Source organism: Streptomyces sp. NPDC048461, assembly GCF_055587105.1.
Genome location: NZ_JBVJGW010000033.1, coordinates 1 through 48864, shown reverse-complemented (window position 1 = coordinate 48864; position 48864 = coordinate 1). Strand labels below are relative to the sequence as shown.

Sequence of the window (48864 nt, the reverse complement as noted above, 5' to 3'; positions counted from 1 at the left end):
CCCACACCCCGCCTCCCACTCCGTCTACTCCCAACACCCCCCCCCCCCCCCCCCACCCCCCCCGCGCGCGCGGGCGGCCCGCCACCCCCCCCCCCGACGAAGTCGAGAGGACAGCGATGGGGCGGCCGGACGTCGCTGCGTCCTGTGCCTGCTTGCACGCTTCCCAGGCCGGTGATCGGAGTGGCTGACATGCCGGTGGCCACCCGGAGCGGGCGGTGCCGGCGACGGATCCTGCGGGTCAGGCGCCGACGAGTTCTTCCAGGACGTCTTCCATGGTGACGAAACCGAGCACGGTGCCCTTGCTGCCGGTGACGGCGGCGAGGTGGGTTCCGGCCGCGCGCATGGCGGTCATGGTGTCGTCGAGCGGGGTGTCCAGGGCGACCATTGTTATCGAGTGGAGAGCGCTGCGGGGGAAGGGCGCGGTGCGGTCGGTGAGGCCGAGGGCGTCCTTGATGTGCAGGTAGCCGAGGATCTCCTCACCTGGTCCGGTGACGGGCAGGCGGGAGAAGCCGTGTGCCGCTGCCGCCCGCTCGAGGCCCTGGGGGGTGATGTCGTGGGTGACGGTGACCATGCGGTCGAGGGGGACCATGACTTCGCCGGCGGGGCGGGTGCCGAGCTCGAGTGCGTCTTGCAGGCGTTCGCCGTCCTCGGGTGTGAGGAGGCCGGCGGCGCTGGAGTCCTTGATCAGGCGGGTGAGTTCGTCGTCGGTGAAGACGGATCCGACTTCGTCCTTGGGTTCGACCTTCAGCAGCCGTAGCAGGGTGTTGGCGAAGGCGTTGATGCCGAAGACGAACGGGCGCAGAGCTCGGGTGAGGGCGACCAGCGGCGGCCCGAGGAGCAGGGCCGTGGGGGCCGGGGCGGCGAGCGCGATGTTCTTCGGGACCATCTCGCCGACGAGCATGTGCAGATAGGTGGCGAGGGTGAGCGCGATGACGAACGCGATCGGGTGGATGAGCGCGTCGGGGACGCCGGCCGCGTGGAACGGGGGTTCCAGCAGGTGGGCGATGGCGGGCTCGGCGACCGCGCCGAGGACGAGAGAGGAGACGGTGATGCCGAGTTGGGCGGTGGCCATCATCGCGGAGAGGTGTTCAAGTCCCCACAGGACCGTCTTGGCCCGAAGGTTGCCCTTGCGGGCTGCCGGTTCGATCTGGCTGCGCCGTACGGAGATCAGGGCGAACTCGGCGCCGACGAAGAAGGCGTTGGTGATCAGGGTGAAGGCGCCGATCAGCAGCTGGAGGGCGGTCATCGGCTCTTCTCCTTGGCCCGGGTGGGCACGGCGGCCGGTGCGGTGATCGCGACGCGGTCGGCGCGGTGGTGCTCGATGTCGAGTACGGACAGTTCCCAGCCGTCGACGGTGAGGGTGTCGCCCTCGGCGGGGATGCGTGCCAGGCGGGTGGCGATCAGGCCGGCGAGGGTCTCGTACGGGCCTTCCGGCGCGGTGAGGCCGATCTCTTCGAGCTCGTCAACGCGGACGCTGCCGTCCGCCTCCCATACCTGGCGGCCGTCGTGGTCGGGTGCCTGGATGAGGTCGGGGACTTCCATGGGGTCGTGCTCGTCGCGGACCTCGCCGACGACCTCTTCGATGATGTCCTCGACGGTGGCGACGCCGGCGGTGCCGCCGTACTCGTCGATGATCACGGCCATGGTGCGGGCTGTGCGCAGCCGTCCCAGGAGGGTGTCCACGGGCAGGGAGTGCGGCACCAGCAGGGGCTCGGTCATCAGGTCGGTGACCGGTGTGAGCTGCCGCTTTTCCTCCTCCAGGGCGAGGACGTCGCGGATGTGGACGGTGCCGATGACCTGGTCCAGGGCGTCGCGGTAGACGGGGAAGCGGGACAGGCCGGTGGCCAGCGTGAGGTTCGCGGCGTCCGCGACGCTGGCGTGTGCCTCCAAGGCCTGGACATCGATCCGCGGGGTCATCACGTTCTCGGCGGTCAGCTCGGCCAGGTGCAGGGTTTTGACGAACAGCTCCGCCGAGTCCGCCTCGATCGCGCCCTCGCGGGCCGAGTGCTGAACGAGCGCGACCAGCTCCTCGGGCGTGCGGGCGGAGGCCAGCTCCTCGGCGGGCTCCAGGCCGAAGCGGCGCACCAGACGGTTCGCGGTGCTGTTCAGGTGCCGGATCAGCGGTCCGAATGCGGCAGTGAAGGCGCGCTGCGGACCGGCGACGACCTTCGCAACGGCCAGCGGACGGGAGATCGCCCAGTTCTTCGGCACCAGCTCGCCGACCACCATCAGGACGACCGTGGACAGGGCCACGCCCAGCAGGGTCGCAGTGGTGGAGACGGCACCCGCGGGCAGGCCGGCGGCCTCCAGGGGGCCGCGCAGCAGGGCGGAGACGGACGGTTCGGCGAGCATGCCGATCACCAGCGAGGTCACGGTGATGCCCAGCTGGGCACCCGAGAGCTGGAAGGTGAGCCGCTTGGCGGCCTTCAGGGCGCTCTCGGCGCCCCGTTCACCGGCCTTGGCGGCGCGTTCGAGCTCACTGCGCTCGACCGTGGTCAACGAGAACTCGGCGGCTACGAACACCGCGCACGCCAGCGTCAGAGCGAGCGCGAGAAGCAGCAGCAGCACTTCGGTCACCGTGCCACCCCCGCTCCCGGCTGATTCATCGGGCAAGGCGTGGCACGGCTCGTACTGGGAGGTTCACCCATTGCGGGTCTGCTGCTCCTTCTTCACTCGATCGGACCGTATTCCGGCCCGATGGATCTGGGCGGACAATTATCCGCACGACAACTGTAAAGGATCGGTAAAGCCCCTGGCCAGAGGAGATACACAGGGCAGGGGTAGGGGTCTTTTCGGACTTTCCCGGCCGATCTCTCGCCCTTGTGCTCCACAGTTGCCTCGTTCTCCTATGCTTCTACATGCTTGTAGATAATGCCAGTGTGGTGCGGGGTACTCCGTGCTGCCCTGGCGCCCATACGCGTGTTCTCGAACACGCGGTGACAGGAGGGGATTGGCATGGCTTCGATCGATCTGGACAAGGTGCTGGACAAGGCGTGGGCGGACAAGAGCCTGCCCGAGGTGCTGGCCGCGCCCGTGTCTGCGCTCAAGGGTGTCTCGGACCGGCAGGGCGACCTGCTCAAGGAAGCGTTCGGCGTCAAGACCGTCGCCGATCTTGCCGACCTGAAGTACGTCGGCTGGGCGCAGGCCCTGGCCGCCCTGGACGCGGCGAAGTAACACCCCGGTCGGCGCGCGGTGCCGCGGAGGGGACCTGCACCCGCGGCGCCGCGCCTGCATGAAATCCATACGCACGTAAGACGAAGGAGAACGCCACGATGGTGTTCAAGCGCCTGCTCGGCTCAATGGGGGTCGGCGGACCCGCAGTGGATACGGTCCTTGCACCGGGAGCCGTCCTGCCTGGCGGCAGCCTGACCGGCGAAGTCCGCCTGACCGGCGGGCGGGCCGACTTCGACATCGAGCACATCACGCTCGAACTCATCGCCCGCGTCGAAGCCAAACACGACGGCGGCGAGCACGAGGGCGCGGCCGCCTTCGAACGTTTCAGTGTCGGCGGCGGTTTCCGCCTCGCCGAGGGCGAGCACCGCACTGTGCCGTTCGCCATCAAGCTGCCCTGGGAGACCCCCGTCACTCAGTTGCACGGGCAGCCGCTGGGCATCGCCCTCGGGATCCGTACCGAGCTTGTGGTGGCCGGAGCCAGGGACAAGGGCGATCTCGACCCGTTGGCAGTGGGTCCGTTGCCGGTGCAGGAGGCGATCCTGGAAGCGTTCGGGCAGCTCGGCTTCGGCTTCAAGTCCGCCGACCTTGAATACGGGCGCATCGGCGGCACGGGCCAGCAGCTGCCGTTCTACCAGGAGATCGAGCTCATCCCCGCCCCGCAGTACGCCCACCAGGTCAACGAGATCGAGGTGACCTTCCTCGCCAATCCCGGCGGGATGGAGATCGTCCTGGAGGCAGACAAGCGCGGCGGACTGTTCTCGGGCAGTCACGACGTGCTCGGCCGGCATCACGTCAGCCACGAGGGCGCGGCCCACCGGGACTGGAACGCGGTCGTCGGTTCCTGGATCAGTCAGCTCATCGACGCCCACTCGGCCCGCGTCTCCCATCACCCGTACGGGCACGGCGACATCCACGGCTCCCACGCCCACAAGGACGAGCACGGCCACCACGGGCACGGCGGTCATCACGGAGGCCACCGTTCCGGGCCCGGCATGGGCACCGTGGTCGCCGCCGGCGCCGCGGGCCTGGCCGTCGGCGTGGTCGGCGGCATGGTCGCCGCCGAAGCCGTCGACGAGATCGGCGACTTCTTCGAAGGTGACGACGAGGAAGACGGCGGGGGCGAGGAGGCGTAAGACGCCCGCCTGCACCACCCACCAACTTCTACGTTGGTGTAGAAATGAAGGTGTCCGGGCTGGCCCGTCCGTCCCCGGCCCGGACACCCCTACGACCCAGTGGAGTTGGCATGGCCCTGTGGGACCGCATCAAGGAATCCGCCCAGCAGATGCAGACGCAGCTGGACGCGAAGAAGAACGACCTCAAGTCCGGAGCATTCCGCGACGCGTCCATGGCGATGTGCGCGCTCGTCGCAGCCGCCGACGGCACCATCGACCCCTCCGAACGCCAGCGAGTCGCACAGCTGATCGCCACGAACGACGTGCTGCGCAACTTCGACGCCGCAGACCTGCAGCGGCGCTTCGACGAGAACCTCAACAAGCTGACCGCCGACTTCGACTTCGGCAAGGTCAGCGTCCTTCAGGAGATCGCCAAGGCGAAGAAGAAGCCCGCCGAGGCCCGCGCCGTCATCCAGATCGGCATCGTCATCGGCGGCGCCGACGGCGACTTCGACAAGACCGAGCAGGCCGTCGTCCGCGAAGCCTGCTACACCCTGGACCTTCCCCCGCACGAGTTCGACCTCTGAGCCGATCACCGGCCCGCCCAGGGTGCCGCTGAGCGCGGCCCGTGCAGCTCGCCGCCCGGCGGGCATCCGGACATGACCAAATGGAGAGAGTGGGGCAGGCATGGAGATCTCCGGTGTGATCAGTGCGATCGTGATCGGCATCGTCGTCGGCACGCTGGGACGGCTCGTCCTCCCGGGGCGCCAGCGCATCGGCCTGCTGTGGACGATCGCGGTCGGCATCATCGCGGCCTTCGTCGGCACCGGCATCGCCGCGGCCCTCGGGGTCGCGGACACCAAGGGCATCGACTGGATCGAGTGGCTCATCCAGATCGCCCTCGCCGCAGCCGGCGTGACAGCCCTGGAACGCTTCAAGACCCGCCGCTGAGCCCCTCCATGTTTTCGATGCGCGACGAAGCGCATCCGCTTCCCTGAAAGGCACGTCCATGAGTGACACCCTGTACCCGGGTGATGAAATTGGTCTCGGTCAATCCCTGCAGGGCGGCGCCTACATCCTGACGCTGCAGAGCGACGGCAACCTGGTGCTCTCCGAGCCGGGCGGCGTCGTGTGGGCGACCGACACCCACGAGCAGGGAGTCCAGCGAGCCGTTCTCCAGCAGGACGGCAACTTCGTGCTGTACACCGACGACGGCCCGGTGTGGGCCACCGACACCAACGGAGAGGCCGCCGACCGGCTGGTCGTACAGGCCGACCGCAACGTGGTGCTGTACGCCGTGGACGGCAGCCCGCTGTGGGCGTCGGACACCAACACCGACAATCCGATCGCCGTCGAAGAAGCGGCTGAGGCCCCGGCCGCCGAAGAGGTATCCCCGTTCGTCCCGGAGCCGCGCACCTACACCGTCGAACCCGGCGACACCCTGTGGGACATCGCCGAACGCTTCTATGGCGACGGCAACCGCTACCACGACATCGCCGCCGCCAGCGGCATCGACAACCCGGACCTGGTGGACGTCGGCCAGGTGCTGACGATTCCGTAGTCCCCGGCCGCAACGACGGAAGGCCCCGACCTCGACGTCGGGGCCTTCCGTCGTTGCGGCCGCAGCCCTGGACAGCGGCGCGTCGATGTGTGCACGGACCCACACGTGCCCGCCTCGGCGCCTCCGCGTCGCAGCGGCGGCCTGGAGGCGAGGGCCCACCCTCACGTCATCTACAGATGTGTAGAAGCATAGAGTTCCCCCACCGGGTCGCTGCGTCGGTAGCGCCCCGCCGGCGTATTCCCTGCCGTATTGCTGGCTCGCGTGAAGGAGAAGATCGTTGTCCGCCTCTTCGAGGGACCCCTCTGGGCACCATATCCGGCCATCCCGCCAGAACGCGACTGATCGCGGCACGCTGCGCGGTGGTGTCCGATGAGTGCCGTACTCGGTCTGCTGGCCGTCCTCGTCTTGACCGCCGGCACGGGCTACTTCGTGGCCCAGGAGTTCGCCTACGTCGCCGCCGACCGCCTTGCCCTGACCCGGGAGGCTGCTGCCGGTGACGAACGGGCTGCCCGCGCGGTGAAGGTGCTGGAGCGGCTGTCTTTCATGCTCTCCGGCGCGCAGCTGGGTATCACCGTCACCGGTCTGGTCGTCGGGTTCCTCGCCGAACCCGCGCTGGCCGAGCTCCTGCGTCCGCTGCTGAGCGGCGTCGGCATCCCCGACGCGGCGGTGAGCGGGCTCGCACTGCTCCTGGCGTTCGCCCTGGCCACCGTGATTCAGATGGTGTTGGGCGAGCTGGCCCCCAAAAATCTGGCTCTGGCTATTCCTGAGCGTCTGGCCAAGTCCCTGAGTGCCTCCACCGTGGCCTATCTGAAGGTCGCGGGCCCCCTGATCCGTGTGTTCGATGCCGCGGCGAACAGGATTCTGCGCCGGATCGGCATCGAGCCGGTGGAGGAACTGCACCACGGGGCGACGCTGGAGGAGCTCGGCCATCTCATCGGCGAGTCCCACGATCACGGGCAGCTGCCCCGGGCCAACGCCGACCTGCTGGAGAGCGCGCTGGAGTTCTCCGAGCGCCGCCTGGGCGAGGTCATGGTGCCCCGGGTGGACCTCGACACCGTCCCGGAAGCCGCCTCGGGAGAAGAGGTGGCGTTGCTGATCGCCCGCCGCGGCCACTCCCACTACCCCGTCCTCGGACAGCGGACCGATGACGTCGTGGGCATCGTCGGGGTCCGCGAACTCATGCCGCTGCCCGCCGGCCAACTCGCGCAGCGGACGGCCCGGGCCCTGGCCCGCCCGGCCCTGTTCCTGCCCGACAGCCTCCCCCTGCCCGGTGCCGTCGAGCAGATGGAAGCCGCGGGGGAGGAGTTCGCCGTGGTCCTGGACGAGCACGGCGGGCTGGCCGGGATCGTCACCTTCGAGGACATCGCCGAAGAACTCGTCGGTGAGATTTCCGACGAGAGCGACCGCATCGTGCCACTCGCCGTCCCCGACGGCGAGGGCTGGCTGGTCGACGCGGGCCGCCGGATCGACGAAGCGGCCGAGGCCACGGGTATCGCCCTGCCGGAGGACGACGACGATTTCGAGACCGTGGCGGGCCTGGTCATCGACCGGCTCGGCCGCCTGCCCGTCATCGGCGACCAGCTCACCATCGACCTCACCGACGGCGGCCAGGCCGCGGTCGAGGTCACCGCGGTGGACCGGCACGTGCCCGAACGGATCTGGCTGAGCCGCCTGTACGACCCCAAGGACACCGACGACAACACCCGGCGGGCTTCCCCTGCCGACCGCAGCAAGGAGCGGCCCGCATGAACCCGCTGATGGCCCTCTTCGTCACCGTCCTGCTGCTGATCGGCAGCGGCTTCTTCGTCGCCGCCGAGTTCGCCCTGGTCGCAGCCAAGCACCACCGCATGGAAAAGGCCGCCGCCCAAGGTCGGCGCGGCGCCCGCGCGGCGCTCGCCGGCATGCGTGAGCTGTCCCTGATGCTGGCCGGCGCCCAGCTCGGCATCACCATGTGCACCCTGGGCCTGGGCATCGTCTCCAAACCCGCCCTCTCCCAGCAGATCGACCCCCTGCTCCAGAAGGCGGGCCTGCCCACCGGCCTCAGCTACGGCATCGCGTTCGCCCTCGCGATGGCCGTCGTCGTCTTCCTCCACATGGTGCTGGGCGAGATGGCCCCCAAGTCCTGGGCGATCGCCCACCCCGAAAGCTCCGCGATGCTCCTCGCACCGCCCTTCCGCGCCCTGATCCGCCTGGTACGGCCCCTCATCTGGGCCCTCAACCAGGTCAGCAACGCACTGGTCCGGCTCTGCCGGGTCACCCCCCGCGAGGAACTCACCTCCGTCCACAACCGCGAACAGCTCACCCACCTGGTCGCCGAATCCCAGCGTCTTGGGCTGATCAGCGCAGGCGACTCCACTCTGATCACCCGCTCCCTCACCGAACCCCAAGCCCCCATCAGTGCCTTGCAGATCCCCGCCCAGCTGATCACCCAGGTGCCCGCCGACGCAGATGCCGACGCCATTCTGACCGCGGCAACCGCGGCGGACCGCACCCGGCTCCTGGTACGGGACGGCGACCAGGTCCTCGGATCGGTCCACGCCCGCGACGCTCTCGCCGCCCGAGCCCAGAGCCGCCCGGTCACCGCCGCCGAGCTGGCCCGACCGGTGCCCGACCTCAACCCCGACACCACCATCGCCCAGGCGGTCGAGGCCCTGCGGCGTCATCGCGCATCCCTCGCCGTCGTACGCGGCGCCGACGGGAACCTGACAGGCCTGGTCAGCCTGGATGACCTGATCACCCGACTTCTGGGTCCGCAGCGAGCCTGACCTGAGATCGATGGCGGTGCGCTACCAAGGGCCGGTGCCGCACCGCCCGCAGGGCGTGAGGCGCCCTTATGTGGTTCAGCGTGCTCTTTCGCCTTGTGCGGTGCGGGGCGATGTGACCGCTGCGAGTTCGCCGCTGAGCGCGGCCGGGCCGCCCTCCCTCGCTGTCCCGCTACAGAGGGGTGGCCGCGTGAAGGATGAAGTACAGGGTGACGGCTGAGTTAGCCGAGGACAGGGCGGAGGCGGTGGTGCCCGCCGCCGCGCCCCACACGGCAAGGCCGACCGCGGTGAAGGCCGGAGGCCAGTTGCGGCCCGCGGGCGCTGGACCCAGCAGGGCGGCGACGCGGCGCGGCACCGGACCGGAGGCAGCGATTCCGGCCAGGGTGGACAGAGGCGTGCCGCGGCTGATCAGCGCTGCTTTCCCGATGGCCACGGCCACCGTGCGCCGGCTGCCGACGGTGGCGGCGGCGTCTTCGTCCGCCCAGCGTTCGGCGGTGTAAGTGACGGCGGAACGCAAGGGTCGAAGGAAGGGGTTGGCGCGGGCGGCGAGCTGGACCGCGAGGAGGAATCGGTGGTGGCGGCCGGCCAGGTGGGCGCGCTCGTGCGCGAACAGGGCCCGGCGCTCACGCGAGGTCAGGGCGGCGAGCATGCCGGTGCTCACCACGACACGGTCGCGGCGCCCGCCCGGCAGCGCGTACGCGTAGGGCACATCGTCGGGCAGAACGGCCACCGCGGTGGCGGGCAGCCCGGAAAGGGCGCGGCCGCTGCGCCGGCGCACCCGGTGATGACGCCACGTGGCGGAGGTGCACGCGGCGATCACCGCCAACAGGGCGGGGATGGCGGCCTTGCCCGCCACTTCGTCGTACGGCACCGCTTCGCGTACCTCGGGATCCGACCAGCCGTCCGGCAGCGGATTTCCCGGAAGCTGCGCGGTGCCCACGACCATCAGCAGGGCCAGGCACAGGGTGCTGCACACCGCGAGCACGGCCGCGACACCCGTCAGCAGCCAGGTCGCGGTCCGCGGGTGAAGATGATGCTCGGCCAGGCGCGCGATCGGCCATGCCGTTAAGGGCAGTACCAGCGGCAGGAAGACGAAGACCCCCATAACCCGTCAGTCTTCCCCTTCTTGAGGTGCCTGCGCCAGCAGATCCCGCAGCAGCCGCTCGTCCCGGGGCGACAGAGCGGTGACGAAACTCGCCAGAACCGCCTCCCGGTCCGCCTCCCCGTCCAGAACCCTGCGCATCCGCAGCGCGGCCAGCCCGGACTCGTCGGCGACCGGAGTCCACTCGAAGGACCGCCCCGCCCGCTCCCGGGCGACCGCGCCCTTGGCGTGGAGCCGGGTCAGGATGGTCATCACCGTCGTGTAGGCGAGGCTGCCGCCGATCCGCTCCTGCACCCAGCCTGCCGTGACAGGACCCGGCGCCTGACACAGCGCCGCGTGCACTTCGGCCTCCAGCGCACCCTGGCCGCGTCGGCGGGGATGCTCGGCGCCGCCCGTGTTCTGGTCCGTCATGCCGTCACCCTCCCGACGTATGGCCCCAACTGCGCGCCGGGGCGGTTCATCGTACAGACTGCATGATCTGCAGATCGGCCTCTGTCTTCCTTCTGCTCACCTCACCCATGGTGCGGCGCCGGCCGGACTCCGGGGCGTGCCCCCTCATCCCTGGTGAAGCGCGTGCGCAACCACCGCTCCTCGTCCGGGGACAGCCGTGCGACGAAACATCGCAGCACGGCCCGCCGGTCGCTCTCACCCTCAAGAACCCGGCGCATCCGCCAGGCCGCCAGTCCCGCCCCGTCGGTCACGGCACTCCACACCACGGTGCCGCCCAGACGGCAACGGACCACGGCGCTCGCCGCCTCCAGACGGGTCAGCGTGGTCGCCACAGTGGTGTGGGCGAGAGCCGGGTCGACGTGCTGGCGCACCCAGCCTGCGGAGACCGGGCCCGGGGCCTGCCCGAGAGCAGCCAGGACGCTCGCCTTCAGCTCACCCTTGCCCCGGCGGACACGCGCAGCCCATGCCAGGACATCTCGGTCGTCATCCACTCGCCTCTCCATCTCCCCCCCCACCATCTTCTACGGCATTGTAGATTTTCACCCCTCGTCGGCGGAAGCGGCCCGCGCACACTCGGCCGCGTGAAGGGCTGGCGCCGGGAGCGGCAGGGTGCGGACCGGGGGGCTCTCACATCCGGCATGCCGCCCCCACCGGGCCCGGCAGCGGCCCTTCCCGTGCAGTGCAAGCGGCCTTCGCCGGACGGCGTGAACCCGGCCGGGGACGTCAGGGCGCATGGCCTCCATTTCTACAATGTTGTAGATTTTGATTCTGATCGGCCGACGGCCCGGGAAAGCGCCCGGCCCGCGGGCAATGTGAAAGGGATGCGACATGGGTGTGAGCCTGTCCAAGGGCGGCAATGTCTCGCTGAGCAAGGAGGCCCCGGGCCTGACGGCCGTCCTGGTCGGCCTGGGCTGGGATGTGCGCACGACCACGGGAGTCGACTACGACCTCGACGCCAGCGCCATCCTCGTGGGCGACTCCGGGAAGGTCACCTCCGACCAGCACTTCGTCTTCTACAACAACCTCAAGAGCCCGGACGGGTCCGTCGAGCACACCGGCGACAACCTCACGGGTGAGGGCGAGGGCGACGACGAGGTCGTCAAGGTCGACCTCGCCACCGTGCCCGCCGACATCACGAAGATCGTCTTCCCGGTCTCGATCCACGACGCCGAAACCCGCGGCCACAGCTTCGGCCAGGTCCGCGGCGCCTACATCCGCGTCGTCAACCAGGCCGGCGGCGCCGAGATCGCCCGCTACGACCTCTCCGAGGACGCCGCCACCGAGACCGCGATGGTCTTCGGCGAGCTCTACCGCAACGGCGCCGAGTGGAAGTTCCGCGCGGTCGGCCAAGGCTACGCCTCCGGCCTCTCCGGGATTGCCTCCGACTTCGGCGTCGGCGTCTGACTCATCAGAGCGCCTGTGGGCGGGCCCTGCCAGGGCCTGCCCACAGGGCGTGACAGCCGATTGCCCAATCACTCATTCAGGGGATCTTCATGAAGACCCCGGCCCCCTGGACGAGGTCGACCGTGCCCATCGCGGACTCGCGCCCCACCGAGCACTGCACGCGTCTGACATTCGCGTGGCCCTCGACAACACCGGCGCGTGCGAGGCGGCCGCCGGAGTCACCCCCGCTGAAGCAAGGCCGAACGCATGGCCCTGGCTCGGGTGCAAGCACAGGCGGACGCCGAGTGATTTCCGAGCGGAGGGGCCGGAGGGGGATCGCTTACGGGCGTGGCCGTGCTCCCCCCGGCCCTCTCTGCGATCGCGGCCACGATATTCCTCATGCTCGGCTACACCTTTCACGAGGCCAGAACCGCGCGGCCCCTCGCTCAGGCCCTGACTGGCGCAGGCTGGAGCGTCATGGTCATCGCTGTCTCGCGGTGACCGCCAGCCTGCTCCTGTGCAGCGCACGCCGCCGACCCGCACCCCCAACGTCACAAGACGGCCTGTCAGGGCCGAACCATGGCACCGCGTCCTGATGGATCGCCCCCCTCTGTGGTCCCGGCCCCATCAATACGCACTCGCCCCCGCCCGCCCGCCCGACCGCGTCCGCGCCGAGCCCGGCGCCAGCGGTCCGCTGTCGCGCGAGATCGGACCTCGCCGGCCCCGGACCGCTCCCAGGAGTGACCGGCCGCCCATGCCGCGCCAACCGGCCGCCGAGCCACACGTGCTTGGACGCTCGAGCGGCCGGCGCACTTCACGCCGCGCCCCCTGCCATCTGATTCTACAGTGATGTAGATTCTGGTGGTCGTGCCAACGCGGCACCGGGCCACGACGTTTCGGCCCCAAAGCACCAGGAGGACACCGGTGGGAATCAATCTCAGCAAGGGCCAGCAGATCAGCCTGGAGAAGTCGGGCGGCGGCGCCCTGAGCGTGGTCAGGATGGGGCTGGGATGGCAGGCCGCCCCGCGCAAGGGCTTCCTCGCACGCATGACCGCGAAGGAGATCGACCTGGATGCCTCGGCGGTCCTTTTCGCCGGCCAGGAGCCGGTGGATGTGGTCTTCTTCCAGCAGTTGGTCAGCAAGGACGGATCGGTGCGGCACACCGGCGACAATGTCGTCGGAGGCGCTGGCCAGGGCGGGGACGACGAGTCCATCCTCGTGGACTTGGGGCGGGTACCGGTGCACGTCGACCAGATCGTCTTCACCGTCAACTCCTTCACCGGACAGACCTTCGCCGAGGTGGAGAACGCCTTCTGCCGCCTCATCGACGAGAGCAACGGGCAGGAGCTGGCCCGCTACACCCTCTCCGGCGGCGGCAAGTACACCGCGCAGGTCATGGCCAAGGTCCACCGTTCCGGAGCGGGCTGGAACATGTCCGCGATCGGGGAGCCGGCTGACGGCCGGACCTTCAAGGACCTCCTGCCCGCCATCGGCTCCCACCTCTGATCCCGACCGGCAGCGCAGGCCCAGACTGGCCGCCCGCCGCTGGCGCCAGGCGCGCCCTATCTTCTGGAGGGAAGAACTCCATGTTCGGTATCAGTGAGATAGCGATCATCTGCATCATCGTCATCCTGATCCTCGGGGCGAAGAAGCTTCCCGAACTCGCCCGCTCCATAGGCAAGTCGGCCCGCATCCTCAAGAGCGAGGCCCGCGCGATGAAGAGCGAGAGCGGAGCCCGGGCAGCCGGTCAGCCGCCTGCCGACGGGGACTCCAAGCGGGTCATCGAGGTGACACCCGGTGACGTGATCAGCCCCCCGCCCGCCGGCCAGAACAGCACCAGCGCCCCACGGCACTGACCGGCATCTCCCCGGCGCCTTCGGGCCTCGCCATCCTCTCCACCACGTCGCTACAGGGACAACCTCGACCATGGCCATCATCAGCTGGATCATTCTCGGACTCATGGCCGGAGCGATCGCCATACTCCTCCTCCCCGGACGCGACCCAGGCGGCCTCATAGGCGCCATGCCCATCGGGATCGCGGGCGCCTTCATTGGCGGCTGGCTCTCTGAGATCTTCTTCGACAAGACCGTGGAGACCCATTTCTTCGACCTCACCACCTGGGGCGCGGCCATCGGCGGCGCCCTGGTGCTGCTGATCGGCTACCGCATCCTGTTCGGCCACTCCCGGGACTGATCGTGGCCTGGATACTCGGGCCGAATCCGCCTCAACTGCACGACCCGTACCAGGCAGCCCCTGTCGGGCAGTTGGCGTATCCGCAGTTCGCCCGTGGGGAGTACCGTCCGGGTGAGGAGTCCAGAACGGAGAGGTGCCGTCATGACCCATTCCCCTGACACCGGCATCGGGGCGCGCGTGCGCGTGGCCCGGATCGCGGCAGGCCTGACGCAGGCGGAGATGTCCGGTCTGGTGGGCCGCTCGGAGCGCTGGGCCGAGGACGTCGAGGCCGGCCGCCTCCCCCTGGACCGGTACTCGCTGATCACGGCCGTGGCCACGGTCTGCGAGGTCGACGTCGTCTGGCTCCTGGGACAGCCCTACCGCCTGCGCCGCGAACTGGGTTCCGCCGTCCCGCACGTGCCCGCGCTCCGCGCGGCGCTGCGCCGCTCCTCGCTGATCCTCTCCGGCCACCCCGGTCTCGTGCCGTCCGCTCCGGCCGCCGACGTCCAGCGGGTCCGGGACCAGGCCGCCGCGACGAACCGGCACCGCCAGGGCGCGAACCTCCCCGCGGTCGCCGGACTCCTGCCCGCCCTGCTGGAGGACCTCAACACCACGATCCTGATGCACGAGCGCGGCACCGCCGAGTGGGACGAAGCCCTGCGCCTGTTGGTCGACGCGGCCCGCAACGCCCGCCAGACCCTGAACCAGACCGGCTTGCCCGATCTGGCGTGGGTGGCGGCGGAGGTCGCGGCCGGGGCCGCGACCCAGCTGGACGACCCGATCGTGAAGGCCGCCGTCGCGTGGGACCGGTGCGGCGCCCTTCTCCACCAGGGCTCGGCCCGCGAGACGCAGGCGGTCGCGGACGCCGCCCTGCGCGATCTGGAGCCGATCTCGGCGACGGGGGACACCGACGCCCTCGTGCTGGAAGGCGCGCTGGTGCTGCGTCAGGTCGTCGCCTGCGCCCGCGCCGGCGACGCGGAGGGGGCCTGGAGCCAGGCCACCCGCGCGGTGGAGGTCTCCGAGCGCCTCCCGGAAGGCCATCACGACCTCCGGTGGCAGACCGTTTTCTCCCGGGCCAACGTCCTGGTGCACACCACCGAGGCCGGCGTCGAAGTCGACGCCCCCGACACCGGGCTGTCGTTCGTCGACGACGTCGACGTGGCGGCGATGCCGAGCCGGGAGCGCATCACCCACTACCGGATCGACGAGGCACGGGCGATGCACCGCATGGGCCGCTCCGGCGACGCCGTCGTCACCCTGCGGGCAGCGGCCCAGCGCGCCCCGCACTACGTGCACGCGCACCCGATGGCCCGGGAGCTGGTCGGCGACATGGTTCGCCGGGGCGTACCGTCGCAGGCCGCCGCCCTGTCGGGGCTGGTGCGCGGGATGGAACTCGTGTCCTGACAGCGGGGCGCATATGCCAGTTGGGCGGCCTACAGAATTCCTGTGGGTCGCCCTTCCTGTTGAGCGGGACCCTCATGCCGTGACCATCACCTACGGTTCCCAACCGGGCACGGGGGGCGACATGGGCGACATCCTGCACGTCCTGCACGGCCGCGACACCATCGAGAGCGCCGCCGCCTACCGGCGGCTCGGCTGGCCTGTCGTGATCGGACACCGCCAGCGCACCGGCTCCGGCTGCACCTGCCAGGACAGCCCCACGGCGACGCCCTGCGTCACCCCGGGCGCCCACCCCCTCGCCGGGGCCGTGGAGCCGCTGGAGAGCGGTGACCTCACCGCGGCCTTCGAGGCCGCGCCCGGCGCCGGAGTCATCGTCCCGTGCACGCAGTTCGACGCCCTGGTCGTCGGCCACGCCATCGGCATGGGCGTCATGCTCCGCGCCGACGCCAAGAGCCTGCACATCCCCTGCCTGACCGCCGGGCACACCACGGCGACCCTGCTCGTGGAAGCCGGCACCGGCACCCTCCTCGCCGACTGCCCCCAGGTCGACGTCCGTTCCGGACCGCAGGACTGGGTGGCAATGCCCCCTTCGTACGGCATCCGCTGGGACACCGCCCCGGACGACGAACTTCCCCTCCCGCCCGCCGAAGCAGTGCGCCCGCACCTGGCCCAGGTACTGAAGCTCGCCCTCGCCGCACGCTCCCAGGGATGACGGCAGTGGCCAGCCGCACCGGACGCCGCCCCGGCACGGTGTCCCCGCCCTACGCGGTGGGAGACGTGGTGCGCGGACCCGAAGCCCTTCCCCCGGGCGACTACCGCACCCCCACCACCTACGAGGGGGAAGTGGTCCAGGTGGGCAGCGGCTGGAACGGCGTCGACGCCGCCAACGCCTACCTCTGGATCCGCCTCACCGACCGCACCGAACGCCGCCTCGCCATAAAGGGCTGCGCCTTGGTCCCCCCAGCCGAGCGATCCGCCCCGTGAGTCCCCGCCGAGCCGGGTGGCCTGAGCTACCGCAGCAGCCCGCCGGCCGCTCAGGGCACGGCCCTGTCGGGCCGGTGCCCCACCTCCTTCGGGAGCACCGGCCCGGCCCGCCCGAACTTCCGCCCCGCGGCCCGCTCGCGGCGGCGGTCACGACGTCCGCTCTTCCGGGCGGAACCGCGCCGGGCTTTGTCCGACGCACACCCGAGGCAGGCAACCGGCCCGCCTCACGGCAGCAGGAGGAACTCATGCCCCACAGCCCCACGCCCGACCCGAAGCTGGGGAGCGGCCTGCTCCTCGCATCCCGGCGGATCAACGCCGCCCGCACCCGCGCCGAGCACGAGGGCGACGGAGGCGGTACCGGCCGCTCGGACGGCAACGACTAACGGCAGGAGCTGATCTTCTGATGTTCGACGCCCCTTCGTGGGCGGAGCGGCTGGGCGGGGACCTCTTCCTCGCCCAGTCGTATTTCCGCTCCCACCTCGTCGTCCGGGGCAAGCCCGACGACTTCGCAGCACTTGTGTCCTGGTCCACCCTCAACCATGTGATCGCCACCCACCGGCTGGAGCCGCCGCGGCTGCGGCTCTCGCAGGGCGGCGAGATGGTTCCGCTGCACCGCTACGCGGTCCCTGTCACCACCCGACGGGCCACGGTGTGGCACCGCATCCAGCCCGCCGAACTCCACACGCGGATCCGCGAGGGCGCATCCCTCGTCGCCGACTCGATCGACGAACTCCACCCGCCCATCACGGCGGCCGCCGAAGGCCTGGAGCGATTCCTGCGTACCCCGGTCCAGGTGAACGCGTACGCGTCGTGGACCGCGACCGAGGGCTTCGGCACTCACTGGGACGATCACGACGTGGTGGTCTGCCAGGTCGAGGGCGCGAAGCGGTGGCGGATCTACGGCCCCACCCGCCCAGCCCCCACCTGGCGCGACACCGACACCCCGCAGATCCCCGACGGGGAGCCGCTCGCCGACATCGTTCTCAACCAAGGGGACACCCTCTACCTGCCCCGAGGCTGGTGGCACGCCGTCACCGCAGACCAGGGCGCCCCCTCCCTCCACCTGACCTTCGGCCTCACCACCCAGACCGGCGCCGACTTCATGACCTGGGTCGTCGACCAGCTGAGGGGCAACGTCCGCTTCCGCACCGACGTCCCCCGCTTCGACACCCCCACCGCCCAGAGCGCGTACGTCAACAAGCTGCGCGAAGCCGTCGTGACGGTGCTGGACGACCCGGAGGTCACCGACCGGTGGGCCCGCTCCCTCGACGCCACCCACCACGGCCGCCCGTACGCGTCCCTGCCCCACCTGGGCCAGGTCCCCGCCGACCCCGACCTGACCGTCCGGCTGACCTGCCCGCGCGCCCGACTCGACCAGAACCCTGAGACGGGGGAGTGGACGCTCGCGGCGGCCGGGACCGCGTGGGACTTCGCCACCCCGGCGGGCCCCCTCCTCACGCGGCTCGCGACCGGGCAGCCGGCCACACTCGGCGAACTCGCCCAACAGGCGGGCCTGCCCGTCACCGACACCGCGGCGCTGCTCACCGTCCTCGTCGAGGGCCAGGCCGCCGCCGTCACCGGGGCCGGCCGGTGACGGCCGAAGCAGCCCTCGGCACCCACCGCGTCCACGCCGCCGGCACCGCGGCGCGGACCGCGTGCGAGGGCGGGACCGGCTGGATCGACACCGCCCCGAACTACGGCGCAGGCGCCGTCCACGCGGAGCTCCGCCCGGTCCTCGACGCGTTCCCGGCGGTGCGGGTGGCGACGAAGACCGGCTTCTACACCCACGCCCAGGGCCAGGCGGCCGTCAAGGCCGGGGTGCTCCACACAGGTCGGGCCGATGCCCGGCACAGCCTCGCCCCAGACTTCATCGACTGGCAGACCCGCCGCTCCGTCGCCGCTCTCGGCCGCGCCGACATCGTCTTCGTCCACAACCCCGAGACCACCGGCCACGGCGACCGCGACCGCCTGCACACGGAACTCCGGGCCGCCTTCGAGGTCCTCGAAGACCTGGTCGCCTCCGGCCTGATCGGCGCGTACGGGCTCGCGACCTGGTCCGGGTTCACCGAGGACGCCTTCACCGTCCCCGAACTCCTGGCACTGGCCCGCGACGCGGGCGGCCCCGGTCACCACCTGGCCGCCGTGCAGCAGCCGGTCAGTCTGGTCATGGCCCAGCCGATCACCCGCGCACTCGATGGCCGCGGCCCCCTGGTCCAGGCCCGCTCCGCCGGCCTCCTCACCTTCGCCTCCGCTCCCCTGCACGGCGGGGAACTCCTGGACCTGATCACGCCCGAACTGGTTGAGTTGATCCGGCCCGGCGCCCACCCGGCCGCGGCCTGCCTGCTCGCGGCGGGCTCCTGTCCGAGCCTGGACGTCCTGCTGGTCTCGGCCAGCACGCGCGACCACTGGGACGCCGCCGTATCGGCCCTGGATACCCCGCTGACCGACACGGAACTCAGGAAGGTCCTCGATGTACTCGCCCCCCGATGACGCCACCCAAGACCGGATGGAGACCGCGCACGCCGAAGCTGCCAACCGCCTCGCCATCGCGACGAGCCGGCCGTACGCGTGGGGCTGGAAAGGCCGCACCATCAGCTCCCGCGCAGGCAACGACCACTGGCTCCGCGTCGAAGCCACCCCCGACGACCGGGCCAGCACCCGCTTACCGCAGGAGGGCATCCCCGGCGCCGAGCACATCCCGGACGCCGTACCGCGCCCGCGCCTGAACGCCACGGTCCGCTGGACCAAGGACGGCTGGACCTACAACGCCGACCTCCTCACCCACATCCCCCAGCCGGTGATCTCCCCGACCACCCCCGAACTCCTCACCGACCCGGGCCTCACCGACGGGTGGTGGGCCGAGCTGCACCAAGCCCTGGACGTGTTGGCCGAGGTGCCGACGGACCGGGTGGCGGTGAGGACGCTGTGGATGCGCCGCTCCTTCCCGCTCTTCCTCGGTATCGACGCCCCGGACCGCATCGAGCGGGTGACCGGGCACGGCGATCTGCACTGGGCCAACCTCACCGGCACCCCGCTGACGATCATGGACTGGGAACGCTGGGGCAGCGTGCCCGTGGGCTTCGACGCCGGCCTCCTTCATGCCTACAGCCTGCGCGTGCCCGCCGTCGCGGCGCGAGTACGGGAGGAGTTCGCCGACGTCCTGAGCACGCCGGCCGGACGGATTGGGGAATTCGCGGCGCTCTGCGAACTGCTTCAGTCCGTTGCCCGCGGCGAATACGCCGACATCGCCGCAGCACTCATGAGCCGGGCCGAAGCTCTCTCCGGCCGCCGCCCGCCCGTCCCCCCTCAGCGCTGACAGGTGCGCCCTGCCATGTTGGCTCTGTCGTCGAGATCGGGTTCTGGGCGCACTTCCCCTGTGCGGGTGGGCCGGCGGGAAGAGGAGCGGCGATTGTCGCAGGGGGTTCGGGCAGCGGCTGGCCGGGATCGGAGCAGCGTGTGAAGTCGGTCGATGCGCGTTCGTGGACTTCAGGCGGCTGGGCTGAGGGGTAGGAGGGGCGCGGTGCCAGCGGCGGTTTCGTGGAGTGGGTGCGGTCTGCTTCCTGGGCGGTCGGATCTGGCTGCAGGGTCTGTTGGCACTTGGGGTGTGCGGGGTCAGGGCCTTGGGGTGGCGTCTCCGTGCTCGGACGGGGTGACGGAGCGGTGGGGCTTGGCAGTGCGCGCTGGGATGGTCAGGACGCGGTGTGGACCGCCGTATCGATGCCGCGGGTGGCGACGAGGTGTGCACTGCCGTCGGCCAGCCGGTAGGACAGCCCCACCACTGCGAGGCGGCCGTCGGCGACCCGTTCGGTTAGGACGCGTGAGCGTTCGAGCAGCAGGTCCACGGTGTGCTCGATGTGCTCGGCGAGGATCTCCTCGGGCGTCTCGCGTCCGGCGGCGCGGGCTGCCAGCACGCTCGGGGTGACCCGTTCGACGACATCCCGGACGAAGCCGCCGGGTGTCTGTCCGTTTTCCAGGGCGGAGCAGGCCGCGGCGACGGCGCCGCACGAGTCGTGGCCGAGGACGACGACCAGGGGCGCGTTGAGGACGCTCACACCGAATTCGATGCTGCCGAGCACTTCCGTACCGGCGACATGCCCGGCGGTGCGGACCACGAACAGGTCGCCCAGGCCGCGGTCGAAGATGATCTCGGCGGCCAGCCGGGAGTCGGAGCACCCGAACAGCACGGCGAAGGGCTGCTGGGACGGTGCGGTCTCGGTGCGGCGGGTGGCGTCCTGGTTCGGGTGCTCGGGGGTGCCGGAGACGAAGCGCTGGTTGCCGGCCATGAGCAGCTCGAAGGCGTCGCGGGGCGTCTGGGTCTCAGTCATGGCCGCAGCCTACGAGGCAGCACCGGCTGTCGCTGGGACCGGTCCCGCCGGAAGGCGCCGGGTCGGGCGACGCGGCCGGCGGATCTGCAAGGCGGCCGGTGACAGCAGAGGCCTACCTGCGTGCCCCGCCCAAGGCGTGCAGCCGTGCCGCCCCGTCGATGACGCCGACGTGTCGGTGGCCCGTACGGTCGTCGTCCGGCTCGGTGTGCCCGGATTCTGCTCGTCAACGTTGCCTTCGGTGGCGTGCCACATCCGGCTGATGCTGCCGCTCCGACTTCGTCACTCCGGAGCCAGGGCGGTGTCGCGCCGCCGAAGGTCTTGCACCGCCAAGGCCACGCCCCGGCCGTCGCCCACCATCCCCCAGAGTCCGATCGGGACAACGAGCCACCGCCAGGCACTGTGGAAATGCGTGATCGCGATGATCACGAAGACCAACTGGAGTGCACAACCCGCGAGGTTCCCCAGCAGGCGCAGCACCGGGTGCGGTCTCCTGCGGAACACCTTCTCGAACCAGGTCTTAGCCACTTGCCCACCCCTCAAATCAGTCCGGGGCCCCCGGACGACGACAGGGAAACAGTAGCGACGTACTCAGAAAGGCAGGCACTCAGCTTGTTCTCTACTACCAAGATCTGCAGGTTTGCTGATGGCCTCGAGGAACTTCAGCTAGACGGCGCCACCGGCGACCATGATCACCACCGGCATCACCCGGGCCGTCGTCGTGGCGCGGCGGACATGCGCCACGGCATTGCCCACGCCGACCCCCCACCCCGGCAACATCCACCTCCACGCCGCCGTGGTCGGGGCCATGGAGCGTCAGGGCAGGGGCATGAATCGACGAGAGCGACTGCGCTCTGGGCCGGCTGCGACCGTGAGAAGAGGCGATCGACCGCGGTCGCAGCCGGACGCGGTAGGAGGTGTGGACATCCTGCCGACGAGGCCACTCTGCCCGCCGGACCCCTGCGGTGGCTGTACTCGGAGCGGCACGGTTTCCAGGACAACCCGATCAGGCCCATCCGGAAGAGTCCCGAGGCGCCTTACGCGCACGTACCAGCCACACCCGGTTAGCTCCGCGGCAAGGTGACCGGTGCTGTCTGTCTTCCTGCCCGGAGCCGCGGGCGGCCGTATGCCGAAGGCCGGCACCCGGTATGGGGCCGGCCTCCCTGGTTGGGCGAGGGGGTCAGGGGGCTTCGCCGACGAGTTCTTCGAGGACGTCTTCCATGGTGACGAAGCCGATCACCGTGCCGCTGTCGTCGGTGACGGCGGTGAGGTGGGTGCCCGCGTCGCGCATGGCGTTCATGGTGTCGTCCAGCGGCGCGTCCTGGTCGACCCGGGTGACCGTGTGCAGAGCCGAAGCCACCACCAATCTCCGTGACCCTCGCCGCGCGCATCCGACGCGCAGCCAAGCACTATCGCGCGGACAGCCGACCCACCACACGGCGCCTCAAATCATGGATTTGCTGGGCGGCCGTATCCGGCGAACGCTGGGCGGGGCCGCGCCTGACCAGCGCGGGGAGGGAACCGGAGCCCTTGAACTCGCCTCCGTCTGATCACATCGGCCGCTACAATTCCAGCCATCGGAAGGGGGGTCCGACTCTGCAGTCGCGCCATCGTGCTGCGCCCTCCTTCCTTCCCGCGCCGGGTGATCCGGGGTCGAACGCATGCCCGGATCACCCGCACAGCACTGAAGGATCACGATGTCCCAGTCTCACGCCAGTCGCAGGACTATCCTCGCCTCCCTCGTGGCCGCAGCTGCGGGTGGTCCGCTCCTGACCGGCCTCGCCGCGACTCCGGCCGCCGCTGCCGGCGGCGACCTCTACACATCGAACTCCGACCTGTACGCGAAGGCGATCGAAGGACAGGACTTCGCCCGCCGGTTCAAGCGGCACGAGGTCCTCGACAACGACAAGACCACCACCCCTCTTCCCCGCCTGACCAGTGTGATGGCCATCCACGGTGGCGGAATCGAGATGGGTACTTCCGAGCTCTGCCTGGCCATAGCGGGCTACCGCCCCGACACCCTGGCACCCGTCACGACGGGCGCCCCGGTATACGACTACTGGATGCTCGAAGGCATGCGGTCTTCCAACAACGGCGAGCTGCATGTCACGGCGTCGCACTGTGACGACACAGTTGCGCGCTCCATGGCAGCCGGCAGCGCCAATGTCCTGAGCCTGCACGGCTGCACCGCGGCTCAGGCCGGCGCGCCCACGGGTCAGCCCAAGGCGGTCGTGGTCGGCGGTCTCAACCCCCGTTTCCGCCAGCTGCTGTCCACGAAGCTGAGCGCTGCAGGCTTCCAGGTGCTCGGCGGTAACCCGGAGGACCTCAACGGCGACCTGCCGGAGAACATCTGCAACCGCACCCTGACTGCCGAGGGCGGCGGCCAGCTGGAGATCACCACCGAACTCCGTCAGAGCCTCTTCGGCAACTTCTCCGGTGCGAGCAACCGTGCAGCCACCACCAACGCGGACTTCTGGAAGTTCACCAACGCCTGCCGTGACGCAATTGCGGCGATGGAAGCCGAACAGCTCGCGCGTAAAAGCCTCTTCGTCTACTGAGAACTCGTAACAGGATCTTGCGAGGGGCGCCGGCGGGCGTGACCGATGTGATGATTCAGCCGTTGTGGCGGTGGGAATGGTCGGCCGTGGATCGTGATGGTGACTCCGACGAGGTTGAGGTCTTCGAGGGGATCAACGTCATCGTCTCTGACGGACTGCTGATCCCGGACCTGGCCATTATCTCGGTGGCCGCCTCCGAGGAGTCGGGCGTCGTCGTGTCCGCCCGCCACGTTCTTGTGGTGGTGGAGATCGCCTCGCCGTCGACCCGCGTCACCGACCGTAAGCTCAAGCCGTCGCTGTATGCGGCGGCGGGCATCGAGCACTACTGGCGCATCGAGCTGGGACCCGCGCCGCGGCTCCTGATCGGCCACCTCCACAACGGCGCGTACTTCGACCAGCCGCCGCTCCTGGTGGGCGCCGTCGCCCACATCGAGGGACCGTTTCCGATCGCGTTCGACCCCGCCTCCCTGGTGGGCAGGTAGGGCCGGGCAGCACAACGAGAGGCCCCCGTTCCGCCGGATGACTCCGGCGGAACGGGGGCCTTTTTGCGTTCCCGGCACCGCGACCGGCGCGCGGCTCAGGTCGGCGGCGGCGCGGCGAAGGCGGCCGAGGCCCGCATGCGGTCCGGCTCGGCAAACTCGCCGTCCGCTACAAAGCGACCGTGTTGGTCGCAGTCGTCAACGAATGGCTGCGACCAACACTGTTAGAACAGGCCTTAGCTCACTTGCTGAAGTAGCCGGTGATGTCGGCGATCAGGTCCACGCGGCCCGCCCGGTTGTAGAAGCTGACCTTGCCGTCGACGACGGGGACGATCACCAGGTTGGGGATCGTCTGGCCGGCGGTGACGTTCAGGTTCGACGCCGTCGGGCGGGTCGTGCCGCTCGGGAACACGGACACGAAGCTGGGCTGCGTCGGGTTGGTCGCGGTCACGTTCAGGATGACGGCGGTGACGCCGGTGGCAGGAACGCCCTCTACGCCCGCGACCTGGAGGGTGACCGTGTTGTCCCCGCCGAGCGTGCCCGGGACGCCGAGGCCTTCACGCGTGTCCATCAGGCGCCTGGGCCCGATGTTGGTGTGCGAGGAGCCCGCGGTGCTGTCCGAGAAGTAGCCGGTCACGTCCGCGATCAGGTGGACGTCCCCGGCTCGGTTGTAGAAGCTGACCTTGCCGTCCGCCGATACCGGGACGACCACCAGGTTGGGGATCGTGCGGCCTGCGGTGAAGTTCAGGTTCGACGCCGTCGGAAGGGTTCCGCCGGAGGGGTAGACCGACACGAAGCTCGACTGCGTCGGCTCCGTCGCCGTCACGTTCAGCACGACCGCCTTGACGCCCGTGGCCGGGATGCCGCCGACGCCCGCCACCTGGAGGGTGGCCGTCTGGCCGCCGGCGATCTTCTGCCTCGGGACGCCGAGGCCTTCCCGGCTGTCCATCAGGCGCGTCGGGCCGTAGCTCACGTACGTGGAGCCTTCGCCGCTCGCCGTGAAGTAGCCGGTGATGTCCGCCAGCAGGTGGACGTCACCCGCGTTGTTGTAGAAGGTGACCTTCCCGTCGTTCACCGGGACGATCACCATGTTCGGGATGGTGAGGCCCGGCGTGAAGTTCAGGTTCGACGCGCTGGCGCGGCTGGCGCCGGCGGGGTAGACCGACACGTAGCTCGCCCGGGTGGGCTCGGTGGCCGTCACGTTCAGCGCCACGGCGGTCACGCCGGCTGCCGGGATGCCGGTGGTGCCGCCCGCGACCTGGAGGGTGACCTCGCGGGCATCCCCGACCTTGCCCTGTGGGGTGCCGAGGCCCTCACGGGTGTCCATCAGTCGCTTCGGGGCCACGGGCACGAACTTGACGTCCTTGACCGCTGCCACGACGGTGACAGGGAGGCTGGTGGCCACCTTCCCGTTCGACGCGGTCGCCACGACCTCGACTTGGTGGCTGCCGAGCGCCAGCGAAGTGGACGCCTGACGGGCACCGCCTCCGGTGATCGCGACCGGCTTCCCGTCGACGAGCAGCTCGAACTTGGTGAGCCGGTCACTCGGGGTGCTGGTGTCCCACTCGACGGTCAGCGGTCCGCGCGTCTCGAAGGAGGCGTTCGGCTGCGCCGCGGCTCCGTTGACCTTGGCGATCTTCAGCTTCGCCGCGGGGCCCGACGCGCGGACGGAGCCGAGCTGCGGGTAGAGCGAGTTGCCCGGGCACTGGGTGTTGAAGGCGTCCCGGTGGCCCGAGAGTGCCTTGAAGGTGTAGGACTGGCCCTTCGTGAACTGGGTGCCGAAGTAGTTCTTCTGCGTGTCGCCCGCTACCAGCGTCGTCGTGCCGTTGATGTCGCCGTCGTACTGGCCGAGCTTGTACGCCGCGATGTCCGCCACCGCCGCGAGAGCCTCGGGGGACGCGCCGGCAGAGGTGTAGTCGCCCAGCACGGCTATGCCTGTCGACTCGGCGTTCCAGCCGTAGGTGTGTGCGCCGTTGACGGGCTGGTCCACACCGCCCTGACGGCCTTCGAAGACGTTGCCGCAGCGGTCGACCAGGAAGTTGTAGCCGAGGTCGCGCCAGCCGTTGGTCTTGACGTGGTAGACGTGCAGGCTGCGGACCATGGCCGCGGACTCAGCGCACTCGTACGGGGTGGCCACCGTAGTGTGGTGGACGAACACCGCCTTGATCTTCCCGTTGGGCAGGTAGGTCGGGCCCTCGTCGTTCAGGGACTCGTCCGCTCCCCACGCCACGCGCGAGCTCACCTCGGGCTTGGCCGCCGTCGAGGCGGGACCGGGAACCGACGGGGGCGACTCGACCACGGGAGGGGGGTCCACCGCGGGGGCGGCGAACGCCACCGGGGCCGCGGCCAGGCTGTCGCCCTTCTTCTTGCTCTTCTTCGCCTTGGCGGTGCCCGGGTCGACGAGGTTCAGCTCCAGGCCGTCGGGCAGCTCGGCGCCGCCCTCACCGCCGATCCGAACCTCGGCCCCGTCCGACAGGCCCACCCACACGGGCTCCGTGGAACCACGCGCGCCGGGGCGCGGACCGTCGAGCCCCGCCTTGACCGGCTCAAGACTGATCCACTTCGACCACTTCCCTGACTCGGCGTCCCGGGTGCGGGCCTCGATGGACCCGTTCAGCTTGGCGGAAGGGTTCCTCCAAGAGACTCCCAGCAGCCCGAAGGGCTTCGTGTCCTGCTGCGAGAGGACGGCCTTGTCGTCCCCCTTCTCCTTCAGCGCGAGCTTCTGCACCTTGCCCTCGACGGGATCGCCCGCCTTGTTCGGAGCGCTGTAGTCGATGCCCTCCAGAGGGTCGGTGCCCAGGCCATTGGCCGCTCCCTGGAATCCGAGTACCGCCACGACACCGAGCGCGACGGCCAGAGCCGTCCCACGCGCACGTCCGAGTCTCAAGTTGTTCCCCAACCCCTGTCGCATCATCACCAGGTGACAGCCCTGGTGAGCCGGATGCTACGTGCACGCATTCGCGGCGCCGCAAAGGGGGTCGGGTTCGGCGGGGACCTCCCTCGGGCCGCCGCACGACTGTGGCCGAGCTTCGCTACTTAAGTATTACGGCATGCCCGGGATGGGCGATTCCCCCTGTATGGGTGGGTTGTTGTGGGCCGAGGCGTTGTGGGGGATGTGTTCAGCTTGTTCTTTATCTACCAGCATCTACCAGGATCTACCGGGTCTGCCGATGGCCTTGAGGGTTTCGGGACGTTTGACGGTCTTGCTGACGTCGTAGCGGGGTGCGGGACGGCGGTTCTTACTAGCCGGGCGGCCGTCCGGGACCGGCGCCACGAGGTCGGGGAACACGGGCGCTGCAGCAGGCGGGCCAGCTCGCCATCGACGTCGACCTTGCCGGTGTCGACCGCCGTCTCGATCTCACCGGCTGGATGTCCGGCGACGCCGAGCAGGTACTGGAACGGCTGGTCGTAGCCGACTGGCTCCGTCTGCCGGCCGGCGTCGCCGAGGCCCTGGCCTCCCGGCCCGAAGATGCGCGGGATCATCACCCTGGCCGACGAACAGACCCCCCAAGCGGAAGAGGGCCTCCCCCTGGGGGAAGGCCCTCCTCTTACGCACGCCCGGTCTGCTGGACGATCAGCTGTCCTTCTCCTCGTCCCACAACACGGGGAGCACGGCGGGGGACAGCAGGCAGTACACCGTCATTGCGGCCATGAGCAGCCAGGTGACGGGCGCGGTGGCGCACTTGGAGAGTGCGTCCGCTGCGCCGAGGGTGGTGGTGGCGCCTGCCAGCGCCACGAGGCCCCATACGAGAACCCCGTAGAACAGCATGACCTTGACCCTGTCCTTGGCCGTGGGCGGCCTGAGCCTGTCCCTTCGCGAGACGAGCTCCGGCAGGACAACGGGGGAAAGACCGCAGTAGGCCAGAACCAGCGCAGTCCACGTCCAGGCCGCAGGCTGGGAATACACCGAGCCAAGGGCCTGGAGCAGGCTGTCGCCCGTCTGGGCCGCGCCCCTTCCCGCGCCGAAGAGCACGATGCCGTTGAGCATGATGGCGACGGCGATCCGGTTGGCGGGACGGGTGCCCCACCGGGTGGAGGGGCGGTTCGGGGCGGCTGTCATCGGGCGCACCGGGCTCCGGGACGGGCGAAGCCGTAGAGGGAGCCTCCGTAGGCTCCGTAGATGCCGCCGGTGGTTCCCCAGGTGTCCGCGCGGTCGGATCCTCGGAATCCGTAGGGATATACGCCCCAGCTGCCTGCCATCATGGAGCCGAACATACCGACGCCGGCTCCGTAGATGCCACAGCGGAATGGGGCGCGGACGCGGGGCGCGGTCCAGCGGTAGGCGCTGCGGGCCTTGCCCCAGGACCAGCGGCCGAACCGCGGGACGTTGGTGCGCGACCAGCTCCAGGCGCTGCGGCCCCAGCCCCACGCGGTGCGGCCCCAGGAGGAGCAGCGGCTCCAGCAGGCCCGGCCGGCGGTCCACAGGCCTCGGGCGGCGATGACGATCCACTGGCCGTCAAGGTCGAACTTGTTGATCGGGTCGCCGCCTGCGTACTCGTAGGCGTTGTGGCTGCCGCCGTAGACCGGGTCGCGGGACAGGAAGCGGCCGGTGTCCGGGTTGTAGAGGCGGACGCCCATGAGGATCAGGCCGGTGGGGGTCTCCGCGGAGCGGAGCTTGGCACCGAGCCAGCCGTAGCGGGCCGGGCTCATGCTGGGCCGCGGCTTGCCATACTCGTCGGCGTCGAGTGCGATGGGTGCCTTGCTGGTGTCCAGCGGCAGGCTGAGGCTGACGTCGCCGTGGATGTTGGTCAGCTGCAGCGCCGTCTCGCCGGTGGCGGAGGTGAAGGCGCCCAGGTCGCCTTCGGGGGAGCTGACGTTGCGGGTGATCTCGTTGGTGGTGATGTTCTCGACGGTCCAGCGGGGGCTGTCACCGTCGTTGTCGTAGTGGTTGACCTTGTTGTCGACCGTGGTCCACGTGCTGCCGCTGCCGGTCTCGGACTTGGCGTTGCGCAGCCGGTGAGCGGCGTCGAGCTGCCAGGTCTGCCGTGTGGTGCCGGAGGTCTGCTGGTAGACGAGGTCGTTGGCGTAGTACCCGATGGTGGTGCCGGGCAGCGCAGTGGTGCGGCCAAAGGCGTCGTAGACGTATCCGGTGTCGACGAGGCGGTCGGCGCTGTCGTAGGTGTGGGTGGTGGTGGTGCCTCCGGTGGTGGGGCAGTCGGCGCCGGGGGCACCGGTCGCGGTGGTCAGGGTCTTGCGGTTGGCACGCGCGTCGAAGGTGTAGCTGCGCCGGGTGCAGATGGTGTCGGCGGTGTCCTCGACGTTGACGAGGCGGCCGGTGGCGTCGTAACGGTTGTTCTGGGAGGCCCATTCGGCGTTGGTGGTGGCCTGGCCGTGGATGGACTTTGTTACGGCGTCCGAGTAGACGATCGAGCCGTCGCTGTCACGGGTGTAGACGCGGTCGGTCGGCGAGCCGGTGGTGTCTTCGGTGATCTTGAGGGTGTAGCCGCCGGGCAGCTTCTGGTCGGCCACGCCGCCGTTCGCGTCATAGGTGGCGGTGAAGGCACCGGCGACGGAGTCGGTCAGGGTGGTGGTCAGACCTCGGGGTTCGGCGGTGTGGTCGTAGGTGTAGGTGGTGGTGGACGGTACGGAGTCGGTGACCTTCACCGGCCGGTTGAGGAGATCGAACTGGGTGGTGGTCGTGCCTCCGTCCGCGTCGGTGTAGCCGATCTGGCGGCCGAGCTTGTCGAACGCCTTGGTGATGGTGCCCGCCGTCGGGGAGACGGTCTTGACGGCGGTGCCGGTGGCGGGGTCGTACTCGGTGGTGGCCTCGGGAACGGCCTGGCCGATGCCGCCGGTCGTCTTGACGTTCACGACCCGGCCAGCGACGTCGTGGGTGGTCGTCGTGGTGCGGGTGCTGCCGTTGGCGGACTCGATGACCTTGGCCTCGGCGCCTCCTCACCCGCGACGGCGGCCGCCGCCGGTAGACACAACCGCGCTCCACCGGCGGGACGGGCGTAGCAGGTCAGACAACCGCCGTCTGGCCGGTGGCGACACCGCTGCACTGCGCGGTGTCCCACTCGTCCAGAGCAGCGCTCAGCGCGGCGGCGACGTCGGGCTCGGTGTCCTTGTGGTTGGCGCGCCAGCGCAGGTACGGCTCGGCCCCCTGGAGCAAACCGGAGCGGGGGTGCTCCTGCACCATGCTGCGGTGAGTCCCAGGGCAGGAGACGTGGCTCCAGGCATCGAAGCAGCGGCGGTCGGCGACGGGGACATGGCCATCGACAAAGGAGCCGTCGCGGCCGGTGCAGCGCCACGTCGTGCGCAGGGCGCACGTTCGGCAGGCGAGGGTGCCGACCATGTCGGGGAAGCGGCGCTGCCATTCCGCGTCCAGCGCGAACACGTCGCCGGTGGGCGGGATGTTCTTGCGGCACAGGCAGCAGCTGATGCGGAACGCGACGGACACGGCGGAGCTCCCAAAAGGCCGGCGGGGCAGGACGGCGACAGCCTGGCACCCGGCCGCGCGCCGAGCCCGGAGCCATGCCGACCGCACCGTCGCCGTTGCGGCTGCCCGCAACAATGCAACGCGACCTTGCAACACCCGCTGCAACAGACCCCTACAACAGACCCCGTTGCGCCTCTGAGCTGCGGCAACTCCCGTTGCACGGCCCTCGCCACCCCGTGTCGCAACGCACCCCTAATGAGCGATTCGTTGCGCGATCTATGCGCGATTCATGAGCGACTGAGGTATGGTGGTGAGTGGAGGTGACCTCTGTGTCCACGGATGAGAACGAGCTGTTCAGTGCGGTCGATGCGCTGCTGGAGCAGGTCGCGCAGGATGAACTGCCGGCCCCCTCGGAGCGGCGGCGGCTGCGGGAGGCGGCAGGGCTGAGTCAGGATCAGATCGCCAAGGTGTTGCAGGCCCGCCGTGAGGCGGTGGGGAACTGGGAGACGGGCCGGACTGAGCCGCGGCCGCCGAAGCGCGCCGCGTACGCCCGGCTTCTGGAGGGCCTCGCCGCGCGCTTCCCGTCCCCGGCCGCCGCTACGACGGCGCCTACGTCCTGGTACGGGCAGACGAGCACACCCGCTCTCGACATTCCGTCCCCGCCCGCGCCTTCCGCCGTGGACACTTCGGTGCCGGAAGCGCCGGCGGCCGTGAAGACCCCGCCCCGCCCGGCGGCGGACACCAAGCCGTCGGCGTCGTCGCGGCGCCCGGGTGCGAAGAAGGCTGTCGCGAAGCCCGCGCCCGCTCGGGCCGCCGCCGATCCGCGGTTCGAGAACGGTCCGCTCGCCGTCCTCGACGTCGAGGACGGCCAGGTCGTGGCGTACTGCGTCGGCGGCCTGGTCCTGGACGTGCCCGCCAAGACGCTGCCGGCCCTGGTCGACTGGACGCTGACCGAGGCGAAGCTCGGGCAGGCCCGCCTGCACCGCAGCGGCTACGACGCCGACCCGATGCTCGTCCTCACTCCGGCCGCGCTGGAGCGCTACGGCCTGCCCACCACCCTCACGCCCGAGGAGCGCAGCGCCGGACGCCTCAACGACCGTCACAAGGTCGTCAAGCAGGTCGAGCGCGCCGGGCTGGAGCTCACCAAGCGCGGCTTCGGCGCGTGGACGCGGATCTTCTACCGGCCCGAGGACGGCAAGCGGCGCTGCGTGCAGCTGTGCATCCCGGCCTGGGGCGCGCTGCCCACGAGCGAGTGGGACGACAAGAAGGACCCGCAGCTGCCGACGATGTCGGCGGCGGACCTCGCGCGGTTCCTCGGCTCGTACGCGGAGCGGGTGATCACGCCGCGCGGCTTCACGGCGACCACCGGCGTGGCGCTGATGACGGCGCTGCGCCCGCCGACCCGCGCGGAGAAGGACGAGGCCACCGGCACGTTCGAGCGGGCCTTCAACGCCGACGCCCTGACGCAGGTGTATCCCGTGGTGGAGTGCGAGGTGCCCGACGAGCACCCCATCCTGAAGGGGAAGTGGCCCCGCCACCACGAGCGGACCCCGGCCGAGATGCTGATGGAGGAGCCGTTCAGCTGGTGCCGGGAGCTGACCGACGACGAGTGCCTGAAGCCGTACCTGGTCGGCATCGACGTCAACATGGCGTTCGCCGCCGCCGCCAACAGCCTCCTCGTCGGCCTGAACGGGCCCACCCACCTCACCAACAACCCCGCCTTCGACAAAGCGCTGCCCGGCTCCTGGCTGGTCGACCTCTCCCACGTCGACCTCTCCCGCGCCCGCGTAGGCGGCCGCACCATCGACGGCGACCGGCTCCCCTCCCCGTTCACCCCGACCGGGGAGCGCCCCACGGGCCCGGCCTGGTACGCCACACCCTCCGTCGCATACGCGGTCCAGCTCGGCTTCGACGTCGCGCCGATCGAGGCGTACGTGCGCACCGAGACCGGCCGCTACCTGGACCCCTGGTACGACCGGCTGCGCGACGCCTACCTGGCGACGATGGCCGACCTCGGCATCACCCCCGGCATGGACGACCACGCCTTCCTCGAGGCGATGGCCCGCGTCAAGGACGGCGACCCGGCGCTGAAGCTGCTGCTGAAGGCGATCAAGGCGACCGCGAAGGGCGGCATCGGCAAGCTGCGCCAGCGCAACAGCCGCGGCGAGGTCCCGTTCTACGAGCCGTGGCCAGCCCTGGAGCGCGAGACGTGGCGCCCCGACATCCGGGCCGCCGTGCTCTCCACCGTCCGCGTCATCATGCACCGCAAGATGATGAAGACCGCCGCGGCGGCCGACATCTACCCCGTCGCCATCGCCACCGACTGCCTCGTCTACCCCTCCACCGGGCCCTCCCCGATCGACCTCCTCCCGTACACGCCCGAAGGCAAGCCGGTCACCGGCACGTTCCGCCTCGGCGTCTCGCCGGGGATGGTCAAGCACGAGGGCACCCAGACCGTCCTCTGGGCGGAAGCGGAATTCGAGAAAAACGGGGGCCTGTTCAACATCGCCCGGAACATCAAGAACGGCCGCCCGGCCGACGACGACGGGGAGTAGACGATGGTCAGCTCGCTCGGGGACAGCCTGGACCGCGCCCTAGAGAAGGCGTTCACCCGCCCCGCCCCCAAGAGCGCTCAGGCGCAGATGAAGTACCTGGTCAAGCAGCTCAAGGGCACCAAGGCGGCCGCCGCCGCGCTCGGGGTGTCCCAGCGCACCGTGGAGCGGTACATCAAGGGACAGCTGAAGCGGCCCCGCCACGACCTGGCCGCCCGCATAGACCGCGAGGTCAAGAAGCGGTGGCAGCCGCAGCTGAGGGCCAAGGCGAGGAAGGCCGCCGCGACGAGCACCGGGATCGTCCTCTCCACCCAGGCGCGCTTCGGGTTCACCGCGGCCCCGGGCACCACCGACGACGGCCGGATGCGGCACATCACCCAGGCGCTGTCCCCGCAGTGGGCCCAGAAGCTGTTCGAAGCCCGCGATCAGGGCGCCACCGAGCAGCAGCTCCTGGACATCGCCGCGCAGGGCCTGGGCCACCACTACTTCCGCGACAACGGCCGCCGCGCCCGCGACCTGGACGTGGAGTTCACCGACGTCCAGGAAATCGACATCACCCTCTGACCCGCCACGGAGGAGGGGCCCCGCACCGCCAACGCGGTGCCGGGCCCCTCCTCCGTGCCGCGCCCGGTCAGCCGGCGGCGGCCTGTTCGTCGGCCAGCGCCTTGCGGGCCTGCTGCCAGCCTTCGTACGTGGCGGTGTGCAGCGTCTCCATCCGGGCGAGCGTCGTCGCGATGTCGTCCTGCTTCATCGCGCTGCCCGCGAACTCCAGCAGCACCTCCACCATCGCGTGGTTCTTCCAGAGCCGCAGTTCCGCCTCGCTCACGAGCTCCGGGCCGCCGGCCATCATCAGGTCGACCAGGCGCTCCCGGGCCCCCCACTCCCGCTTCCGGTGCCACACAGCCCGCGTCCGGCCGGTTCAGCTTCCGCACCCTGCGGATCTGCTCCACCAAGGCCCGGATCTGGCCCTCCTGCTCCGGCGTCCACTCCTGCCCAGCACCGCCGGAAAGCGCCCGGACCGCCTCCTGGGCGGCTTGGCCGTCTGCGCCCGCGCCATCTCCGCCCAGCGCCTCCACTGCCTTCCTGAGCGCCGCTTCCGCCGCCTGGGCGTCGTCGTGTTCAGACACGCTTGTCCCCTCTCCTCCGGACGCGCAGCCTGCCCGGTGACCCACGCTCGGAGCAATCCGGCGTTCATCTCCACAGCCGAACCCGTGCAGAAAACCCAGGATGACCTGATGATCACTAATAGTTGATGAACGGTGACGAGGTGTCAGTGGTGGGTGCTTTCATTGGTCAGTTGTGCAGGGAGGCACAACCTGACTGATGAGGGGGCCGCGTGCCGTCTGTCGTGGAGCACGAGCGCAACGGATTCAAGGTTCGCGCGCACTGGCGCAACCCAGCGGGGTCGAGCAAGCAGGTGATGCTCCTCGGGTTATTCGTATTCGCCGCGTTCGTGTTAGGCAGCAAGCCGATGGGCGGGGCACCTGGGGAGCAGAAGCCCGTGCCGGAGTCGACGGTGATCCGATCAAGTGGCCCGGCTGGGATCAGCCGGTGGTGCGGCCGCAGCCGACCGTCTCCTACCCGATCGTCTTCCCCAGCGCCGGGACCGGCCGGTGAGCCGGCGCCGCCCCGCCCGGCGGACCAGCCGAAGCCGGCGCCCCCGGCGACGCAAGGACTCGGGCCTGGAGCAGCTGGCGCTGATCGGCCTGCTCGCCGTAGTCGCCCTGAGCCTGGTGATGGGGGTCCTGCGCTGGCTGGCCGCGCATCCCTGGATTGTGGTCCTCACGCTACTGGCAGCGGCCGCCGCGGCGGCGACCTGGTGGTGGCGCCGCAGTGAAGCGGCACGGTGGGAGCAGATCAAGGCGCAGGGGCTGCGGTACGCGGTCGACCAGCTGGACCGTCTGCACCACCGCCAGTTCGAGTTCGCGGTACGCGACCTCATGCACCGCGACGGCTGCCGGGACGCGCAGCAAGTCGGCGGCCGCGGCGACAACGGAGCCGACGTGAAAGCGACCGACCCCTACGGACGCAGGTGGGTAATCCAATGTAAACACAAGAGGGACGGCTGGTCCGGCAAACCCGTCGGCACGCCCGACCTACACGTCCTCAACGGGACCGGCCGCCAGGTCCACGGCGGTGATGTGCTGGTCATGCTGACCAACGGCCGCATCACCAGCAACGCGGTGGACTTCGCGAAGGATCAGCGCCTGCACCTGGTGGACCGCAAGCTCCTTGCCGAGTGGGCCGCCGGCTCTCGCCCCTTGTGGGAGCTGCTGCGACAGATCCCCCCGCCCCGAAAGCCGTCCTCACTGTCCTGATCTCGGGCATACGCGAGGCACCCCTGAGGTACGCCGGAGGCCACCGCGCCACCCGGTCCGCTCCGGCCCGGAAGCCACTCGGCGCAGGGCGGCGGCCGCTCCGCTGCCTTGCTAGGGGCATGACCCAGGTAAGCCCAAAAGGGGCCATGGGATGATCTTGAAGTCCTGAAGGCCCGCTCAACGGCACGGTGTTGCCAGATTCCGGCGGTTCCAATATCACTGTGGACCGCTTGGTGTCCTGAGTATGCCGCTTCCGCCCGGCAGCAAGATCGGGGACGGCGACGATGCCCCCGCGGGCGCGTGTGACGCCCGCGTTCCTTGTTGGCATCGAGGCGCGTGGGGCATTCGGGATGACGTCGATCGAGCGAACCGCGTACCCGCGGTTCAAGCGGCTGATCACCGCGCACGAGCTGCATCTGTTCTTCGCGCCGAGCCGTGAGGAGGTGCAGTGGGCGGCGGACAGTACCGACTCGGACGGGCATCTGCTCGCGTTGCTGCTGGCGCTGAAGTCGTACCAGCGCATGGGGCGTTTCCCGAAGCCGGATGAGATACCGGACATGGTGGCCGACTTCGTGCGCCGCCTGGTGGATCTGCCGGAAGGGACCCGGCCCGCGTATGCGGCGGAGAAGACCGCGAAGAACCACCGCGCGATGGTGCGGCGGCGCCTGGAGGCGAAGTACGACCAGGCCGAGGCCCGCAAGGTCGCGGAGGCGGCGATCCGGGTGGAGGCCGCGTCGAAGAACCGTCCGGCGGACCTGATCAACGTCGCGCTGGAGAAGGTGGTGGAGGCCGGACTGGAGCTGCCGGCCTTCTCGACGCTGGACGCGCTGGCCTCGAAGGTCCGGGTCGAGGTGAATGCCTCGATCTGCGCGGGTATCCACGACCGCATGAGCGTGGAGGACCGGGCGAGGCTGCTGGGGCTGCTGGAGATCTACGGCCTGGACGGCACCACGCTGTTCAACCAGCTCAAGCGGTCCGCGCAGGGCCCGAGCTGGTCGCACTTCAAGAAGCTCGCGGATCACCTGACGTGGGTGGACGACCTCGGTGACAGCGAGGCGTGGCTTGAGGGGGTCGCGGCGGGGAAGATCACGGACTTCGCAGGGGAGACCGGGGCGGCCGATGCGCCGTTGCTGCGGGACTACGCGCCGCTGAAGCGGGTCGCGATGCTCGCGTGTCTGGTCCACAAGACCCGGGCGGGGGCGAGGGGCATCGACCCGGGTGGGCCACGGGGCGTGTGCGGGGCGGCTTCGGCATCATGAGAGGTGTGGACGACGTCGAGCTCACCGAGGACGAGATCAACGACCTGCTCAGCGGCGATGACCAGGGGCCCGCGTGGGATGAGGAAGACGGCTACGAGTGGGTGAGCTGATCACCGCACCGACAGTGCCCCGTCCAGTTCGCCGACGCTGATCGCGTCCTCGTCGGGGGCCGGGGCCTCGAAGCGGTTGAAGAAGTCGTCCAGCGCCCCGGGGGTGACGGTGAGCGCGTTGGCGTCGGCGCGCTGGTTGCGCTCGTTCAGGCGCCGCAGCAGCTCCGTCTTCTCGACGGGGAGGTACACCAGCGCCCACCGGCCGCCCGCGGCCTCGATGATCTTCTTCCACGCGTCGCGGTCCTCGCGCAGCCACAGCCCGTGGTCGAGGACGACGTCGTGGCCAGCGGCCAGCTCGTCGGCGACCTGTTGCCGTACGGCGTCGACGACGGGGCCCTCTCGCTCGAAGTACTCGTGCTCGGGGTAGTCGACGCCATAGCGGCCGTGGAGTCGGTGAACCTGTTCGTCGACCGACAGGCGGACCATCCCCCGGCTCGCGAGGGCCTGGGCGAGCACGGTCTTGCCGGAGCCGGTGATGCCGACCAGCAGCACGGAGAGCGGTGCGGACGTGCTCACTTCTCATCCCTTCGACAGGCGCAGGCGTGGCCCTTCTCCTTCCATTGTCGGCCTTGGGACTGGTAGGCCCACATGTTGAGGTGTCGCGTATTCCTCGGTGAGGTCAGACGTGGTGTCACCGTGTGTGGCCGCCGAAGGTGCCATCCTCACCGACTCCTCGTGGTTCGAGTGGCGTGGTTGAGGCCCTGAGACATGGGCATACTCGCCGCCATGATCACGCGCGTAACGAAGCGTTCGCCAAGTCTCGGTGAGGGCTGACGGCGACGAGGACCGACGTTCTCGTGCCTCTCCGTAACCGCAGTCGTTACCCAAGCATGACGCGCAAAAAGATGACCGCAGCCGCGCTGCTCACCGCCGTAGCCGCAGGAGCAGGCATGGTCACAGCAGCACCTGCCAGTGCGGGAGGAGTCGGCGACTTCCTGTCCCCGGCCTTCGGGACCGACTGCGCCAACCTGAACACCGGCGCCCAAGCAGCGGGCAACACCACCCGAGGCCGCGGAGCCGCCGGCGGCAACCTCCTCGGGCTACCGATCGGCTCCCCCCTCAACCAGTGCGGCGGTGCCGACCTCACACCGGTCATGGAGCAGGTAGTAACGGAGGAAACTGTTCTCGTACAGACCCCGGATTCGTACTTTGACAGGATCTAGCACGAGTGAGGTCAATCCTGACGTCACCGTGAGTGGTCGCCGGGGGCGTATCGGCTCCAGGTTCCTCCGGCTTCGGTAAGCAGGCGGGTGACTGTCTTGCCGTGGTAGCCGAGTGCCTTCGCGATGACGGGGGCCGTGGCGTACCGGAGTGGGTCAGGAACACGGCACGGTGAAGATCAACGGCCCGATCGGGAGAAGCGTGGCGGAGGAAACCTGGTAGGGCGCCTGGCTACCGGCGGGCCGGTAGCCAGGTCGTGGAAGCCGGCCCCCAACTCCTCCAGGGGTCCAGTCAAGGTGAGCCCAAAAGGGGCAGTGGGATGATCTTGAAGCCCTGACGGCCCAGCGCTCGGGTAGCTGCCGTGACTGCGTCGAGCATGACGTAGAGGCGTGGTACCGCCGGCAACCTTCTGGGATCCGCAACGGCTCTACGTCACGCTACGGCCCTCCTGGCCCGTCGGGCCGCACGTCGTCGGTATGCCCGGGAGCGGCACTTCGCCGAGCAGTAGCGATGATGCTCGCCGACGCCGAGCACTTCGGCGACCGGCGCATGATCCGGCTGCTGACCTGTCCGGAGTGCGAGATGATCACCTTCGCCGGGGCGGGCTTCCGTATCGACAACTGGAACCCGGCGATGTCGTCGACCCGCTGCAACGCGCCCTTCATCGCGGTGCCCGTGGTCCGCGTCGGCGGTCGGCGCATCCGCTCCAGCTACGAGTACCGCTTGCCCTCCGGAGTCTTCAGCGTGGCCACCAGGTCCCCGGGCAGGGCCGGATCGGCCCGCCAGGCAGCCTTGGCGACCGTGGTGTGCAGCCGCTTGTCCGCGATGCGCCGGACCTCGGCGACCTGCCGGGCCAGCACGCTCACCCCCGGCAGCAGCACCCGGTGCCGGCGGAGCCAGCCCACCGCGTGATCGAACAGCGCCTTCGGACCCTCGGCGTGCGCCGTCCAAGCCCGCCCATGCAGGAACGCCCGGAACTTCCGGCCCTGGGCGTGGTCCTCGTACAGGTGGTAGCCGTACGCGTCGCGTATCTCCCACGTGGATCTTCCGGCGAAGATCCACGCGGAGTCGATCATGTGTGCTAGGCGGTCAAGATCAACTGCTTAGCGCTAACTAATGGCTGTACCGATGGTCCAGTACAAGGCCGATTGTGGCCCCGCTGGGGCTTTCCCGCGCCGGTTTACGGGCGGGTGCGGGTGCGGGTGCGGGCGGCGGGCGGGCGCCACGCGGTGGCGATCGTCTTCGCCTCGCGTTCCCACCCGGCGGGCAGCTCGTCGAGGCGCACGCGGCGGAAGGAGAGGCGGTGGTCGGCGACGTCGATCCGCCCGCCGTGCCGGTCGGTGTGCTCCAGCAGCCGCCCGGCTTCGTCCATGAGCCCGCCGATCACCTGGTGCCCGCCCTCCTCGGCGGTGGCGGTCACTGCGTTCAGCGGGGCGGGGTAGGTCTGGAGTTCGTCGGCGTCGGCGAGCAGGTGCCACCCGGTCCCGGCCTGCTCGCGCAGGGCGTCTCGAAGTTCGGTGTTGGTGTGCTCGTGCCACGGGCCGGTGCTGACGGCGGCCGGGGTGATGCCGAGCCCGCGTGCGGCGTCGACCAGCTGGTGGCGCCAGGCGTCGGGGACGTGCTCGGGGAAGTGGAAAGCGACGTGGAACCGTTCGATGCCGAGCCCGCGGTAGTGGGTGGTCCAGGCGGCCAGCAGGGCTGGTTCGACGGGGCCGATCACGGCGATCAGCGCCGGGTTCGCGGGCATCAGCACTCCTTGGCCAGCAGGCGGTAGGCGTCGGTGAGGAAGGCGGCCTGCCCGGCCGCCGTGGGCAGGCCCACCGCTTCGGCGGCGCCGGTACCGGGCCGCTGGGGCAGGTCGGCGGTGAGGCGGTCCAGGGCTTCGGCCAGGGCGGCCGGGTCTCCGGCGGGGAAGATCCGGGCCCAGTCCTGCCCGGTCAGGAGAGTGGTGAGGTTGGCGTCGTGGTCGGAGACGATCAGCGGGACACCGTGCCGGACCGTGCCCATGACCAGCCCGGATTCCTTGCCCACCCCCCGGTGGCGGGCGACCAAGGCGGCGTCGGCGGCGCCGTAGACGATCCGCAGCACCTCCTCGCTCACCCGTCCGGGGACCGTGTGGAGGAGGACCCGCGGCAGGCCCCGCCAGCGCTGAAGAACGGCTTCGTCGAGCGGGTGGCCGGTGACCACCAGGTGCAGCGGCTCCTTCAGCCGGCGCAGGGCGGCGTCGATGACGGTGATGTCCTTGTGCGGCCACCACCCGCCGACCAGGCACACCGCCCGCCCGCCGGCCGGGATGTCGAAGGCCGCGCGGCCCCCCTCGCGCTCCGCGTCGCTCAGCCGCCTTCCGTCATCGACAGCGAAGGTACGGACCTCGCCGGGCAGGCGGGGGAAGGCCGGGGCGAGCTGGTCGCGTACGGCGGCCGTCGGGTACAGCGCCAGCACCCGCTTCTCCCCGGGGCGGGCGAGCCGCCCCAGCAGCCGCAGGGCCGCGTCCTCGGTGGTGACCATCTCGTGAACGAACCGCAGGTGCGGCAGTCCGCCGAGCAGGGCGGCGGCGCCGTGCAGGGCCTCGCTCGCGCTAAGCACCACCACCGCGCCCGGGGCCGGGGCGAGACGCCGGGCCGTGCGCAGGCAAGCGGCCTCGATGAGGCAGCGGGCGAGGAGGGTGATCTGGTGCGGGACCCGCCGCAGACCGGTGGGCCAGCGGCGGGAGGCGAAGACCCGCCGCCCGGCCGCCGAGAGGACCGCCGCGGTGTTCGCCGCGACGAACAGCACCCGGGCCACGGTGCCGGTCGGCCCGCGATGCGTGCCCCCGCCGTACGCAGGGCCGTAGCCGCCTCTGACCCGATCCCGTACGGGGCGACCACCACAGCGCCGGGACCGGCCGCGGCGAGTGCGACCAGGGCGTGCTGGTGGTGGCCGCCGAGCCGGTGGGCGTACGGCTCGATCAGCACCAGCGACCCGGTCATCCGGCGACCGCCTGGTCCCCGTGCGCGGCGGTGAAGCGTTCCAGCAGCCAGGCCGGATCGTTCAGCGTCTCGAACCGCCCCGCATCGCGGGCCGCCTCGCCCGCGAACGCGACACCCTCGCGGGCACCGGCGGTGGCGTAGTCGGCGAACTCGCCCTGCCCGCCGGACGTCCAGGCCGCGATCCGCTGGGCACTCTGTGCGTCGTCCATGCCGTACTCACTGCCACGCGCGAGCATCGAACACTCCCGAAAACCCGCCTTCCACGCGTGGTACGGGCTCTGGTTGATCCGCGTCGTGCCGGCCACCGTCTTCGAGAACTCGATCCGGCCGGGCAGCGCGGCCAGCACGTCGACGGCCTCGCCGAGCTCCCGCAGCGCGGAACGCCGGACCAGCTTGAGCCCGCCGTAGCCGTAGACCAGGCCGTTGAGCGGGTTCACCGCCTGCCACACCCGCAGCGACACCCCCTCATCCAGCGGCTCGATGTCTCCGACGGCGAACTCGGTGTCGATGACGAAGCCCCCGTCCGCCAGCAGAAACTGTTCGGCGTCGACGACCTCGGCGGCCAGCCGGTAGGCGCGGCGCATCCCGTGCACCCCGTGCAGCCGCTTGACCTTCAGCCCCAGCACCCGCTGGAGGCGGGCGTGCAGCTTGTCCGCCAGCGGCTCGTCGTAGGAGAGCATCACCGCGTCGAACCGGGCCCCGGTCATGAGACGGCCTCCAGGTAGCGGGCGGCCACCAGGGCCGGGGTGAAGTCGGCGGTGGAGGCGTGCGCCCGCTTGGCGTGCACCGCGTAGAACTCGGTGTCCGTGGCCAGCCGCTCGGCGAGGGCGACGGCTTCGGCGTCCGTGTCGAACAGCAGCTCGTCGTCGACGTGCTCCGCCAGCCAGCCCAGGCGCGGGGCGATCACGGGCAGGCCCATGCCCTGGCAGTCGATCACCGACATCGACCACGGGCAGCCCGCCCGGAACGGGGCGATGCCGAAGTGCCCGCCGGCCAGCAGGTTCCGGTAGCGGACGCGGTCGCCGCGATCGGAGACGACCTCCACCCCGTCCAGGGCGGCGAGTTCGGCGCGGTGCCGCTCAGGGCTGGAGTCCAGGCGGGTGCGGTCGGTGCGGCGCTCCCCGAACAGGTCCATGACCTTCAGCCGGACTGTGGGCCCGGTCATCTGCCGGGCGACATCGACAAACCGGGCGGTGCCGTAGTGCGCGTACAGCCGGTGGTTGTAGATGCCGACCGCCCCAGCGCCGTTGGGCGCGGTGGCGTCCGCCGGATCGCGCACGAGGCGTTCGTCGCGCGGTGCGGGCACCACCCGCAGCTTCTCGCCCAGGTCGACGGACATCCGGGAGGCCGCCGCGGTGGTCCAGGAGGCGGCGGTGGAGGAGTGGACCAGAACGCGGTCGCAGGCGGCGAGACCGGCCGCGAAGGCCAGCAGCACGCTCCGCCCGAGGCCCGCGTCGTTGAGCGAGGGGTCCACCCGCAGCTGCCGGTCGTCGGTGAAGGAGAACGGCAGGTAGTGGCAGTACCCGGCCAGCAGCGCGTCCGATCCGGCTTCCAGCAGGGCGGTGCGGACCGCGGGGGCGGCCTCGATCTGGTTGGCGACCACGGCGTCCGGGCGGACCTCGCGGATCAGCTCGACCAGATGGTTAAGGTCCGGGGCGAAGCGGGCCCGGTACTTCGTGCCCGGCACGGCCGTGCGCTGGAAGCCGGCCCGCCCGTCACCCGCCGGGGCCGGGGCGGCGACGGTGACCTCGGCGCCGGCATCCGCCAGGGCGGGGGCGAGAAGGTCGGCGAAGATCCACCCGGAGTCGGCGGTCAGCCGGTCGGGTTGGAGATGTTGAGCAGGTACAGCACGCGCTGACTCATCGTGCCCTCCTTCTACCGGGGCCCGCAGGGGTCGAGGCGGGCCGGATGAGGGAAGGAAACCGGCAGACGGGACGGTGACGGAATGATGAACTGCACTCACGTACCGCTCATTCATCATCACCGTGAAGACCGGTCAGGTCAGGGGGCGTCGAGGTGGACACGCAGGCGGACGAGCCGCAGGAGCCGGTCACAGAGGCGGAGGCGTTCGCCGCCGAAGTCTCGTACTGGCGCGAAGTCCGGGGCCTGGCGAAGCGTACCCTGGCCACACGGATGGGCTTCGATCCCTCCTACGTCAGTCACATCGAGTCCGGCCGTGCGAAGCCGACCGAGGAGTTCGCCCGCCTCGCCGACGAGACGCTGAACGCGGGCAAGGCGATCTGGAACCGGTGGTGCGACTACGAAGCGGCCAAGGCCCGCACCCGGCACCCCACCAGAGCGCCCGCACCGCGACGGTCCGAGCAGCCGTATGCCACCGGCTCCGCCCTGGTCGTCGAGCACGACCAGGCCCGCCTGGACTACGACGGCACGAGCTACCGCCTCACGATGCGGCGCCGGCTGCGGAACACCGAACCCGTCACCCGCTACCTGATCCGCATCAGCGTCGACCGCTACCCCGGCGAGCCGGAACGCTCCAACGCCCACTACCGCGAACATCCCCTGACCTGGGACGAACTCGCCCTGACCGCCACCTGCCGGGGCGAGGCGATGCGCTGGGACGCCAAGCACGACCGGGACGCCTTCAAGGAGATCTGGCTGGTCTTCGAGAACACCCAGGGCCGCTTCCCCCTCTACCCGGGCGAGTCCGTGTGGATCGAGTACGCGTACTCGGTGGGCGACGAGAAGTGGGGCCGGTGGTTCCAGCGCGCGGTCCGCCTGCCCACCGAGCACCTCGAAGTCCAGCTGGCCTTCCCCCTCGCGCTCGACCCGGTGGTGTGGGGCACCGAGACGTCGATGACCGCCGAAGCCGCCCCGCTGCGGACCGCGCCCGCCCGCAGCGAGGAAAACGGGATGCGTGTCTTCACCTGGACGACGGCCACTCCGGCCCTGCACGCCAGATACCGTCTTGAGTGGAGGTTCCGGGCACGTCCCGAACTCAACACGACCACCGGGGAGTCCAGGTGACCGAGGTGCCACAGCCCAGCCAGCGGATGCGCGAGATCGGCGTCGTCCAGTACGGCGCCCCGGTCCTGGCCGAGGTGGCCCGTCCCTTCGCCCTGCCCGCCGAACGCGAGGCCGCCGAGCGGTGCGTCGACCACCTGTATGACGCGATGGAGCGCATCGGACAGGTACACCCCTTCGCCAAGGGCATGGGGCTCGCCGCCCCGCAGATCGGCATCGGCCGGGCCGCGGCCGCCGTCCAGCCGCCCGGCCGCGACACCCCCGCGATCGTGCTGCTCAACCCCCGGATCACCGAGACGTCCGAGGAGGCCGACGAGCAGTACGAGGGGTGCCTGTCCTTCTTCGACGTCCGCGGCATGGTCCCCCGCCCGCTGACGATCACGGTTCAGACCATCGCGCTCGACGGCACCACCGTGACGACGGTCTACGAACGCGGGCTCGCCCGACTCGTGGCACATGAGGTCGACCATCTCGACGGTCTGCTCTACACCGCCCGGATGCGGCCGGGTGTCGAGCCCATTCCTGTTGAGGAATACCGGCAAACGGGCCGGGCCTGGGCATACGACTCCTGAACTGTCCCTCGAAGTCCTCTGGAAGAACGCGTGCTCTACGACAATCCGCACCGTATGAAGGGTGCCCCTGTCCTCGGCGTCCCTCATGGCACTCCGGGCCCGTTCGGTGTTCACCGCCCCGAGGCGGAGACGGGCGAGCCGCCGCCGGACGCGTGCGTGGCTACCGTCCCCGCCCCGCGCGACGGGCGCGAACGGTGAGCGGGATCTGGCGGCAGGTCCTGGCCGCCTACACCACCGACCAGCACGACGAGCGCGACCGCGAACTGCTCCTCGCCCTGGGCGCCGCGGAACTCGCCCACGCCCGCAGCAGCGAGGGCCGGCCCGCCACGGCCGAGGACGTCCAGCACATCGCGCTCCACGAGTTCGGCCTTCTCCTCGGCCTCACCCAGGCCCGCACCGCGCTGCGTGAACGCCGCACCCGCCACCGGTGACCGCAGCCGGATTCACGAGTTAGACCTGCGTGACCACGATGACCCCGCGGCCGACCCCAGCCACCGGCCGTACGGCTCCGGCACCGGCTCCGGCTTCCGCCCCGACCAACGAGCCGGTCTTCGAGGCGCTGGCCGCCCACTGGGCGGCGGCGGGGCGTGTCGTACCCGGTCAGGCGGACCGGGAGTGGGCCATGCTGGCAGGCAGCTGCCCGTGGCCCCTCCGGTAGAGACCAGCGTGGTGCGGTGGTCGCCCCACGGCCCGCACCCGCTGCACCCCGGCCGGCAGCCTCGAAGCCTGCCCGGCCACCGAGGCTGCCGGCCCGGCCGGTCTTGTTGGGCCCCCTTCCGGCCCGGCAGCCTCTATCCCCTGCGAAACCGGAACCGGAACCGTCCAGACCGTGGTGTCGTTGACCCGGGCGTGGGTGGGTACACCTGTGCGCTCCCCGACGATGAACACCTGGACCGACGGCCGTGCTCGTGACGGAAGCCCGGTTGGGCGGCCCAGCGCCGCATCGTCGGGGCCGTGCCCAGTAGGAACGGAACAGGAAACCGGCGTTGCCGTCAGGAGTTTTGACAGCGGTGAAGGAGTAGGCGGCGTCAGCGGGCGGGAACGAGCGCGGTGTCGTACTGGGCGACGGTCCAGGCCAGGGCCTGGCAGGTGTAGATGAACCAGTAGTCGTACTCGGTGAACTCCCAGTACTGCGTGTCGAAGCGGAAGCCGTCGAACTCGAACGCGGCGAGCGCGGCCTTGGTACCGGCCTCGGTCTCCAGGTCGGCCACCGTGCCCGAGTGTGATTGTTCCGACCTTCGGCAGTGGGCTGCCAGCTGCCGCTAGGGTCGCCGGGACTGCCGTCATATGAGAGGAATCCGGCGATGGCCGAGCGGATCTGGCACCCCATCAGCAAGCTTGGCCGGCCCGCGGGTCCGAGCTCTCCGGGCGGGCGGGATGACGCGAGGGGAACCGACGTCCCGGCATGAGCGTTACCCGAGCGGGGGTGCGCGTTCGTGGCCGCCCTGCTCAGGCCAGGGAAAGGGAGGCAGCAAGGATGGCCGGCGGAGCCGATGGACTGGGACGGACCGGAGAGGGGGCCGTTCCCGAGAGCGCGGAGCGGCTGCGCGCGGGCCTCCTCGAAGTCGCCCGCGCGCTGTACCCGGACCGCCCCTCGGCGATGGTCCGGGAGTGGATCGACCCCGTGCGTCTGCGGGACCCCGAACCGGTGGGGCACCGCTATCTGTTCCTCCTCGCCGTCGGTGGTGACGAGCGGCCGGCCTCGCCCGACTTCGGCGAGGTGCTGGACGCCTTCACGGCGGCCGGCTGGTCGAAGGCGCACCGCTGGGGCCCTGGTGAACCGGGGCAGAGCTGGGGCTCGGTGCACCGTGACGAGTGCGAGGCGAGGATCTACGAGGGTGAGGGGCGAGGGCTGCTGACGTTCGCGGCCTGGACACCGGTCGAGTTCCACGGCCGGGAGCTGCGCCAGCCGTGCTGCACCCACAGTCTGTCCGGCGGCGTGCTCTGCGACGAGTGCCACGGCTGGGGCGTGTGTCTGGACTGCGAGGGCACCGGTCGCGGCAGCGCAAGAACCGGCTATGGGAGGTGCGCGGGCTGCGACGCTGGCCGGCCGGGATGCTGTCCCGACTGCCGTGGGGACGGCTACATTTCCGCCTCTGCGGTGCGATGGAAACGCGAACGGCACGGGCAGAGAGATGCCCACTGGACCGAGGGCGACTGGGCCCTCGACGATCCCCCGCTGGACCTTCGCACCGACGGCCCGGACGCCTTCAGGCAGCTGGCCATCGAAGGCGGTCACCCCTCCAACCTCGAAGCCTTCACCGAGGTGGCTCACCGGCCTTGTGCGTGCGGCGAGTTGCTCTGGTGCTGGAGCAACACCGTCGCCGAAGCCGACGACCACCTGCGCACCAGCTTCACCGGCACCTGCGGGGGCTGCGCCAGAGAGCGGGTGCATGCGTTCGGGCTTCCGTTGCGCATGCTGCCCACCCCTGCCGCGCCGCCGCCCCCGCCGCCGTGCCCGGACTGCGCCGGTGCGCCGGTACCGCTGGTCGGCGGGCTGCACTTCCCGGGCTCGGCGACGATGCGTGCGCAGGAGCTCGGCCTCGTGGCACCGAGCCGCCGCGGCTGCCAGGTCTCACCGGATGACCCCAACTGGCGGTGCGCTTCCTGCGGTCACGAATGGCAGGACCCCGACGTGCGGCGACGGGCCCGGATCCTGCGCGCGATCCTCGCCGACGTACCCGCGTCCTGAACGCCCGGATACGGACAGGCCTCAGGCCCCTGACCGACGACCTGAACGCGTCGGTCAGGGCCGGGGGCCTGCCCGTACCCGAGGGCGGCCTCCCGGAGCCCCTCCGGCGGCACTCCGCCTAACGCAGACTCGGTGCCGCCACATCGTCCTGTGGCCGCGTGCCCGCTTGGGAGCCGCTTCCTTCGATCCGAAAGTTACTGGCGGGTTACTTGTCAGTTGGTCCGCCGTTCGTTAACGGCACCCCAACCACCGCCCGCCAGGGCGGCATGCGCGAACACCTCCACCAGCGCACCGCCGCCTCGCTCGATCGACGTCATCCCGAATGCCCCACGCGCCTCGATGCCAACAGGGAACGCGGGCGTCACACGCGCCCGCGGGGGCATCGTCGCCGTCCCCGATCTTGCTGCCGGGCGGAAGCGGCATACTCAGGACACCAAGCGGTCCACAGTGATATTGGAACCGCCAGAATCTGGCAACACCGTGCCGTTGAGCGGGCCTTCAGGACTTCAAGATCATCCCATGGCCCCTTTTGGGCTTACCTGGGTCATGCCCCTGCTAGGCGCGGGGCAGCCATCCGGCATCGAAATCCGCGAGGTCCCGTGCGCGCTGCGCCCGGTCCTCGAGCAGCCGGCGGAAGCCGGCCAGCGCGTACCGCTCCCCGGTGGCCGAGCCGGGTCCGCGGATGCCGGCGACGTCGGCCAGGAGCTGCTGGGGCTGGGGCTGCCAGCCGACGACCAGGACGCGCAGTCCCAGGCACTCCGCGCCGCGGTGCAGGGCCAAGAGGTGGAGCAGGCCGCAGGAGTCCATGGACGTCACGCCGTGCAGATCGACCATGAGGTCCCGCTCGTCACCGGTGACGTCGTCCAGCGCCCGCTGGAGCGCCGCGCCCGCATCCTCGTCGAGCTCCCCGCTGACGCCGGCCAGGACCGAACTGCCGCAGTACTGGACGTCCATGGTGATCAACGCGTTCTCCTCCCGCCCGGGGCACCGGGGCCCTCGGGTTCCCATCCTGGCGCGGCGTTCCCCCGGACGGGTGCGAGGCTCGCTGAAGCTCCGGCATCAACCCGGCCCGGTACGGATCAACGCCTGCCCGGGTGAGACGTCGATCGACGCTTGGCCAGCGAGGGGAGACGCCCCGCTACCCGGCGTGGATCTCCGTGGCGCGGGTGATGAACCGGCGGTGCTGTCCGGATTCAGAGCCTGGGCCTGCAGGTGTTCGTACATGAGGCTGTAGTGCTGGAGGTCGGATCGTTTCTCGAGGTAGAGGTCGCTGGTGAACCGTTCCAGGTACACCGTCTCCGCCCCGGGGGCGTCCGCGAAGTGGAGGAGGGAGAACTGCCCCGAGGTGCCCGGATGGGCTCCCACGTCGTGCGGGAGGACCTGCACGGTGATGTACGGCTGGGTGCTGAGCTAGTTCAGGTGCTCAAGCTGTCCACGCATGATGGCGGGGCTGCCGACCACGCGGCACAGGGCTGATTCGTCGAGCACGACCCGTAAGCGCAAGGGGCGGGCCGGGTGGTGGAACCGATGCTGACGGCGCAGCCGTACCTCAAGGCGCGTGGCGATCTCTTCGGGCGTGGCCTGAGGGATCGTTTCCGCGATGACGGCGGCCGCGTAGGCGGGCGTTTGCAGCAGGCCGGGGATCACCAGGGGTTCGTAGGAGCGGATGGAGGAGGCTTCCGTCTCCAGGCCGATGTAGACGGCGTACGAGACTTCGCCGAAGGCGACCCACCACGCCTGCCGGTCCGATTCACCGGCCATCCGCATCAGCGAGTCGATGACCTGCTGGTCGGTGACCCCGTAGAGGCCGCACAGGTCCCGCACATCGCGGGGCTTGATGGCGCGGCGGCCGTTCTCCAGGTGGCTGATCTTGGGCTGGGAGATCAGCAGCCGCTCCGCCACCTGTGTACTGGTCAGGCCACTGGCCAGGCGGAGCCGGCGCAGCTCCGCGCCCAGCCGGCGTCTCCTGACGGTGGGGTTTCCGTTCACCGCCACGGGCGGTCCACCTCCGGCTCGGGACCATCTACCAGCCGCGGAAATGCCCGGGGCCGGGCCCGGCTGAAACGCGTTCGCCGTGCAGAAATGATCAACGAGTCTTTCTGCGCGGCGTCACCTTCGCGCGAGCCGCGCTCACCCAGGTAGCCGTCGACGAGCAGCCGGCTGCGCGGCCCCTTCCCTTCCGGGCGCTCGCCGGAAGCGGAGCGGGCGGGCCTGTCGGTCGGCGGTGGGCGGGACATGACAGAGCCCGGCCGGGTGACTACGGTCCCGGCCGGGCTCTGCGTGCGTGGGGTGCTGCCCTGCTCTAGAGCCAACGCCGTGACTCTGTTGGTGATCTTGTGAGGGGTCAGCCGGAGGCCGTGCAGAGGGCGTGGAAGTGACTGGGGGCTCGCCGGGGGCGGGTCGGGTCGGC

Annotated in this window: 48 protein-coding genes and 4 pseudogenes; 29 read left to right on the top strand and 23 right to left on the bottom strand. The window is 70.5% G+C overall.

The genetic code is table 11. The annotated features are described in order from the left end of the window. Positions 1 to 238: 238 nt before the first annotated feature. Together ACZ6S8_RS35120 and ACZ6S8_RS35115 are read right to left on the bottom strand one after the other, a co-directional pair. On the bottom strand, positions 239 to 1246 hold the full coding sequence (locus ACZ6S8_RS35120) for a hemolysin family protein (RefSeq protein WP_469461918.1): 1008 nt from the start codon (positions 1244 to 1246) through the stop codon (positions 239 to 241). Next, positions 1243 to 2577, bottom strand: coding sequence for a hemolysin family protein (locus tag ACZ6S8_RS35115; RefSeq protein WP_469461917.1), 1335 nt, complete (start codon positions 2575 to 2577; stop codon positions 1243 to 1245). Before ACZ6S8_RS35115 ends, ACZ6S8_RS35120 begins: the two co-directional genes overlap by 4 nt. A 378-nt stretch (positions 2578 to 2955) precedes the next feature. Here ACZ6S8_RS35115 and ACZ6S8_RS35110 point away from each other — a divergent pair, with 378 nt between their 5' ends. The 7 genes from ACZ6S8_RS35110 to ACZ6S8_RS35080 all read left to right on the top strand — a co-directional run bounded on the left by ACZ6S8_RS35110 (position 2956) and on the right by ACZ6S8_RS35080 (position 8612). Further along, positions 2956 to 3174 carry a hypothetical protein gene (locus ACZ6S8_RS35110; protein ID WP_267843147.1) on the top strand — a complete coding sequence of 73 codons (219 nt, stop codon included), beginning with the start codon at positions 2956 to 2958 and terminating at the stop codon, positions 3172 to 3174. A 98-nt stretch (positions 3175 to 3272) separates the two neighbouring features. Further along, a complete protein-coding gene (locus ACZ6S8_RS35105) occupies positions 3273 to 4307 on the top strand; it encodes a sporulation protein (protein WP_469461915.1) in 1035 nt (344 codons plus the stop codon). A 110-nt stretch (positions 4308 to 4417) separates the two neighbouring features. Beyond that, the gene (locus ACZ6S8_RS35100) at positions 4418 to 4873 is read left to right on the top strand and encodes a tellurite resistance TerB family protein (protein WP_329143107.1); all 456 of its coding nucleotides are present in this window, start codon (positions 4418 to 4420) and stop codon (positions 4871 to 4873) included. Positions 4874 to 4973: 100 nt separating this feature from the next. After that, the gene (locus tag ACZ6S8_RS35095; protein WP_469461913.1) at positions 4974 to 5237 is read left to right on the top strand and encodes a GlsB/YeaQ/YmgE family stress response membrane protein; all 264 of its coding nucleotides are present in this window, start codon (positions 4974 to 4976) and stop codon (positions 5235 to 5237) included. A gap of 58 nt (positions 5238 to 5295) precedes the next feature. Further along, positions 5296 to 5847 (top strand): LysM peptidoglycan-binding domain-containing protein, encoded by a 552-nt coding sequence (locus tag ACZ6S8_RS35090; RefSeq protein ID WP_469461911.1) that lies wholly within the window; start codon positions 5296 to 5298, stop codon positions 5845 to 5847. A 369-nt stretch (positions 5848 to 6216) separates the two neighbouring features. Further along, positions 6217 to 7596 carry a hemolysin family protein gene (locus ACZ6S8_RS35085; protein ID WP_469461909.1) on the top strand — a complete coding sequence of 460 codons (1380 nt, stop codon included), beginning with the start codon at positions 6217 to 6219 and terminating at the stop codon, positions 7594 to 7596. Continuing rightward, positions 7593 to 8612 (top strand): hemolysin family protein, encoded by a 1020-nt coding sequence (locus tag ACZ6S8_RS35080; protein ID WP_469461907.1) that lies wholly within the window; start codon positions 7593 to 7595, stop codon positions 8610 to 8612. Before ACZ6S8_RS35085 ends, ACZ6S8_RS35080 begins: the two co-directional genes overlap by 4 nt. A 169-nt stretch (positions 8613 to 8781) precedes the next feature. Here ACZ6S8_RS35080 and ACZ6S8_RS35075 read toward each other — a convergent pair whose 3' ends face one another. The 3 genes from ACZ6S8_RS35075 to ACZ6S8_RS35065 form a co-directional block, all read right to left on the bottom strand. After that, positions 8782 to 9714, bottom strand: coding sequence for a M56 family metallopeptidase (locus ACZ6S8_RS35075; protein WP_469461905.1), 933 nt, complete (start codon positions 9712 to 9714; stop codon positions 8782 to 8784). Between the two features lie 6 nt (positions 9715 to 9720). Next, positions 9721 to 10122, bottom strand: coding sequence for a BlaI/MecI/CopY family transcriptional regulator (locus ACZ6S8_RS35070; protein ID WP_469461903.1), 402 nt, complete (start codon positions 10120 to 10122; stop codon positions 9721 to 9723). Between the two features lie 101 nt (positions 10123 to 10223). Further along, entirely contained in the window at positions 10224 to 10652 is a 429-nt protein-coding gene (locus ACZ6S8_RS35065) for a BlaI/MecI/CopY family transcriptional regulator (RefSeq protein WP_469461901.1), read from the bottom strand. Between the two features lie 337 nt (positions 10653 to 10989). Between ACZ6S8_RS35065 and ACZ6S8_RS35060 the strand changes: the two genes are divergently transcribed. From ACZ6S8_RS35060 to ACZ6S8_RS35010, 11 genes are all read left to right on the top strand, one after another. Continuing rightward, positions 10990 to 11565: a TerD family protein gene (locus ACZ6S8_RS35060; protein ID WP_469461898.1), complete on the top strand. Its 576-nt coding sequence runs from the start codon at positions 10990 to 10992 to the stop codon at positions 11563 to 11565. Between the two features lie 903 nt (positions 11566 to 12468). After that, on the top strand, positions 12469 to 13050 hold the full coding sequence (locus ACZ6S8_RS35055; RefSeq protein ID WP_267843167.1) for a TerD family protein: 582 nt from the start codon (positions 12469 to 12471) through the stop codon (positions 13048 to 13050). A gap of 80 nt (positions 13051 to 13130) precedes the next feature. Continuing rightward, a complete protein-coding gene (locus ACZ6S8_RS35050) occupies positions 13131 to 13400 on the top strand; it encodes a twin-arginine translocase TatA/TatE family subunit (protein WP_469461896.1) in 270 nt (89 codons plus the stop codon). A gap of 70 nt (positions 13401 to 13470) precedes the next feature. Then, positions 13471 to 13737 (top strand): GlsB/YeaQ/YmgE family stress response membrane protein, encoded by a 267-nt coding sequence (locus ACZ6S8_RS35045; RefSeq protein WP_469461894.1) that lies wholly within the window; start codon positions 13471 to 13473, stop codon positions 13735 to 13737. A gap of 141 nt (positions 13738 to 13878) precedes the next feature. Further along, entirely contained in the window at positions 13879 to 15120 is a 1242-nt protein-coding gene (locus tag ACZ6S8_RS35040; protein ID WP_469461892.1) for a helix-turn-helix domain-containing protein, read from the top strand. 79 nt (positions 15121 to 15199) lie between these two features. Then, the gene (locus ACZ6S8_RS35035; RefSeq protein WP_469461890.1) at positions 15200 to 15829 is read left to right on the top strand and encodes a hypothetical protein; all 630 of its coding nucleotides are present in this window, start codon (positions 15200 to 15202) and stop codon (positions 15827 to 15829) included. After that, complete coding sequence (locus ACZ6S8_RS35030; RefSeq protein WP_469461888.1) at positions 15826 to 16101, top strand: hypothetical protein; 276 nt, start codon at positions 15826 to 15828, stop codon at positions 16099 to 16101. Before ACZ6S8_RS35035 ends, ACZ6S8_RS35030 begins: the two co-directional genes overlap by 4 nt. Positions 16102 to 16346: 245 nt before the next feature. Next, positions 16347 to 16484 carry a hypothetical protein gene (locus tag ACZ6S8_RS35025; RefSeq protein WP_469461886.1) on the top strand — a complete coding sequence of 46 codons (138 nt, stop codon included), beginning with the start codon at positions 16347 to 16349 and terminating at the stop codon, positions 16482 to 16484. 20 nt (positions 16485 to 16504) lie between these two features. Then, the gene (locus ACZ6S8_RS35020; protein WP_469461884.1) at positions 16505 to 17695 is read left to right on the top strand and encodes a cupin domain-containing protein; all 1191 of its coding nucleotides are present in this window, start codon (positions 16505 to 16507) and stop codon (positions 17693 to 17695) included. Beyond that, a complete protein-coding gene (locus ACZ6S8_RS35015; protein ID WP_469461882.1) occupies positions 17692 to 18591 on the top strand; it encodes an aldo/keto reductase in 900 nt (299 codons plus the stop codon). Before ACZ6S8_RS35020 ends, ACZ6S8_RS35015 begins: the two co-directional genes overlap by 4 nt. After that, positions 18572 to 19417 (top strand): hypothetical protein, encoded by an 846-nt coding sequence (locus ACZ6S8_RS35010; RefSeq protein WP_469461880.1) that lies wholly within the window; start codon positions 18572 to 18574, stop codon positions 19415 to 19417. The genes ACZ6S8_RS35015 and ACZ6S8_RS35010 overlap by 20 nt, the downstream gene beginning before the upstream one ends. 373 nt (positions 19418 to 19790) lie before the next feature. Here the strand turns inward: ACZ6S8_RS35010 and ACZ6S8_RS35005 are convergent, their stop codons facing one another. From ACZ6S8_RS35005 to ACZ6S8_RS34995, 3 genes and pseudogenes are all read right to left on the bottom strand, one after another. Beyond that, positions 19791 to 20426 carry a carbonic anhydrase gene (locus tag ACZ6S8_RS35005; protein ID WP_469461879.1) on the bottom strand — a complete coding sequence of 212 codons (636 nt, stop codon included), beginning with the start codon at positions 20424 to 20426 and terminating at the stop codon, positions 19791 to 19793. A gap of 279 nt (positions 20427 to 20705) precedes the next feature. Next, positions 20706 to 20951: a hypothetical protein gene (locus tag ACZ6S8_RS35000; RefSeq protein ID WP_469461877.1), complete on the bottom strand. Its 246-nt coding sequence runs from the start codon at positions 20949 to 20951 to the stop codon at positions 20706 to 20708. Between the two features lie 652 nt (positions 20952 to 21603). After that, positions 21604 to 21777 (bottom strand): annotated as a pseudogene (locus ACZ6S8_RS34995) (CBS domain-containing protein); the annotation flags it as partial. Between the two features lie 343 nt (positions 21778 to 22120). Here ACZ6S8_RS34995 and ACZ6S8_RS34990 point away from each other — a divergent pair. Continuing rightward, a complete protein-coding gene (locus ACZ6S8_RS34990) occupies positions 22121 to 22981 on the top strand; it encodes a poly-gamma-glutamate hydrolase family protein (RefSeq protein WP_469461875.1) in 861 nt (286 codons plus the stop codon). A gap of 38 nt (positions 22982 to 23019) precedes the next feature. Further along, positions 23020 to 23463 (top strand): Uma2 family endonuclease, encoded by a 444-nt coding sequence (locus tag ACZ6S8_RS34985; protein ID WP_469461873.1) that lies wholly within the window; start codon positions 23020 to 23022, stop codon positions 23461 to 23463. 238 nt (positions 23464 to 23701) lie between these two features. On the opposite strand, the gene ACZ6S8_RS34980 is transcribed toward ACZ6S8_RS34985, so the two are convergent. The 5 genes and pseudogenes from ACZ6S8_RS34980 to ACZ6S8_RS34960 form a co-directional block, all read right to left on the bottom strand. After that, entirely contained in the window at positions 23702 to 26296 is a 2595-nt protein-coding gene (locus tag ACZ6S8_RS34980) for an N-acetylmuramoyl-L-alanine amidase (protein ID WP_469461871.1), read from the bottom strand. Positions 26297 to 26605: 309 nt separating this feature from the next. After that, positions 26606 to 26759 (bottom strand): annotated as a pseudogene (locus tag ACZ6S8_RS34975) (NF041680 family putative transposase); the annotation flags it as partial. A 275-nt stretch (positions 26760 to 27034) separates the two neighbouring features. After that, on the bottom strand, positions 27035 to 27520 hold the full coding sequence (locus tag ACZ6S8_RS34970) for a hypothetical protein (protein ID WP_469461870.1): 486 nt from the start codon (positions 27518 to 27520) through the stop codon (positions 27035 to 27037). Then, positions 27517 to 29271 (bottom strand): RHS repeat-associated core domain-containing protein, encoded by a 1755-nt coding sequence (locus ACZ6S8_RS34965; protein WP_469461868.1) that lies wholly within the window; start codon positions 29269 to 29271, stop codon positions 27517 to 27519. The genes ACZ6S8_RS34970 and ACZ6S8_RS34965 overlap by 4 nt, the downstream gene beginning before the upstream one ends. A 151-nt stretch (positions 29272 to 29422) precedes the next feature. Then, on the bottom strand, positions 29423 to 29860 hold the full coding sequence (locus ACZ6S8_RS34960; RefSeq protein ID WP_469461866.1) for a hypothetical protein: 438 nt from the start codon (positions 29858 to 29860) through the stop codon (positions 29423 to 29425). Between the two features lie 308 nt (positions 29861 to 30168). On the opposite strand from ACZ6S8_RS34960, the gene tap reads away from it, so the two are divergent. Both tap and tpg read left to right on the top strand, forming a co-directional pair. Beyond that, positions 30169 to 32394, top strand: coding sequence for a telomere-associated protein Tap (gene tap / locus ACZ6S8_RS34955; RefSeq protein ID WP_469461864.1), 2226 nt, complete (start codon positions 30169 to 30171; stop codon positions 32392 to 32394). A 3-nt stretch (positions 32395 to 32397) separates the two neighbouring features. Beyond that, positions 32398 to 32955 carry a telomere-protecting terminal protein Tpg gene (gene tpg, locus ACZ6S8_RS34950; protein ID WP_469461862.1) on the top strand — a complete coding sequence of 186 codons (558 nt, stop codon included), beginning with the start codon at positions 32398 to 32400 and terminating at the stop codon, positions 32953 to 32955. A 67-nt stretch (positions 32956 to 33022) separates the two neighbouring features. On the opposite strand, the gene ACZ6S8_RS34945 is transcribed toward tpg, so the two are convergent. Continuing rightward, positions 33023 to 33292 (bottom strand): hypothetical protein, encoded by a 270-nt coding sequence (locus tag ACZ6S8_RS34945; protein WP_469461860.1) that lies wholly within the window; start codon positions 33290 to 33292, stop codon positions 33023 to 33025. Between the two features lie 712 nt (positions 33293 to 34004). Here ACZ6S8_RS34945 and ACZ6S8_RS34940 point away from each other — a divergent pair. Further along, on the top strand, positions 34005 to 34709 hold the full coding sequence (locus tag ACZ6S8_RS34940) for a restriction endonuclease (protein ID WP_469461858.1): 705 nt from the start codon (positions 34005 to 34007) through the stop codon (positions 34707 to 34709). Between the two features lie 350 nt (positions 34710 to 35059). Continuing rightward, the gene (locus ACZ6S8_RS34935) at positions 35060 to 35968 is read left to right on the top strand and encodes a DUF4158 domain-containing protein (RefSeq protein WP_469461856.1); all 909 of its coding nucleotides are present in this window, start codon (positions 35060 to 35062) and stop codon (positions 35966 to 35968) included. Between the two features lie 110 nt (positions 35969 to 36078). On the opposite strand, the gene ACZ6S8_RS34930 is transcribed toward ACZ6S8_RS34935, so the two are convergent. Beyond that, the gene (locus ACZ6S8_RS34930; protein ID WP_469461854.1) at positions 36079 to 36594 is read right to left on the bottom strand and encodes a P-loop nucleotide/nucleoside kinase family protein; all 516 of its coding nucleotides are present in this window, start codon (positions 36592 to 36594) and stop codon (positions 36079 to 36081) included. A 374-nt stretch (positions 36595 to 36968) separates the two neighbouring features. Between ACZ6S8_RS34930 and ACZ6S8_RS34925 the strand changes: the two genes are divergently transcribed. Further along, positions 36969 to 37241, top strand: coding sequence for a chaplin family protein (locus ACZ6S8_RS34925; RefSeq protein WP_469461852.1), 273 nt, complete (start codon positions 36969 to 36971; stop codon positions 37239 to 37241). A 615-nt stretch (positions 37242 to 37856) separates the two neighbouring features. Here the strand turns inward: ACZ6S8_RS34925 and ACZ6S8_RS34920 are convergent. The 5 genes and pseudogenes from ACZ6S8_RS34920 to ACZ6S8_RS34900 form a co-directional block, all read right to left on the bottom strand. Continuing rightward, a pseudogene (locus tag ACZ6S8_RS34920) lies at positions 37857 to 38276 on the bottom strand (DUF4158 domain-containing protein); the annotation flags it as partial. Between the two features lie 143 nt (positions 38277 to 38419). Next, the gene (locus ACZ6S8_RS34915; protein WP_469461851.1) at positions 38420 to 38986 is read right to left on the bottom strand and encodes a hypothetical protein; all 567 of its coding nucleotides are present in this window, start codon (positions 38984 to 38986) and stop codon (positions 38420 to 38422) included. Then, positions 38986 to 40014, bottom strand: coding sequence for a glycosyltransferase (locus ACZ6S8_RS34910; protein WP_469461849.1), 1029 nt, complete (start codon positions 40012 to 40014; stop codon positions 38986 to 38988). The genes ACZ6S8_RS34915 and ACZ6S8_RS34910 overlap by 1 nt, the downstream gene beginning before the upstream one ends. A 190-nt stretch (positions 40015 to 40204) precedes the next feature. Beyond that, positions 40205 to 40915, bottom strand: coding sequence for a hypothetical protein (locus ACZ6S8_RS34905; RefSeq protein WP_469461847.1), 711 nt, complete (start codon positions 40913 to 40915; stop codon positions 40205 to 40207). Next, entirely contained in the window at positions 40912 to 42186 is a 1275-nt protein-coding gene (locus ACZ6S8_RS34900) for a glycosyltransferase (protein ID WP_469461960.1), read from the bottom strand. The genes ACZ6S8_RS34905 and ACZ6S8_RS34900 overlap by 4 nt, the downstream gene beginning before the upstream one ends. 38 nt (positions 42187 to 42224) lie before the next feature. Here ACZ6S8_RS34900 and ACZ6S8_RS34895 point away from each other — a divergent pair, with 38 nt between their 5' ends. The 3 genes from ACZ6S8_RS34895 (at position 42225) to ACZ6S8_RS34885 (ending at position 44193) form a co-directional block, all read left to right on the top strand. Beyond that, positions 42225 to 43193: a helix-turn-helix domain-containing protein gene (locus ACZ6S8_RS34895; protein ID WP_469461845.1), complete on the top strand. Its 969-nt coding sequence runs from the start codon at positions 42225 to 42227 to the stop codon at positions 43191 to 43193. Continuing rightward, positions 43190 to 43762, top strand: a complete 573-nt coding sequence (locus ACZ6S8_RS34890; RefSeq protein ID WP_469461844.1) for a peptide deformylase — start codon at positions 43190 to 43192, stop codon at positions 43760 to 43762. The genes ACZ6S8_RS34895 and ACZ6S8_RS34890 overlap by 4 nt, the downstream gene beginning before the upstream one ends. A 194-nt stretch (positions 43763 to 43956) precedes the next feature. Continuing rightward, on the top strand, positions 43957 to 44193 hold the full coding sequence (locus tag ACZ6S8_RS34885) for a hypothetical protein (protein WP_469461842.1): 237 nt from the start codon (positions 43957 to 43959) through the stop codon (positions 44191 to 44193). Positions 44194 to 44790: 597 nt separating this feature from the next. Here the strand turns inward: ACZ6S8_RS34885 and ACZ6S8_RS34880 are convergent. After that, positions 44791 to 44973 (bottom strand): hypothetical protein, encoded by a 183-nt coding sequence (locus ACZ6S8_RS34880; protein WP_469461841.1) that lies wholly within the window; start codon positions 44971 to 44973, stop codon positions 44791 to 44793. Positions 44974 to 45239: 266 nt separating this feature from the next. Here ACZ6S8_RS34880 and ACZ6S8_RS34875 point away from each other — a divergent pair, with 266 nt between their 5' ends. After that, the gene (locus ACZ6S8_RS34875; protein ID WP_469461840.1) at positions 45240 to 46454 is read left to right on the top strand and encodes a hypothetical protein; all 1215 of its coding nucleotides are present in this window, start codon (positions 45240 to 45242) and stop codon (positions 46452 to 46454) included. 555 nt (positions 46455 to 47009) lie between these two features. On the opposite strand, the gene ACZ6S8_RS34870 is transcribed toward ACZ6S8_RS34875, so the two are convergent. Both ACZ6S8_RS34870 and ACZ6S8_RS34865 read right to left on the bottom strand, forming a co-directional pair. Further along, positions 47010 to 47408 (bottom strand): STAS domain-containing protein, encoded by a 399-nt coding sequence (locus ACZ6S8_RS34870; RefSeq protein WP_469461958.1) that lies wholly within the window; start codon positions 47406 to 47408, stop codon positions 47010 to 47012. A 105-nt stretch (positions 47409 to 47513) separates the two neighbouring features. After that, positions 47514 to 48449 (bottom strand): annotated as a pseudogene (locus ACZ6S8_RS34865) (helix-turn-helix domain-containing protein). Positions 48450 to 48864 lie beyond the last annotated feature (415 nt).

Coding starts and splice junctions, on each gene's coding strand:
- ACZ6S8_RS35120 (WP_469461918.1), bottom strand. CDS start 1,246: ATGACCGCCCTCCAGCTGCTGATCGGCGCCTTCACCCTGATCACCAAC.
- ACZ6S8_RS34905 (WP_469461847.1), bottom strand. CDS start 40,915: ATGACCGGGGCCCGGTTCGACGCGGTGATGCTCTCCTACGACGAGCCG.
- ACZ6S8_RS35020 (WP_469461884.1), top strand. CDS start 16,505: ATGTTCGACGCCCCTTCGTGGGCGGAGCGGCTGGGCGGGGACCTCTTC.
- ACZ6S8_RS35075 (WP_469461905.1), bottom strand. CDS start 9,714: ATGGGGGTCTTCGTCTTCCTGCCGCTGGTACTGCCCTTAACGGCATGG.
- ACZ6S8_RS35030 (WP_469461888.1), top strand. CDS start 15,826: ATGACGGCAGTGGCCAGCCGCACCGGACGCCGCCCCGGCACGGTGTCC.
- ACZ6S8_RS34915 (WP_469461851.1), bottom strand. CDS start 38,986: ATGCCCGCGAACCCGGCGCTGATCGCCGTGATCGGCCCCGTCGAACCA.
- ACZ6S8_RS35085 (WP_469461909.1), top strand. CDS start 6,217: ATGAGTGCCGTACTCGGTCTGCTGGCCGTCCTCGTCTTGACCGCCGGC.
- ACZ6S8_RS35080 (WP_469461907.1), top strand. CDS start 7,593: ATGAACCCGCTGATGGCCCTCTTCGTCACCGTCCTGCTGCTGATCGGC.
- ACZ6S8_RS35010 (WP_469461880.1), top strand. CDS start 18,572: ATGTACTCGCCCCCCGATGACGCCACCCAAGACCGGATGGAGACCGCG.
- ACZ6S8_RS35025 (WP_469461886.1), top strand. CDS start 16,347: ATGCCCCACAGCCCCACGCCCGACCCGAAGCTGGGGAGCGGCCTGCTC.
- ACZ6S8_RS35070 (WP_469461903.1), bottom strand. CDS start 10,122: ATGACGGACCAGAACACGGGCGGCGCCGAGCATCCCCGCCGACGCGGC.
- ACZ6S8_RS34970 (WP_469461870.1), bottom strand. CDS start 27,520: ATGACAGCCGCCCCGAACCGCCCCTCCACCCGGTGGGGCACCCGTCCC.
- ACZ6S8_RS34990 (WP_469461875.1), top strand. CDS start 22,121: ATGTCCCAGTCTCACGCCAGTCGCAGGACTATCCTCGCCTCCCTCGTG.
- ACZ6S8_RS35100 (WP_329143107.1), top strand. CDS start 4,418: ATGGCCCTGTGGGACCGCATCAAGGAATCCGCCCAGCAGATGCAGACG.
- ACZ6S8_RS35110 (WP_267843147.1), top strand. CDS start 2,956: ATGGCTTCGATCGATCTGGACAAGGTGCTGGACAAGGCGTGGGCGGAC.
- tpg (WP_469461862.1), top strand. CDS start 32,398: ATGGTCAGCTCGCTCGGGGACAGCCTGGACCGCGCCCTAGAGAAGGCG.
- ACZ6S8_RS34935 (WP_469461856.1), top strand. CDS start 35,060: ATGACGTCGATCGAGCGAACCGCGTACCCGCGGTTCAAGCGGCTGATC.
- ACZ6S8_RS35050 (WP_469461896.1), top strand. CDS start 13,131: ATGTTCGGTATCAGTGAGATAGCGATCATCTGCATCATCGTCATCCTG.
- ACZ6S8_RS35105 (WP_469461915.1), top strand. CDS start 3,273: ATGGTGTTCAAGCGCCTGCTCGGCTCAATGGGGGTCGGCGGACCCGCA.
- ACZ6S8_RS35040 (WP_469461892.1), top strand. CDS start 13,879: ATGACCCATTCCCCTGACACCGGCATCGGGGCGCGCGTGCGCGTGGCC.
- ACZ6S8_RS35045 (WP_469461894.1), top strand. CDS start 13,471: ATGGCCATCATCAGCTGGATCATTCTCGGACTCATGGCCGGAGCGATC.
- ACZ6S8_RS34925 (WP_469461852.1), top strand. CDS start 36,969: ATGGTCACAGCAGCACCTGCCAGTGCGGGAGGAGTCGGCGACTTCCTG.
- ACZ6S8_RS34875 (WP_469461840.1), top strand. CDS start 45,240: ATGGCCGGCGGAGCCGATGGACTGGGACGGACCGGAGAGGGGGCCGTT.
- ACZ6S8_RS34870 (WP_469461958.1), bottom strand. CDS start 47,408: ATGGACGTCCAGTACTGCGGCAGTTCGGTCCTGGCCGGCGTCAGCGGG.
- ACZ6S8_RS35095 (WP_469461913.1), top strand. CDS start 4,974: ATGGAGATCTCCGGTGTGATCAGTGCGATCGTGATCGGCATCGTCGTC.
- ACZ6S8_RS35005 (WP_469461879.1), bottom strand. CDS start 20,426: ATGACTGAGACCCAGACGCCCCGCGACGCCTTCGAGCTGCTCATGGCC.
- ACZ6S8_RS35060 (WP_469461898.1), top strand. CDS start 10,990: ATGGGTGTGAGCCTGTCCAAGGGCGGCAATGTCTCGCTGAGCAAGGAG.
- ACZ6S8_RS34900 (WP_469461960.1), bottom strand. CDS start 42,186: ATGAATGAGCGGTACGTGAGTGCAGTTCATCATTCCGTCACCGTCCCG.
- ACZ6S8_RS35090 (WP_469461911.1), top strand. CDS start 5,296: ATGAGTGACACCCTGTACCCGGGTGATGAAATTGGTCTCGGTCAATCC.